The following is a 57671-nucleotide window of genomic DNA, read 5'->3' as shown; positions in this document are numbered from 1 at the left end:
CATTAAGAAAACTATTTTTAGTAGAAAAAATAACAAACTCGATGTTGGCGCCAGTTATGCATTACTGCAAATAATAAAATATATAGTTTGGGTTATTGCTATCGCTTTAATTTTAGAAACTTTAGGTGTTAAATTAACCGTGTTAATAGCAGGTTCTGCAGCCTTACTAGTAGGAGTTGGACTTGGATTACAGCAAACATTTAATGATATATTATCTGGTATTATTTTGCTTTCTGAAAAGTCAATAAAAATAGAAGATGTCATAGAAATGGATGGTGATATCGTGAAAATACAAAGCATTGGCCTGCGAACATCTAAAGCTTTAAATACAGATGATGTTTCTATTATTATTCCGAATTCATTGATTACTACCAATAAAGTAATAAACTGGAGCCACCAGGCTATGAAGGCGCGTTTTAGAATTGATGTTGGTGTTGCTTATGGTAGCGATATCGATTTGGTTATTAAGGTATTGGAAGAAAGTGCATTTGAACATTCTGATGTTTCTGACAGAGAAGCCACAGAAGCACGATTAGTGAATTTTGGAAATTCTTCATTAGACTTTCAAGTCTTATTTTTTAGTGAAAACATATTCAGGATAAGTAAAGTAAAAAGCGATATACGAAGAAGTATTAGTCAGAAATTTACAGAAAATAAAATAGCTATTCCGTTTCCTCAAATGGACTTACATTTTAAATCCAATTTTCAAGAAAACAAAAAGTCTACATAACTACTATTTTAAAAAATTCACTAAACTAAACGATAGATGTAGCTTAAAAAAAATATACAAATCAAATAATTAATTTAGGGTAATTTTCAAATATTAATAATCTTCGTATTCTACTAAGATTAATATGCCATTAGAAATATAAAAAACTAAGAGGGAGAATAATAATGCTCCATTCTTTACATCTTTTAAACATCACGGTACTGCTATTCATTATTTTGAGAATGGAAATAGAAAGCAAATGAATGTGAAGGTAAACGGAGAATGTATTCATTATTACAAAATGGCACTTTTAAAGCCAAAGGGAGTTACAAAGATGTTATACCCAATAAAACCAGTACGCTAAAAATGATACAAACTGACAACAAGAATACACTCAAAATAGGAATGGCTCAAATCTCTCCTGTTTGGCTGAACAAACAAAAGACTATTGATAAAATTAAAACATATATCAAGAAAGCTGCTGATGATAATTGTGAGCTTTTGGTATTCGGTGAGGCATTGCTACCAGGTTATCCGTTTTGGATATCGTTGACCGATGGGGCTAAATTTAATTCAACCACTCAAAAAGAAATACATGCGCACTATGTTAAGAATTCGATTCAAATAGAAGCTGGCGAACTTGATGAAATATGCGCATTGGCGAAAGAGAATTCTATGGCAATGTATTTAGGCATTATGGAACGCGCCAAAAATAGAGGCGGTCATAGTATCTATTGCTCATTGGTATATATTGATGCTAATGGTGACATAAAATCGGTGCATAGAAAACTACAACCTACCTACGATGAGCGCTTAACTTGGGCACCTGGTGATGGTAACGGACTAAGAGTTCATGATTTAAAAGATTTTTGTGTCGGCGGATTGAATTGTTGGGAAAACTGGATGCCTTTATCAAGGACTGCTCTGTATGGTATGGGCGAAAATCTACATATTGCTGTTTGGCCAGGTTCTGATTATAACACGCTTGACATTACAAGGTTCATAGCTAGAGAATCTCGTTCGTTCGTTGTTTCTGTTTCAAGTTTGATGAAGGTAGAAGATTTCCCTGCGGACACTCCACATCTTCAAGAAATACTTAAAAATGCCCCTGACACTATGGCGAATGGTGGTTCTTGTATTGCTGGACCAGATGGAGAATGGATTATTCCACCAGTTATTGATAAAGAAGGTCTTATTACTTCCACCATTGATTTTAATCGAGTGCTAGAAGAAAGACAAAACTTTGACCCTGTTGGTCATTATTCTCGACCAGATGTAACCAAGCTTACGGTTAATAGAGAACGACAATCGATAATTGACATTATAGACTAGAAAGGCAAAGAACTTGCCATAAAGATGTTGTTAATACCACATATTTAAAAAGTACACAGCAGTATTTTTTAATTCAAAATAAAACACTTGAAGGGATATTTACCTTAGTAAAATTCCCTTTATCAAAGTGATTCTATGACCATCTAATTTCAATTATTAAGCTTCAATTCAAATACTTAGATTACTAATGTTCAGCATTTATCTCTCGCATAATAGCTGCAAAAAGTTGATATGATTTAATACGGTCTTGTCCATCATAAATATTAGTTACCGCAATTAACTCATCTACCTGTGTGTCTGCAATAAATTGTTTTACTTGCTTTTTAACGGTCTCTTTACTCCCTATAAATGAATACTTAAGCATTTGACGTACTGAAGGGTTTTTGCTTAATTCACGTAATTCATCAGTCATTTCAATTGGGGCTTGCATATAGCCTCTATTGCCCGTCAATAAGCCAATAATCATTCTATAAAGCGATGTTGAAATTCGCTCAGCCTCTTCATCGGTATCTGCAACAATGATATTGACTCCAGCTAAAGTATATGGCTTCTGCAATACGTCAGAAGGTTGAAATTCCTGATGATATGTTTTTAGAGCATTCATTAAATGTGTCGTAGCAAAGTGACTTGCAAAAGCATACGGTAATCCTTTTTTGGCGGCTAGATGGGCACTATCGGTACTTGAACCTAAAATGTATATCGGCACCTCTACCCCTTCGGCTACCGTAGCACGAACCTTTGCATTGGCATTGTCACTCGAAAAATAGTGTTGTATTTTTTGAACTTCCTCTGGAAAAGACATGGCAGCTTGGTAAAAATCTGACCGGATAGCTTTTGCAGTTTCTTGATCTGTACCAGGGGCTCGCCCTAAACCTAAATCTATTCGATTTGGGTATAGAATACCCAATGTTCCAAATTGTTCTGCTATAATTAAAGAGGAATGATTAGGTAGCATAATTCCACCTGATCCAACACGAATCTTTTTAGTGCCCTCAGCAATTTTACCAATTAAAATGGAGGTGGCACTACTACCTATAGCTACCGAATTATGATGCTCGGCCAACCAATAACGGGTATAACCTTCAGCCTCTGCTACTTGAGCCAGAGACAATGCATGATTAAAAGTATCTTTTAACGTGGTTCCTTGCGAAACTATAGCAAGGTCAAGTATGGAATATTCTATTTGTTTTTTCAATATAAATTCATTTATATATTTATAACTTTCAATATATACTCTAAAATATTATAGATTTTTCAGTCTTAATGTGTAGTTATCCCACACCTCATGATTAAGGGAGTAATGATAATTTCGCCCAATTTTATGCGGATTAATCAATCCTGATTCCACTAATTTTTTAATGTGATGACTGATGGAAGGCTGTGCTAAATCTAACAAATTACAAGCATGGGTACATTCTACCTTTCCCTGATTCTTTTGCATGTACTGTAATATTTTCAATCGATTAACATCACTTAATGCTTTTGATATTTTCTCTATTTGTTTTAGCTCCATGATGTTTTTAATATATCGATATATACAAATGTATCGATAACTTGAATTAAACAATAGTATTGAGAGCTGATTAGGATTAAATTAACGTTCTAACTAATAAATGATGTAAATGAAATAGCATAAAACAGATAACAGCCAGAACGGTTCCCCCTCCTTAATTTAAAAAAGAAAACTAATCAGAATTTAATGGAATTAAACACCTGCCCAGGTTGGAGCTGGCTCTTGAAAATGAAATAATAATTTTGGCTAAATTTTAACCTATTTATCACCCCACAAACACGCTATTTAATCCTTGTTTTTTTTAAAAAGAACTAAATTTGCGCTGACCAAAATAGAAACTAACAATAATGAACCTTACCATTGAAAACATACTACTAGTAGGGTCTATATTACTGTTTATCAGCATCTTAGTAGGTAAAACTTCATATAAATTCGGCGTACCTACTTTAATACTCTTTTTAGCCATTGGTATGCTAGCAGGATCAGACGGTATAGGAGGTATTAGGTTTGACAACCCTAAACTTGCACAATTCATTGGTATTGTTTCCCTTAACTTCATTTTGTTTTCTGGTGGACTTGACACCAACTGGAAGGCCGTAAAACCGATTCTTAAAGAGGGTCTGGTTTTATCTACTTTAGGTGTTTTACTAACAGCGGTTTCGTTGGGTACATTTGTCTATTTCGTGACAGATTTTACCATTTATGAAAGTATGCTTTTAGGTTCTATAGTCTCATCTACAGATGCCGCAGCCGTATTCTCCATATTACGTTCAAAAAATCTAGCTTTAAAGAACAATCTAAGATCAACCTTAGAATTAGAAAGTGGTAGTAATGACCCCATGGCCTATGTACTAACACTTGCATTCTTGACCTTGGTAATCAACCAAGACTTAAGCATTCTTTCAATCATCCCCTTATTTTTAAAACAAATGATTTTGGGTGGTATTGGTGGTTTTGGTTTTGGAAAATTGAGCGAACTAATTATCAATAAAATTAAACTAGGCTTCGAGGGGCTTTACCCTGTTCTCGTTATAGCATTAATGTTCATTACATTTTCGGCAACCGATGCCGTTGGTGGTAACGGCTTTCTTGCCATATACATCTGTGCTGTTTATCTGGGTAATCAAGATCTTATACATAAATCTACCATTATAAAAATGTTTGATGGTTTAGCATGGTTAATGCAAATTGTGCTATTCCTGACATTGGGTCTACTTGTTTTTCCTTCCGAAATAATACCCTATATGGGAATAGGTCTGCTCATATCTGTATTCTTGATTTTAGTGGCTCGTCCAATAAGTGTTTTTCTTAGTTTGATGTTTTTCAAAATGAAACTTAGAAGACGGTTTTATATTTCGTGGGTCGGCTTACGTGGTGCGGTACCAATTGTTTTTGCAACCTATCCCCTTTTGGCGGGTATTGATAAAGCAAGTATGATATTTAATATCGTATTCTTTATTTCAGTTACATCTGTATTAATACAAGGAACTACTTTATCGATTTTTGCTAAATGGTTAAATGTTGCCTTACCTGATGAAGTGAAGCCTATTGCAGAAAATGATAGGTATATTCTAAATCTGCCTAAATCTGCCATGGAAGAGGTTATTATACCACCAGATAGTTATGCAGTTAATAAACGGATTATAGATTTGCATTTTCCGAGGTCTGCATTCATTGTAATGATTAAACGAAATAGTAAATTTGTACGACCGGGTGGCTCAACGGTAATTGAAGCTGATGATGTATTAGTTCTCTTATTAGATAATGAAGATAGTTTGAAAGAAGTTAATGCAATTCTCGACCAAGGTGTTGTTGCGTAATATGAAAAGTACGAATCACATATTCAGGGTTCTTCTACTCGTCTCCATTTATTGTTTCGGGGTATATAGTTCTGCTAATATATTACCGTTTTCTAATGAGATAACAGTTGACCAAAAAAGCGAGCAGAAAGCATATTTTACTGCCTCAACTAAGCTACTATCGCCTCATTCACAACAGTCGGAGGTTTCAATATCTGATGTTACTGAGTATGCTGCTCCGAATTTTAAGCTCCCGTTCACGAGTGTTTCAATACGCTTAAAATCTAATGAAGTACTGTTTAGCTCAAGATTTAAGCAGTATGAAAATTACGCTAATATCTTACTGGTTAGGCATCGAAAGTCTGACCTAATTTTTCCTTTCCATAATTTCTGGTAAATCATTTTTTTAAAGGCTACTATTCAAGTAGCTACAGGTAATACATTGATATGTTGCGATTTAACGCATCATACAAAAATTAGTATCTCAAAATTTAAAAAATATAAAATGGAATTAGGAATAGCCGTTATAGGCATCGTATCTGTTGCACTTTGTGCAATGCCTTTTGTTATAACAAACAGAAGTAGAAAAATTAAAGAAAAAGTAGTATTAACTTCCCTAAAAGAGGTTGCTCATCAACATAACTGTGAAATTTCTGAACATGAAATTTTTGGTCATTACGCTATTGGTGTAGACCGAACTAAAAACTTCGTATTCTTTGTTTTAAAAACGAAGGAAGCTATTCAGCAGCAATATGTTGACTTATCTTCAATAAAAACATGTGAAATAGCGAATATTGGTAAATCATACGTACGGAAGGAAAAAATCATTGACCGATTAAACCTAACCTTCTTTCCTGTTGATAGCGATCAACCCAACATCGTTTTCGAATTTTACAATGCGGATATCAACTACCAATTAACTGGTGAACTTCAGTCTATAGAAAAATGGAGTTCGTTGATTAAAAATATGCTGAAAAATAAAAAATAAGCATTGTAGCTACTTTATAGATTGAATGATGGCAGATGAATTACGTTGTATACATATAGCGTATGAAATCTGCCATTTCTATTTACATATTCAAAAGTTTATACTCACTATGATATTTATACTTGGTTACCGTAATGCTTATTCTAATTGAAAAATTACCTGCAATCTCATTGATGATTATATAGTTGAGTTATAAAGATATAGTCACGCGTAAATTCTAATTAGAAAGTACGGGTTTTACATATCATTTTGAGCGCAGAAGAATAGTATTGCAGATACACCTAGAAATAGAGTAACTTGTTATCATATACAAATGTTACTGGTGCTTACACTAACGATTAACATCCAATAATCATTACTTCTAATTATGAACTTAAAAACAAGTATTACTTTATTCCTTTTTCTAGGATTTACTATCAACAACTATTCACAAGTAACAAGTAAGGAAAAAGTATTATCAGAAATTCGAAATGAAGGATTCAATAATTCTGAAGCCATGAACATGTTAAGTCAGTTCACCGACATTTACGGCCAGAGGCTTACAGGTACTAGAGAGTACTATAACGCTGCTACTTGGATTTCTGATGAGATGAAAAAAATTGGTCTTCAAAATGTACATTTTGAAAATTATTGTTCTGATTGTCGAGGCTGGGGTATTAAAACCTTTGCTGTAGAAATGGTGGCTCCAAACTATATGAATATTTCAGCGTATCCTTTGGCGATGTCTAAAAGTACAGATGGCATTGTTTCTGGCACCATCATAAGTATTGAAAGTTATGCTGATATGAATTGGGTGAGAAGTGAATTTTCAGGTAAACTGAAGGGAAAAATAATCCTTTTAGGAAAAGAACCTAGAAAGAAATCACTTTTAGATACTATTGAATCTAGATATTCAGAGACACAATTGAAACAAATGGAGCAAAAAGTAACCGCTAAGGTTAAAACAACTCCATTACCTGAACTTTTTGAGCAATGGAAAACTGACGATTTTTCGGATGAATCGTTCCTTAAGTTTATAGAAGCTGAAGGCGCTATAGCCGTATTGACTACAAGGCCTATGTATTTAGGTGTTTTACACCCTCAAGGAACTTATTATTATAAAGAGGGTGATTTAAAACCTTTGCCATATTTCACAATCATGCCTGAACATTTTGGAAGATTGTACCGTATGACAAAATTAAATGCGACACCCACTATACGCCTTAATTTGGAAACTGAATTTTACAGTGAACCCGAAAATAATGTAAACATCATAGGGGAAATTTCGGGTAATGATGCTAAACTAAAGTCAGAAAGTATAGTATTAGGAGCTCATTTCGATTCTTGGCATTCTGCCACAGGTGCTACCGATAATGGTGCTAATTGCATAGTTTTAGTAGAAGCTTTACGCATTCTTAAGCAGATTGGCTATGAACCCAAAAGAACTATTAAAGTTGGGCTATGGGGAGGTGAAGAACAAGCTTATTTAGGGTCGGCTGCCTATGCTAAAAAACACTTTGGAGATTTAAATGAAAAACCGAATATCGCATCTAAAAAAATTGCAGCTTATTTAAATTTAGATAATGGTGCCGGGTTAATAAGAGGCGTTTTTTTGCAGAATAATGAATTGGCAAGACCCGTTTTTGAAAAAGTATTTGAGCCAATTTCTACTATAACTTCTGGAGCTATTGCTATTGAAAATACACTATCTACCGACCACGAAACTTTTGATTACTATAATATCCCTTCATTTCAATTCATACAAGATGATTTAGCTTATGGGTCTGCAACTCATCATACAACTCTTGACTTTTTAGAATATGTTCCTGAAAATGACATTATGAAAAATGCTGTGATTTTAGCTTGGACAATTTATTCTTTGGATACTATGAACGAAAACATCCCTAGAAAGAAAAAATAAGTACCCGTTAAGCAATGTAAAATGGTTTGCTAGTGTACCCCTATTCATGAAAATCCTGACAGATTTTCCTTCGTTTTGTATATGCTTTAAATTAATTGCTAAAAAAGGTAATACATCTTACATACACAGTCTAAAACACTAAAAAAAACATTCTGTATACAATGAAAGTCAGAAATTCAATCTTTACTATTCTTAGAAACTTATCCCTATTTTTATTTCTGATTATAAGTATTTACTGCCAAAATTCTGCAAACAAACAGAGCACTACTAAAAGTGAATCTTTAGGTTAAAAAACTGAAGAAGCTATTGAAAATAATTTCAGACCTTGTGGAAATTGCATGAAGGAAGCATATAAAAATTGGAAAAATGAAATTGTTTGATATAAAGGTTGACCCAACTAAAAACCTACTTCCGCAGGGTGGAACCGTAAATTACTATGGTCAAATTCTAAATGAACAAGAAGCAACTCGTTATTTAGACCTTTTGCTAAATAACATTGAATGGAAAAATGACGAAGCTATACTATTTGGCAAGAAAATAATAACAAAGCGTAAAGTGGCATGGTACGGTGAAAAACCGTTTGAATACACGTATTCAAAAACTACCAAACTGGCATTATCTTGGACTACCGAATTAGTAAACTTAAAAAACAAAGTAGAGCAAGAAACAGGTGAGACTTTTAACTCATGCCTACTAAATCTTTATCACGACGGAAACGAAGGAATGGCCTGGCATAGCGATGGTGAAAAAGATTTAAAAAAGAACGGCGCAATTGCCTCTTTAAGTTTTGGTTCGGAACGAAAATTCGCATTTAAACATAAAGAAACCAAAGAAAAGGTAGAATTGATATTAGAACATGGTAGCTTATTAATAATGAAAGATGAAACCCAAACCAATTGGTTGCATCGACTACCACCGACAAAATTAAGTACGCAGCCCAGAGTGAATTTGACTTTTAGAACTATTATTGAAAAATAAAGACCAAATTAATTACACTGAGTATTACTTTCTTTATACCACTTTCTCAGCAATTTTAAAACTCTTGAAATATCATCGTGTATTTTACTTTAATTTTGCAGCATGGTCAGAAATGTACAGTTACGATTAACGTTAAAGGAAGAAGCTACTCCTAATGGTTTAGAAATACGTACGGCAAAGTATCTTGGTCTTGTAGAAGGCACCTTTAAGATAAGGGTACTTCGAAAATCTATTGATGCACGTAAACCTAAAATCGTATTCAACTACAAACTGGCTGTTTATATTAATGAACCCGCCCCTAGCAATGCTATATCTTTTAATTATAAAGATGTTTCTAAGGCAAAACCGATTCATATTATAGGTTTCGGACCTGCAGGAATGTGGGCTGCACTTCGTTGTTTAGAAATGGGGTACAAACCTATTGTGCTTGAACGTGGTAACAATGTAAAAGACCGTAGACGAGATTTAAAAGCAATAAACCAAGACCATAAAGTAAATCCAGAAAGTAACTATTGCTTTGGTGAAGGTGGCGCAGGCACCTATTCTGACGGAAAATTATACACCCGAAGTTTAAAACGTGGCGATGTACGTCGCATATTTGAAAGCTTGGTGTTTCATGGTGCTACAGAGCAAATATTAATAGATGCGCATCCGCATATCGGGACCAACAAACTCCCAAAAATTGTTCAGAATATAAGAGAAGTAATACAGCATCATGGTGGCGAAATACATTTCAATACCAAAGTGACCGATTTCGTTATCAAGAACAACACGCTAAAAGCCATTATTCTTAATGAAAAGGATGAAATGGCAGTAGAACGAGTCATTCTTGCTACCGGACATTCCGCACGTGATATATTCGACCTTTTACACAAAAAGGATATTGCATTAGCAGCAAAATCATTTGCTATGGGCGTTCGTGTAGAGCATCCACAGCATATTATTGACAGTATTCAATACCATTGTTCTGGTGAGCGAAGTGAACTATTACCTGCAGCATCGTATAGTTTGGTTGAACAAGTGAAAGAGCGAGGTGTATATTCTTTTTGTATGTGTCCCGGTGGATTCATCGTCCCTGCGGCTACATCACCCGGAGAAGTGGTTGTAAACGGTATGTCACCATCGAAACGAAATAACCTATATGCAAATTCTGGTATTGTCGTAGAAATTAATGTAGATACCGATATTCCTAAGTACGAAAAATTCGGAGCCCTAAAAGGATTGGAATATCAAAAGGATTTGGAGCGTTTGGCTTTTACTTCAGGTGGAAGAACACAAACTGCACCTGCACAACGACTAACTGATTTTGTTGATGGAAATCTATCTGTAGACTTAAACCCTACCTCCTATCAACCCGGATTAAAATCGGCACCCTTACACTCCCTTTTACCAAAATTAATAGGCAGTAGACTTCGCCAAGGTTTTAAGGCATTCGGTGATAAAATGCATGGGTACTATACTGCAGAAGCAAATATAGTTGGGGTAGAATCACGAACCTCATCACCAGTAAGCATTCCAAGAAACGAACAATTAGAGCATCCGGTCATTAAAGGTCTTTTTCCATGTGGTGAAGGTGGTGGTTATGCCGGTGGTATTGTTTCAGCTGCAATGGACGGTGAGCGCTGTGCCGAAGCAGCAATGAAAGGACTTTAATAGTTTAAGAAGCATATTCAAGTTCATAAAAGTAATGAGTAGTTTAGTTTTTGAATTTGGCTTAGCTCTTTATTTTCTCATAACTCAGTTTTACTACCTAACCTAGACACTCTTTCTTTATGCATTACACTTCAAACTGAATACTGAATACTGAATACTGAATACTGAATACTGAAATTTAAGCCATTTTAGGCTTGTTAGTTTTAGTGATGAAGTTTAACTCTTTTTTTATTTTAGAATTTTTTGATTTGTATAAACGAGCAACTTCTGTTTTGGTCTCAAGGTTTAATTCATAAGTTGTTTCTGTAACGATGGTCATTTCAATAGTTTCAACTTTAACTTCATTAGTAGCGTTTTGCGCTTGAGCAGTAAAGCTTAAGAAGATGATAAAGATGATTGTTAGTATTGTTTTCATGACTTGCGTTTGTTACAATAATAGAACGCCGAAGACCTTGTTTTACTAGGTTGTGAATCGCTGAAAAACATATTTTACTCGTTAGTTTACACGTACTTGGTTTAAGTGCAAAATCTTGCCGATAAACGACATACTACCCAAAATCAACTAAACGATATTTGATGTCGTTAATCGACAGTTAGTGCGCTCAAAGAAGCCTTTAAATCATAATTAAATATATCTCTTCTCTTTTTTCTATATTCTGGGTTTGCTTCCCATAAGAAATACGTTACGCTAATTACTTTCTAATAAACACTGAAAACTAGTTCTAATACCTATTTCCTAACTACTTATTACTTTATATGTACTTCCACATTAAAGCGTACCTTTGCAGCTTATTAAAAATTATGACATTTAAAGAACTCGGCATTGCCGAACCTATCCTAAAAGCCTTAGAAGCTGAAGGTTATACTCACCCTACTCCAATTCAAGAACAATCTATTCCAATATTACTTAAGGGCAAAGACCTTTTAGGTGTTGCACAAACAGGTACAGGAAAAACAGCTGCCTTTGGTATTCCAATTCTTCATCATCTGTATGAAGGAATAAGTTTAAGTCAAACAAAAAGAAAAGTAAAAGCATTGGTCGTTACGCCTACCCGTGAACTTGCCATTCAAATTGGTGAAAGTTTTACTGCATATGGTAAGCATACAGGACTTCGTAATACCGTTATTTTTGGCGGAGTTAAACAAGGTAAACAAGTTAGCGCATTAAGAGGTGGTGTAGATATCATTATTGCTACCCCTGGTCGTTTATTAGATTTAATGAACCAAGGTTTTATATCCTTTAGAGATTTAGAACATGTTGTTTTAGATGAAGCCGACCAAATGCTAGACATGGGTTTCATACATGATATTAAAAAAATCATTGCAAAACTTCCTCCAAAAAGACAGTCACTTTTCTTTTCTGCTACCATGCCAAAAGATATCGTAGAGCTTTCTCGCAAGATGTTAGGCGATTTCGAACGCGTTACCATTAAACCAGAACAAGCTACCGCAGAGAAAGTAGAACAAGGTGTATACTTTGTAAGTAAAGGAAACAAACCTAAGTTGCTGGTGCATTTATTAGAACAACAACCACAAGCTTCTGTATTGGTATTTTCACGTACAAAACATGGTGCTAATAAGATTGTAAAGAAATTGGAGCAAGCTGATATTCGTTCTGCAGCTATTCACGGTAATAAATCGCAAACTGCAAGACAAAAGGCATTGGGTGATTTTAAAGATGGTAAACTAAAAGTATTGGTCGCTACTGATATCGCCGCAAGAGGTATTGATGTTGAAGAATTAGCATTGGTGGTGAATTATGACCTACCTAATGTTTCTGAAACGTATGTGCACCGAATTGGTAGAACAGGTCGTGCTAGTGCTAGTGGTACCGCGCTTTCTTTCTGTGATAGAGAAGAAAAACCATACCTACGCGATATTGAAAAACTAATTAAACAAGAAGTACCTCGTTTAGGAGCGCATCCTTTTATGGACGACACCCCTGAAGAGAAAGATGACAGACCACCACGTAGCCCTAGAGGACCAGGAAAATCTGGCAATAAAAACAGACCTGGTGGTAACAACTTCCGTGGAAAAAATAACAGGAATACAAGCAGACCAAAAAAGAGAAACGACTCTAGTAGTAGAGACTAGTTTAATTTGAAAATTTTCTAAATAAAAAACCCCCATGACTATAATCATGGGGGTTTTTTTTAGCTAAAACAATTATAAACACATAATATCGAATCTCTTTTATTAACGTGCCATTTTAATCAATTGGGCTAAATAAACATATTTCATATCTCTTGCAGCTACCCCTTCTTGCATTAACTTGGTTTTTGCAGGAGTTGCTCCTTCATTGAAGTTGATATTTTGATTTAAAGCTTGTTTATAATCTTTAAACATACTTACTGTCATATGCGAAGCATAGGTGTCGCTTCCGATAGGGTTTATGAATCTAATCAATCCCCAACTTATCTTCTCTCCTGAATCAACTGCTTTTTGATGTAAAGGCTGAAAAACCTTTTCCTCAGCATTTTCATAGGTATTATAATGCTCAAGGGCTACTTTCATCATATCTATTTGGGCAACTGTGCCTAACACCATTTTATTTGGAGATGAACCCGTTGTTGTTGCAATTTCATGAGCAAAGATTCGTACGGCCAAATCCCTAGTTTTTGCCGAACCGTTTATTTTAGTGGTAATATCTTCTTCAGTCATATTAGGGTAGGCTGCCTTAGCCCTTTCCCATAAGTTTTCCCAACTACTACCATCCATCATTTTTACGGGATCGTTATACAATGACACCGTTAAGTATTGAAAATCTTGCATTTCTCCTCCTGGTTGTAAAGACCATAAATCCCATCCAATAATATCTCCTGATTTTACCCGTTGTTGTTGAATTTTTTCCCAGAATGTTTCAGTCTCATCGTAGGCTACCATTTGCTCGTTATCGACTTTCATAAATTCAAAAACGAGATATAATTCTTCCTGTGCTTTGATCGTAAGACCAAATAGTGTTAATGCGATAAATAGAACTACTTTTTTCATATCCTTATATTTTAGCGGTTAATTATATTTGGTTATCATGAACCCATTTATAATAATAGCAGTTTTTATACCTGTTGATATAAATAACAGGACGAACTTATGCTAAAAGTTTCCTAAGGGGTACTTAAAATTATCGAGGAGATTTTTCGAGTGAGTACAAAAGTTAAATCGTCTGTATTCGATTCAATAGAAGTTCTTTATGTGATTTTCCGATGGGAATCACTTTTCTTCCGATTTCTAAATGACCATCGCCCAAAACGTCCAATTTGGAGATATTAATAATAAAGGAACGGTGCACTCGAATAAAGCTAGATTTTGGTAGCTTTTCTTCCATTACCTTAAGTGTACATGTAAGTATATGCTTGATTTTTGGTGTAATTAAAATACAATAATTACGATCAGCCTCTATGTAGAGTATGTCTTCTAAAAGTAATTTCTCCATCCTTCCATTATGACGTACAAAAATTCGGTCTTCGAGTATTTCTATATGTTGGGTATTTTGATTGGAGTTGTTCCCTTCCTTCATTTCTTCTACCACCAAAGCGATGGTACGTTGTAAACTTAATTTATTAAAGGGTTTTGTAATGAAGGCCTTTGGATGGGTTTCCTTGGCCTTATCAAAAGTAGCGTCGTCACTATTTGCAGTAAGGTATATTATAGGAATATCTATATATTTTTTAATGGCTTTGGCTGTATCAATACCACTAAGTGCACCTTTTAGGTTGATGTCCATAAGCAATAACTGAGGAGAATGCTCTCTTACATGCATAATGGCTTCTTCACCTCTAGGTAAAATGCCTGCAACTTCATAACCAAGACTGGTTAACTGAATAGACAAGTTCGCCGCAATGATCATATCATCTTCAACGATTAATATACTAACCTTCTCATTCTCCATTAGGCAGCGTTTATATTTTGAAATTCTATGCTTACTGATGTACCATGATTCGTTACCAAAATCATTCTTCCATCTAATTGTTTTACCAGCAAATCTACCAAATGTGTTCCAAAACCAGTACCAACCGGTTTTTCAGATTGCATACCAATACCATTATCATTGACCTCCAATACTAGTAAGTCACCTTTTAATTTTAAGGCTAAATGAATATTTCCTTTCCTTTCTTCAGGAAAGGCATACTTCAACGAATTAGTAATCAACTCATTAACTATAAGACCTATAGGTATAGCCATATCAACATCAAGTTCAAGTTCGTCCATTACTATATCGACCGTCACCTGAGAATTCTTGCCATAAGAATCAATTATATAATCAGTTAGATTAATAAAATAATCTTTCATTTCTACCGTAGATAGTTTTTCACCTAAGTATAATTTTTGATGTATCATACCCATACTATGAACACGATGCTGACTCTGCTCCATAGCTTCCAAAATATTAGGGTCTACAATTCGTGCCGCCTGAAGGGATAATAAGCTAGAAACAATTTCAAGATTGTTCTTTACCCGATGGTGTATTTCTTTCAATAAGAATTCCTTTTCAGCATTTTTCTTTTGTAATAGTTTGTTCTTTTTAATATTGTTCGAAATGGCTTTATAAGCCAAAAGGAGCAACAATAATAACAAAATCGTAATTATGATAATAAGATGTTGACGAGTCTGCTGCTTTCTTATCTGTGTTTGTTGCAACATTATAGTGCTTTCTTTTTGTGCAACGTCAAATTCTGTTCTTAACTGTGAAATACGATGATCGGCCTCGGCGGTAAAAACTTCATTTTTTAGTGAATCATATACAGAAAATGCACTATAGGCATTTTTATAATCGTTATTTTTAGCATAAGCCCGCCCTAATTGATTGTACGCGTCGCTCAAATAATAGGCATCTCCAAAATCATTAGTTGCAACATTTATCGATTTTCTGAGCCCCTCAATTGCTTCTGCACAGTTTCCCCTCTTATTTTGCATTTTTCCAATGGCAAGCCAAGAGCGCATAATCATGAAGTTATTTTCCAAAAGCTCGGCATATTTAACAGCGTTTCGGCCAGCTTCCATAGCATTTTCAAAATCACCTAAATAGGTATATAGATCTACCAATGATATATAGACATCACTCAAATTATTGTAAAACCCATAACGCTCACCAATGATAATGGAGTGTTCATAATATTTTCTAGCCTTTTCGTAGTCCTTCAAAGCCAAATAATTGTTGCCAACTACATAAAGTGTAAAGTCATAATCGAGATCTGTAATACCCCAAGCTTCAAATAATTTTAAGGAACGAAGACCATATTCTACCCCCGATTCAAATTTTGCCTGTTTCCAAAAAAGATTACTTAAATCACTATAAGCCATGGCCATGGCCTTTTTATCGTTTAGCTTTTCACCTAAGTCAAGTGATTTTAGTGCAAAGTCCGCGGCTTTATCTAGTTGCCCCCTACGTTCATATACATAGCCTAACTGCGTGTTTAAAAAAGGAAGGTCAGATTGATAAACCTTAGTTTTTGCCAATTCTAATAAGTTTTGGGCACTATCGAGTTTTTCCATTCGCAAAAGAATGGCACCTTGGGTAATTTGAAACCTTCCATGCCAGACAGATTCATTTTTTAAAGAGGAAAATTCCAGACCCTTTTTAGTAAAGTCCATGGCCGTGTTTAAATTTCTGGTATGCCAGTAATACGCCAAGTCATTGAGTATGGAGAGTTTAACCGAATCTGTTTTAACCTGATTAAAACCTTGCTCTAAAATTTCTAAATAGGAAGCACCAAAGTTATCGGTTTCTACAAAAACCTTTTTATAAGGATGGTCACTATTCAAGTCAACTAATTGACCATAGCTATAGCTTAGTCCCAAAAAAGACAGAATAAAAGTGTATCCAATTTTTTGATATAAGGCACTCATATTGCAGGTTGATTCTCATTGAGGGAAAATGAGCTTTCAATAAATGTACAACATTCTAGGCAGTAACCTCTCGATCAATAAATTAGCTTGTTCGGACAAGATATGATACTACTTATCCATTATCCCCTTTTAATTCAATTGTTTATTCTTTCCTTTAAAATAATGAAGTTTTTGGAAAAAGTTCATCATGGAAAAACTTAAATTCAACTTGTTCGCAATACTAGTATCTTTATTCTTTTCATGTAAGGATACAAATTCCCTTGAAACTAAGGAGGGTTTATCCAAAATCAGCACTTCAGAAACATCTTTAAAAAAGACTACAAAAACCTATTTAAGTGCATGGAGTGATAATGATACTGTTTTGCTTAAGATGATTACCTCCAATAAATTGGTACGTAATGTAAATGGCGAAATACTATCGGCAAATCAGAGCGAGCTTTTCGAATCGATGCAGTTTTGGCATAGGGCAATGCCAGATTTCAAAATGGTTGACAAAGAAATAAATGTTATTGGAAACAGAACGTATGTTAACTGGATTGGAACAGGAACCAACACAGGAATGTTTGGAGACATACCCCCTACCGGAAAAATTGGTCATACCGTGGGTATGAGCATTCTAACTTTTGATGATGAGGCACATATTGTTCATGAGTCTGTTGTCTTTGATAATTTGGGCCTATTAAAGGAATGGGGCTATTCGATATCCTCCCCCATTATGGAATGAAAAATAAGTCTATTCAAAAAAAAATAATAGTTCTATACCTTTCTATTTAATTTTAGAATGAATTAATTTGTCTTTATGAAAAGACAACTTTTAATTTATGGTAGTGGAAGACATACTGTCCCTTTTTTAAAATACATGGCAGAAGTTACAGGTAAAAACAAACCCAACCTGTGTTTTATACCTACCGCCAGTGGTGAAGACCAAGATTATATCGACTCTTTTTATGAAGTTTGTGCCCAAATAAATGTGGTACCGCATGTTATTAGCGTTTGGATAAATTCTTATGACCAAAAGGAATCGTTCGATGAGGTCATTTCAAAAATGGATGCTATTGTTGTCGGAGGTGGTAACACCCTAAACATGTTGGCTATATGGAAAGCTCAAAGCATTGATGCTGCGCTTAAAAAAGCATATAATAACGGTGTAGTTATGGGCGGTGGTAGTGCTGGTTCCCTTTGTTGGTTCAATGGTGGCACCACAGATTCTAGACCAAAAGAATTAAGTATTGTAGAGGGAATGAAATTTATCGACAAAAGTCATTGTCCGCATTACAACTCCGAAAAATCTAGAAGACCACTGTACCATAACAATATAATTTCTGGTCAGCTTAGTGATGGGTATGCCTGTGATGACCGCTCTGCCATTCATTTCATTAATGAGGAAGTGTATACCTCTATTTCGCTAGATGATGAGAATCACTCTTATTATGTACACGTGAAGAACGATGGAGCTATCGAAGAAGTACAGCTGCCAAATACTATAGTATCATAAATCGATTAACGCTCATCGAAATCCAAAGACAATTATAGATTAATTCAATTGAACTCTTAATGTTACTATTGTTGAAATACTATTGCCTATCTGAGGTGTACTCGTATTTTCAGTGTTGATACAATTACCGCAAACTAATTTCAAAAGATAAGATTTGCAGGTGCCTCTAACACTGAAGTGTATTGAAGTAAAACCTCCTCATCAATAATTACAATTATCTATCCTTCATTCATCATCAACATCACACTATTGGTGAAATTCACTTATTGCCATCTTGAATTTGCTTAAAAGCTACTACTTAAATAAAAGTCTTTAGTAAGAAATATTGCAATAGCCTCAGGCTTTATAACATTACCAATTGCCTCGTTAATTTCAAACCATTTTCTACTTCTAAAAAATCCTTGATAAATAAATATGGGGTTTCGGATAGTTTTAAATCTCATCCGTCCAAAATACATTGTATTTAAAATAGAATATTGATTTCTTTAAGATAGCTCCTCCGCTTAAAATATCAAAAGTATTATTAATCAGTAAATCAAGAAATTATGAAAAGATTAAAAATTACATTTCTTTTTGTCATCCTAATGTTTGGCGTAACATTAAGTAAGGCGCAAGAGTCTAGAGTGACCTTAGATTTTGACAACGGAAAAACTGCTACAGAAACACTAAAAAAGTACGTGACAGCATTACAAAATGCGGATGTCGAAGGTATAGCGGCCTTAATGAACAACGATGCAATGGTCTATGGTCTTGGTGGTGGCTTAGACTCTTTAAATACAACGCAACACAAGGCATACTGGGTCAATAGCCTTGCCAATTATAAACATAATATTTCTAATGACCTGTATTTACCTGTAAAGGTTGAAAATAATTGGAACGAAGGAGAATGGTTGCTTACATGGGGCGTAAATAACCTTAAGAATAACAAAACCGGAATTATAACACCCGTACCTTACCATATTGCTTCGTTAGTAGTCGACGGTAAAATTACGACCATGCGTTATTATTTAGATTATATCAATTTATTGACAAAACAAGGGTATACGTTAACACCACCCACTGAATAACTTAAACTACCCTAACTTTTATAAACAATAAAACTTAAGCCTACCTAACATAAATTTCCACTTGCAGCAGTATAGGTATTACCTATTGGTCTGCTACTGGTAAAAACTGATGAATAAAAACAAAAAATAATAACAGGCAGACCTAACTCGGGGGAATCTATTTGTCAATAGTTGAGTTTCAATTTTTAGTGTTATTGAAAATAAACTATTGATAAATAAAGTCTGCCTGTTTTTAAAGCATTCAAGAAAGATGAAAGTCCAGCGTAATTGATTTATTAGATTAAAAAATGGGAAAGTAGTGGCATTTCAGCAGTATGTAGACACCAAGCAATTGGCAGATGCGGCAAATAAATAATCAACAACCACTTAAAACAAACCAAAATGGTCTTGGGCAGCCTGTTTCGACCGAATAACACCGAATAAAATTCTAATCATAAAATTCTGACATTCAATTAATTTCAAAGACGCCATCCAAACCATGAAAACAAGAAAACGAGCAGTAGCTTTTGAAAAGAGTGGTTATTATTTTATAGGTCTTTTTCTACTTGCCATGGCCGGATTTTGGCCTTCCTATTTTGCCAAGTTTTTTGATGGTACCGCCGATTTTACGTTCTATTTTCATTTCCATGTTTTCTTTGCAGTACTTTGGATTTTTATGCTGATAGCCCAACCTATTCTGATTTTTCAAAAGAAATTTGAACTTCATAAAAAAATTGGAAAACTATCGTACATCCTTGTTCCGCTTCTTTTTATTTCGATTATCCTACTGGCCCATAGCACACTACGAGGCCCTCAAGAAAACTTGGGTCTAGAACTATGGGTTCCTGCAAAAGACCTTTTGATTTTTTCATTCGGATATGGAATTGCCATAAAATATAGACATACCATGACCATTCATGCACGGGGAATGATAGTCGCAGGAATCGTATTAATAGAACCGGCATTGGTTCGTTTAATCCTCTACACATTTTTTCCGAATGAAGGTTTTGCTCTAAGCGGATATATTATCACATTAGTCATTCTTTATGGATTGCTATTTGCTTTGATTGTCGCAGAGCGAAAGCAAAAAACAGGTAGGTGGGTGTTCCCGTTTGCCCTTGCTCTGTATGTTTTTGTACACTCCATACTCGTATTTCAGATTCGAATACCACCATGGCAGGCGTTCGCCGAATGGTTTGCGGCATTACCATTAACTTGATGAAGGGACCATTTATAAATCAATTTTAAAAACTAACATCATGAAAAGAAGAACATTTACAAAATTGGCAGGACTAAGCGCCGTTGCGATTTCCACCACAGGTTTTATCAAATTCAATGGCGAATCGTATGTAGGCGACTGCGAGACGACAACGGATATTCTCGGACCGTTTTATAGGCCAGACAGCCCTATGCGAAATAATTTGGTCGTCAAAGGAGTGCCAGGGAAGCTAGTCCAACTATCCGGCATTGTGCGTCATAAAGACTGTACAACACCCTATAAAAATGCAAAAATAGAGCTTTGGCATTGTTCAGCAGATGAAGTCTATGACAATGATACCGATGAATATAGATATAGAGGCACAACACTTTGCGATGAAAATGGCAAATATAATTTTCAAACCCAAATGCCCGTACCCTATGATGCGGGAGGCGGATTAATTAGACCAGCACATTTTCACATGATGGTCTCCGCTCCAGGTTATCAAAGTTTGGTAACCCAAATCTATTTTACCGGTGACCCATATCTTAAAAAAGACGCGTCTTCAGCATCTGCAGAAGCTAAAAACAGAATCCTCGACGTAACTAAAGAAGATGGTATGCTCAAAGTTTCTTTTGATTGCAACATGAACGAACGTTTAAAGGTTTCGTATGGCTCCCTTTCCCAAATTACTGGGAAATATAAAAACGATGAAACCGGTAAGATTCGTGAACTTTTTGAAAAAGATGGCCTACTATGGCTACAGAATGAAGTTTTCGGGGAGAGTTTTGACTACGTTGGGGAAAACAGATTTGAATACCCCGGTATGACGGAGGGAACCTATGTTACACTACAATTTGATCTTAAGCAGAACGATGCCGCAAAATTCAAAATTACCACTGCTTGGGAAGTAGGAAAGGAAACTGTGGAATCATTTACAAAAGCCTAAAATTTTGTTTTAACGCGTGCCAAGAAATTGGGGAAAGATGAAAACAACTTAAAACAAATTAAATGAAGAAAACATCATTTATAAAATTTGGAACTATTGCAATTCTAGTATCGATTAGCGCGGCTGGCTGTAACCAATCACCAAAAGAAAAAGTAACCGAAAAGGTGGTAGAAATAATAGAAGTAAAATCAGAAGTTCCAGAATATTTCTTGCTTCGTCCAGCGATAGAAAAAGCCTATGGCTATTCACATGCCGTTAGAATAGGAAACGATATAAAAATCTCTGGTGCTGTAAGTATGGACGATGAAGGCAATCCTACAGCTGTAGGCAATTTTGAACAACAAATGATAAACTGTTACGCAGATTTGGATAAAATATTAAAGCATTTTGGTTGCACATTTGACGATGTAATTGTAGAAAATATTTTCACTACCAATATGCCAAAATTTTTGGATGCAGCCGTTTATAGAAATGAAATTTACACGAAACAATTTCCAACAGGGTCTTGGCTTGGAGTTAAAGAATTGGCCTTACCAGAGTTGATGATTGAAATAGAATTGGAAGTATATAAAGCGGATTAAAAAAGACCGATAATAGAAATAGCTTATAAATGAATTTTTCAATACCGATTACCTAATTTTAAAAGGTAACTGCATTAAATAACTAAAAATTATATACCATGGAAGCAATAACTAAAACACAAGTTGATCCCTCAAAAATTATGCAGGTAGGTACGGGGTTTATGGCTACTAAGACCTTGCTCACAGCCGTAAATATGGAACTTTTCACCATCCTTGCGAAGAGGGAGCTTACTGGTGCTGAAATTCAATCAAGACTTGGTCTTCAACCGCGAAGTCTTTATGATTTTTTAGATGCATTAGTGGCGTTAAGTTTTTTAAGAAGAACTGGGTTAAAAGAAAAAGCAAGTTATAGAAATGCAGAGGATACCGATTTGTTTCTAGATAAGAACAAACAAAGTTACATAGGGGGTATGTTAGAAATGTGCAATAACCGTTTGTATCCTTTTTGGAACGATTTAGAAGAAGGTTTAAAAACAGGATTACCCCAAAATGAAACTAAAAATGGAGGCAAGCCAGTTTTTGAAGAAGTATATGCGGATCCCAAAAAACTAAAAGAATTTGTCGGTGCTATGGGAGGTATACAAATGGGGAATTTTATGGCATTTGCCAAACAATTTGATTTTTCAAACTACAAAACCTTGTGTGATGTTGGTGGATCCGGAGGTTTTCTTGCGGCACATGTTACCCTTAATAACCCACATATGCAATGTAGCTCTTTTGATTTGCCTCCCGTTGAACCAATTGCTAAAGAAAACATTAAAAACATGGGACTTGAAACGAAAGTAAAAGTGCTGTCAGGAGATTTTTTTATTGATGATTTTCCGAAGGCAGATGTTATTACTATGGGCAACATTCTTCATGATTGGGGAACAGAGGATAAAAAAATACTGATCAAAAAGGCATATGACGTATTGCCCAAAGGTGGGGCATTAGTTATCATTGAAAATATAATTGATGATAATCGAAGTGAAAATGCTTTTGGTTTGCTGATGTCTTTAAATATGCTTATCGAAACATCTGAAGGATACGATTTTTCAGCTGCTGATTTTAGCATATTGGCCAAAGAAGTCGGTTTTCAAAAAGTCTCTATTATCAAGCTTACAGGTCCAACAAGTGCCGTAATTGCATATAAATGAATTACAAAAAATATCAAGTTGATTTCAGTATTTGTATGAATTAGCTATTTATCAAACTGACCAACACTTTCAGGACCCGAATGTACATTTCGGGTCTTCTTTGATTAGAATTCAATGTTCTATGCCATAACCTAAAATTTATACACATGAAAATTAACTATGCAACATTCGCGTTACTTCTGATATCCCTATTTTTAATTAGATGTTCGGATCAATCATCAGATTTAGGCGCAAATTGGACTTCTTATGCTTCAGATAAATTTAGTTCCAAATACTCTCCCTTAGACCAAATCAATCAGAAAAATGTAAAAGATCTCCAAATGAAATGGACCTGGGAATCCCCAGATAATGATCTTAAAGAACAATTTAAATTTCCTGTTTCTATTTACCAGGCCACCCCTATTGCAATCAATGGAATATTGTATGTAAGTTCCTCAACGGCAATAGTATCAGCAATAAATGGATCAACTGGCCAAACTATTTGGACCTATGATCCAGAAACCTATAAGTCGAATGCTCCCGCACATGGAGCATATATTCACAGAGGGGTTTCCTATTGGGATGACGGGAAAGAAGGGCGAATTATAGTTGGAACCCCCGATGCTCGGTTAATAGCATTAAATGCCAAGGATGGGAGTTTGGTACAATCATTTGGTAAAAGTGGAATAGTAGATCTTTCCCAGGGTCTAAGCCGTCAGTTCGATGCTTCTCATTATGGAATTTCCACTCCTCCAATTATTGCCAATAACGTAATTGTAATTGGAGCTTCGATTACAGATGCAAGCCCACAGAGTATGAGGCCTCCTGGAGATGTAAGAGGATTTGATGTAAAGACAGGAGAGCAATTGTGGGTATTTCATACCATACCACAAGCCGGTGAATATGGGAATGATACTTGGGAAAATGAATCTTGGAAAATTACCGGTAACACCAATGTTTGGACAAGAATGAGTGCAGATGAGGAGTTGGGATATGTTTATTTACCAATAAGTACACCAACTAACGATTGGTATGGCGGCAATAGATTAGGAGACAACTTGTTTGCAGAAAGCTTAGTGTGTTTGAATACCCGAACAGGAGAACGAATCTGGCATTTTCAAATGGTTCATCATGGCGTATGGGATTACGATTTACCAGCAGCTCCTAATCTTTTAAACATTAATAGAGATGGTAAATCTGTGAAAGCTGTTGCGCAAGTGAGTAAGCAAGGATTTACATATGTATTTAATCGTGAAACAGGTGAACCCATATGGCCTATTGAAGAAAAACCTGTACCACAATCTACTGCGCCAGGTGAACGAACCTCTCCCACACAACCATTTCCCACAAAACCAGCTGCTTTTGACAGACAAGGTGTCACCAAAGATGATATTATCGATTTTACTCCTGAATTGTTTGATGAAGCTTGGGCAAGTTTAAATGAAATAGATAAGGGTGAATTGTTTACCCCTCCTACCGAAAACGGCTTAGTGTATCTACCAGGAGCACTAGGCGGAGCAAACTGGCATGGAGCAGCTGTAGACCCGGAAAGTGGGGTGCTCTATATTCCTTCGATGACATTTCCCGGGTTTTTTAAAGTAATAAAATCAGACTCTACAAAAACAGATGCCAATTATGAATGGCAAGGATTCTGGGTCTCAGGTCCACAGGGTCTTCCATTGTTTAAGCCGCCTTATGGTAGAATTACGGCTATAGACTTGAATACCGGGGATCATAAATGGCAGTCCGCCATGGGAGAAGGTCCTAGAAATCATCCTTTGTTAAAGGATTTGAATTTGCCTAGATTAGGATGGAATTTACGTGGATCTCCTTTACTTACGAAGACCTTGCTATTTATTGGGCAAGAAGGCAAGTATTGGGAGTATGTGCCTGCCTTGGTTGGGGGAGCAAAACTAAGCGAAGTACAAACTCAAGAAATTATAAATTTTGAACCAAAAATGCAAGTGTTTGATAAGGACAGTGGAGCGTTGATTCACGAAATTGAACTTCCCTTGAATGTTACGGCTGCGCCAATGACCTATATGGTAGAAGGTAAACAATATATTGCATTTGCTGTGGGCGGATCAATAGGACCTGCAAAAATTATTGCATTAGGATTAAAATAATACGGCATTAAACGGCATAGAATAACGTATATAAATTAAAATAGAGTATACCAAAAATCTTTAAAACGGGATCTGAGTATGCTGACTTAATAAGAATTTAATCTATATGATGATTGATGATTTTGGCTTTCTAATAATAGTATTTTTCGTCCTCTCAAAATCTAAAGTAGATGAAACTATCAAACATTATGGTTGATATAATTGGTTCTGCTTTTCTTTATTTAAATCTATATATTAGTAGATATATTTAGTAAATAATTATGAAATATTAGCGCTCTCGAGAGCAAACAACAAACAAAATAAAAAACTAAAACAATGAGCAACTCAAGTAAAAATTGGTCAAAGCATGAACTAAAAGTATATCTGTTATTATTATGTGCACAGGCAGATGCAGAACAGACCCCAGAAGAGATTGATTTGATAAAGCAAAAAACAGATAGCGCCACGTTTGCATCACTCTATAAAGAATTTAAAAAGGATGATGAGGATACTAGATTTGAAAAAGTAGAAGCTTCAATCGGTGTGCTCGAATTTAGTCAGATGGAATTGTCAGATCTAAAGAAGGAATTCTATGAACTCTTCCGTTTAGATAATAAATTCACAGCCGCAGAACAGTATTTGAACAAAGTGCTTGACAATATCTTGTACTAAAAATTTATCGGAATTTACACAGGCTAATTAATTTTAAAGAAGAGTTATGTGCACCTTCAAAGCTATAGCATTCAATTCAATATATAATCTGTAGAGTATTTTTCGTCAATAAATCAAATAACCCTAACTGCATATTAAAATCTCCTATCCTTAAATTAAAACTTAAAACTAATTTTCTTAATTTAAACAACTATAAAGTCCCCCTTTTTTATTTAGAAAGTCAAATTATGTCTGGTTATTAAAACAATTAATTATAATTCGTTTTGATTTTTTAGTTTTTTAAATTTTTAGAAATGTCCTAGATAACTATTAATGTTTTTTAGTGGGCGTTATTAAAAATCAACAGTAGTACCGACCAAACAATGAAACCAACCAAAAAGATTGAGGCCGCAGTATTAGATGTTTATCATAAGTGGCTGCATAGTTACTTAAATGGCGATGTTAAAACCTATGACTCCTATTTTGACAACTCCTTTCATTTTATTGGCTCTACCAATAATGAAGAGTTTCTAACAAGAAAAGACACCACAAATTTCTTTAAAGCTACTGCCGAACAATTAGCCGGAAAGACCCAACTACGTAATGAAACCAAAATCATAGAACAATTTGGGGAACTGGTATTTATAACCCACTTATTCGATGCCTGGTTTTTAAATGGAAACGATTGGAGTTTTTACGGTCGATTTCGTTTCAGTAATATACTAGAGCAGAATGAGGACGGTTGGCATTTTGTATATCAGCATTATTCTACGCCAGATAGTAAAGCTCAAGACGGAGAAACCATAGGCTTTAATCAAATCACCAAAGAGAATTTAGAATTACGGGAAGCTATTCAAAGACGAACCGTAGAATTAGAAGAAAAAAATAAAGAACTTGAAATTGAGGGATCCTTAGAACGTATCCGTGCAAAGGCTTTGGCGATGACTAGTTCTGAAGACCTGCTAGATGTAGTGGTGACCTTACGAACTGAATTTCTCAAATTAGGTCACGAGGCACACTACTTCTGGCATATGATGTGGTTACCAGATAAATATAAGAAAGCCATGACGTCGGGCGATGGTACCCGCATTGGTATGGTGATGGAACTACCGAGGCATATTCATGGGAAAATTCCCTTGTTGGCCAATTGGGAAAAAAGTACCGACCCCATGGTCATCTATACAATGGATGCAGAATCTGCAATAGACTATGTGGATAAGATGATTACCCTTGGTGATTTTAAACAAGTAGACCCTCAAGCCCCCACTCATGATGATATTCGGCATATTGGCGGTCTAACTTTTATCATGGCACGTACAACTCACGGAGAAATAGGATATAGTTTGCCGGGTGTTGTTGAAAATCCACCGAAAGAAGACCTCGAAATCTTGGTAAAATTTGCGGGTGCGTTTGACTTGGCGCATCGTCGATTTTTAGACTTACAGAAAGCAGAAAAACAAAGACGTGAAGTAGAGATTGCACTTGCTCTAGAAAAAGTGAGAAGTCGTACAATGGGCATGCAACGCAGTGATGAGTTAAGGGATACTGCTATGCTTCTATTTCAACAAATAGAAGAGCTAGGCATAAATTCATTTGCTTGTGGCTTTAACATCTGGGATGACGATAAAAAAGCCGCTACTGCGTGGATGGCCAGTACATATGGACTTCAACCGCCTTTTAAAACAAATTCTGCTGAAGATGTGTATCTCCTTTTTTTCGAAGCAGAAAAAAGAGGAGAATCATTATTTATACTAGAACAGAAAGGAAAGGAGCTTGAAGACCATTATAAGTATTTAAAAACTATCCCAGAAATAAAAAATTTAAGTGATGCGGGGGTTTCTTTTCCTACGTATCAAATTATTCATTGCGCCTATTTTTCAAAGGGTTACCTCATGTTCATTACTCTAGAACCCGTTCCCGATGCGCATGATATTTTCAAGCGCTTCGCCAAGGTCTTCGAACAAACCTATACCCGATTCCTTGATCTCCAAAAAGCAGAAGCACAGGCAAAGGAAGCTCAAATTGAAGCAGCGTTGGAACGGATAAGAAGTAGAACCATGGCCATGCAGAACAGTTCTGAATTAGCCGAGACATCCATCGAGATGTTTAAACAAATGCAAGCTTTGGGTATGCGTCCTTGGGCCTGTGGATTTAATATTTTTGAGAAGGATGAAAAAGCTGTAACCCAATGGATGAGCGCAGTTGATGGTGGTCTCCTTACTCCATTTACAACACCACTCACAGAAAATCCATTCTTCATAAAAATCTCCGAAGCCAGGCAGCGTGGCGAAGAGCTGTTTGTGATGGAGTCAGGCGGACAAGAGCTTGAGGAAACCTACACCTATATGTTTAATCTTCCCGCATCTAAAAAAGCATTGGGAGATATTTTGGTTTCTGGATTTGAAATGCCAAAATTTCAAATTTCGCACTGTGCCTTTTTCTCACAAGGTTACCTGATGTTCATTACTTATGAGCCTTATCCTGAGGCTTATGATGTTTTCAAACGATTCGCCAAAGTCTTCGAACAAACCTACACTCGTTTCCTTGATTTGCAACAGGCAGAAGTGCAGGCACGGGAAGCTCAAATTGAAGTTGCCTTGGAAAGAGTGCGTTCTCGAAGTATGGCCATGCATAAAAGCGACGAACTTTTAGAGGCTGGGTCACTTTTGTATCATGAGCTTTTCAAATTGGGCATATCCAGTCTCACCAGTGGCTATGTGCTTATGGATAAGGATGAGAATATTGGGTGGAATTATTTATCAAACCAATTGGACGGTACCGCATTTGCCAAACCTATGGGTGTCCCCCATAAGGAAACGAAGGTGATGCGTTCTATTACAAAAAGTTGGAAAAAACAAGACCCCTTTCATATCATCCAATTGAATGAAAAGGGAACTATCAACCATCAAACGTTTATTGCCGAACGGACCATTAATTTTAATTTAACGGCCAAAGAATTAATTGCGCACACACCAAAAAGATTGGCGCTGCAAACATTTAATTTTAAGCAGGGGTATTTATTGATTGTAGGTGCTGAACGGTTATCGGAAAGCAATATCAAAATGATGTTACGCTTTACAAACGCCTTTCAACAAACCTACACCCGCTTCCTTGATTTGCAAAAAGCAGAAGCACAGGCAAAGGAAGCACAAATCGAAGGAGCTTTAGAACGGGTTCGTAGTCGGTCTCTAGCCATGCATAATAGTGAAGAATTGTTAGCCGTAATAGAGGTGGTCTCGGAGCAATTACGCCTATTGGACTTAAAATTCGACACTGTTAGTTTTGGGAAGAACTACCAAAAAAGTGATTTTAAATTTTGGCTCACTGCTAGTGGGCAACCCAAACCTGTTTTAATCCAAGTACCATTTTTTGACAATAGGGTGCTCAATTCTGTCATAGAGGCTCAAAAAAAGGAAAATGATTTTATCGCCGATGTTTTTACAAAGGAAGAAAATAGAGCATGGAGTGCACATATGATCCAACATTCAGCGCTAAAAAATTTCCCAGAGCATGTAAAGGATTTTATTTTGAATAGTCCAGGTTTTGCCCGATCTAGTTTTTTAATGCAACATATCGACCTCTACGTCGGTAATTATAGGGCCATGCCATTTACCGATGAAGAGAATGCCATTTTTAAGCGCTTTGCTCAAGTATTTTCACAGGCCTATATTCGTTTCCTAGACCTTCAAAAAGCAGAAGTACAGGCAAGGGAATCCCAAATTGAATTGGCTCTGGAACGAGTTCGAGCCAGAACAATGGCCATGCAGCACAGTACTGAATTGAACGATACATCTGCTCTGTTGTTTCAGCAAATACAAATGTTGGGGGTGCCTCCATGGAGCTGTGGGTTTAATATTTGGGAAAAAGAGGATACTGTTTTTACTTCTTACATGGGCAGCCCCGATGGGGGTATTCTGAAAGGTTACAAAATACCGCTCACGGAAGAAGCTGCCTTCATTCACTTTAAGGAATCAAGGGACAGGGGCGATAAGCTTTTTATAGATGTGCTTGAAGGAAACGCATTGGAAACACACTATCGATATTTCCAAACCCTTCCCGGGATTAAAGAAATCTTCGAAAAACGGGCTCAGGCTGGCTACCCAATACCAACTTTCCAGATTAACCATCTTGCCAATTTCTCGCATGGCAATCTTATGTTTATCACTTATGAACACTGTCCTGAAGCACATGATATTTTCATTCGCTTCGCCAAGGTCTTCGAACAAACCTACACCCGTTTTTTAGACCTACAAAAAGCGGAGGCCCTGGCTAGGGAATCAGAAATTCAACTGGCGCTGGAGCGGGTTCGTGCCCGTACCATGGCCATGCAATCATCAGAAGAACTGGCAGATACAGCCTTTGTACTCTTTGAACAGTTGAGAAATCTAGGTGGTGAACTTTGGGGTACCGGTTTTGGTTTGTGCGCTGAGAATTCGGATAAGGATGAATTTTGGTTCGCGAACAAGAATGGTGTCTTCCCCCCTGTTGTCATTCCCAATACTGCTGATCCCGCACATAAAGAGATGTACCAGGGCTGGCGGAAAAAAGTTGATTTTTTATCCATTGAAAAATCGGGTAAGGCACTAAAGCAGCATTATAATTACATGCTATCCATTGCTGAGGTGAGTCCATTTTTTCAAAAAATCATGGACGAGGGCCTTCAATTACCGGAAAGACAGCAATGGAACGCCGCTTATTTTTCAAAGGGATATTTACTGATTATTACCATAGAACCCTATCCCGATGTAGAAATCCTGAAAAGATTTGCAAAAGTTTTCGATCAGACCTATACCCGTTTCTTGGATTTAAAAAAGGCCGAGGAACAGGCAAGGGAGGCAAAGATTGAAGCGGCTCTAGAAAGAGTACGTGCACAATCTATGGCCATGCATAAAAGCGAGGAGCTTAAATACGTAATCCAAACAGTGTATGACCAATTCGTCATTTTAAATATCAATATAGAACATACCGGTTTTATTGTTGATTACAAAGAAAATGACAGTATGCATATCTGGCTAGCCGATAAAAATGAGGTTCCCACGGAGGTAACCATACCCTATTTTGATACAGCCCATTGGAATAGTTTTATTCAAGCCAAAGAAATGGGCAAGGGTTTCTTTGCCAATCTTCTGACTTTTGAAGAAAAAAATAAATTTTACAGAGAACTGTTTACACATATCGAAAATGTATCAGAGAAGATCATAGAATTTTATATGAATTGTCCGGGTCTTGCTATTTCAACGGTATTGTTAGATAATGTAGGCCTTTACATAGAGAATTTTGAGGGTACACCCTATACAGAAGGTGAGAACAACATACTTATGCGCTTTGGAAAAGTATTCCAACAAACCTATACGCGCTTTCTAGATCTTAAAAAAGCAGAAGCACAAACTCGTGAAGCGCAAATAGAAGCAGCCTTAGAAAAAGTAAGAAGCCGAACTATGGCCATGCGCAACAGCTCTGAATTGGCAGAGGCCTCTAATCTATTGGATGAACAGGTAAAAAGTCTTGGGATTCAAACCTGGGGATGTGCATTTCATGTCTATGCAGATAATGTAGAAGGGGATTATGAATGGTTCAGTAGTAAAAATGGAAGGTTGCCCTTCTATAAAACGCCACGAGAGGATTTCTTTTTAGATTTTTATGAAAAGGGACAACGGGGAGAAAAATTTCATGTGGAAGAATTTGTAGGAGCCAAATGCCAAGCGCATTATGATTATTTGAAAACAATTCCTCTGGCCGGTGATTCACTTAAAGCCATGGAGGAATCTGGCATCACCTTGCCCACGTACCAAATAGATCATGTTGCTTTCTTTAAGCATGGCTACATCCTTTTTATTACGTACAAACCTGTTCCTGAAGCACATGATATTTTTAAACGCTTTGCCAAAGTATTCGAACAAACCTATACACGCTTTCTAGATCTTAAAAAAGCAGAAGCCCAGGCAAGAGAAGCGCAGATAGAAGCTGCTTTAGAAAAAGTAAGAAGTCGTTCGATGGGAATGCAGAAAAGTACCGAACTTTTAGAAGTAATACTTGTTGTGTCAGAACAATTACAAGCCTTAGGGTTTAGATTTAGTACTGTTAGTTTTTTAAACAACAATCTTGAAGATGATTACAGTTTCTGGGTGGCCCCATACGGATTACCTGAGCCTGTTCGTTTTAGTCTGCCGTATAAAGATATACCAATGATTAGAAAACTTAGAAACGCTCAAAAAAAGAAACTATCCTTTTTTACGGATATAAGTTCATTAAAAGAACATCAAGAATGGTTCCAACACTTACTCAAAAATTCCGGTAAAAACGCCTGGACCAAAGAAATTAGTGACTATCAAATGTCTAAAGGCTTGGCAAGATCTGTTTCAATTCATCCCAATATTATGCTGGCGATTGCCAACAACCAATCACTACCCTATTCGGATTATGAGAATAAAATTATTGCTCGATTTGGACAAGTCTTTGAGCAATCCTACACACGCTTTCTAGATCTTGAAAAAGCAGAAGCACAAGCGAGAGAAGCCCAGATTGAAGCGGCCTTGGAAAAAGTACGGAGTCGTTCCTTGGAAATGAGCAAGAGTAGTGAAATGCAGAACGTTGCGAACGAAATACTAGAACAAGTACGCGCTGTAGGCCTACAAATTGACGCTTTAGCCATGAGTGGGGTTATTGACAACGACTCTGAATATGATATTTGGGTAGGCGGCGCCAATTCTAAAAAACCCTTGCGCATACCGTATAATAATGAGACTCAAGTACAGCGAGAATTTAATAAAGCCATAAAGGAACGGCCGGAATTTTTCGCCAAAACCTATACCGGTAAGGTGATGAAGGACTATTTTAAGGCCCTAATGGGAACCGGAAATTCCTTTAATCCGGAAATTGTGGCGTTTATGAAGACCTGTACCGGGTTTACGACCACCTTGACCTTCATGAAAAATTCGGGCATTCAGTTGATCAGATACTCGCAGGAAGCCTTCTCCATTGAGGACAATGCAGTTATCGTCCGTTTTGGGAAGGTATTTGAGCAGGCCTATATTCGTTTTCTGGATCTCCAAAAAGCGGAAGAACAGACCATTCTTGCCCAACAAAACCTCATCAAGCTACAAGCCCAGAAACAACTAGCGGAAGAAGCGCTTTCAGAGTTACAACAGACCCAAACGCAATTGATCCAATCCGAAAAAATGGCTTCCTTAGGCGAACTCACTGCCGGCATTGCCCACGAGATTCAGAACCCTTTGAACTTTGTTAATAATTTCTCAGAGGTCAGTAAAGAGCTTTTAGAGGAAATGCAGGAAGAAATAGAGAACGGTGACTTTGAAGAAGTAAAGGCGATAATGAACGATGTGATTCAAAATCTTGAAAAAATAAACCACCATGGTAAACGAGCGGATGCCATTGTAAAGGGAATGTTACAGCATTCAAGAAGCAGTAGCGGCACCAAAGAACCTACCGATATCAATGCTCTGGCAGACGAGTATTTGCGCTTGGCTTATCACGGTTTACGCGCCAAAGACAAGTCATTCAATGCAACATTAGAAACCGATTTTGATAAGCGTATTGGAAAAGTAAATATTATGCCGCAAGACATGGGGCGGGTTATTCTCAATTTAATTACCAATGCTTTTTATGCCGTAAATGAGAAGAAACAGCACAACGAAAATTTTAAACCCATAGTCTCTGTCAGTACCATAAAGGTAGATAACCATATCAGGGTTAATGTTTCGGATAATGGTGATGGTATACCACAAAAGATATTGGATAAGGTATTCCAACCCTTTTTTACTACCAAACCCACAGGACAAGGAACCGGTTTGGGATTAAGTGTGAGCTATGATATTGTAAAAGCTCATGGTGGAAACTTAAAGGTTGAGACAAAGGAAGGGCAAGGCACTATATTAAGTATTATTTTACCAATTGTACCCAACTGATATGGAAAAAAATAAAGAAAAGGACTTATTAGACACCTACAAACTCTGGATAGACAGTTTCATGGAAGACTGCCCTACAGATCAACTTGATAGCATAACATCAACAGATATTATGGGATATGGTACTACAACTGACGAAAAAGTTTTTGGCATTAAAGATCTTAAAGCTTTATGTCAAATTGGTCAGGAACAAAGACAGTCTTTGGAGGATTATAGCTATCAATCTAAAATTATAAAAAAACAGTATTCACATCATACAGATACTGCAGTGATTGTTTCAGAATTTGATGTCCGTTTTAAATCTAATGCCATAAAAACAGAACTAGCGCTTAGAATTTCGACCGTATTATTTTACGAGGAAAATCAATGGCGCATTATACATTGGCATGGCTCAGTTGGCGTAGAAACTGATGGCGATACGTGGCATCAAGATGAATGGAAACGTGATAACGAGCGTCTGCAGAGAAAAGTTGATGAACAAACTTTGGCATTAAAGACATCCCTCAAAAATTTAAAAGCAACACAATCCCAACTCATCCAATCTGAAAAAATGGCATCGCTTGGAGAACTTACTGCTGGCATAGCACACGAAATTCAAAATCCGCTCAACTTTGTGAATAATTTCAGTGAAGTCAGTAACGAACTGGTTGATGAAATGAACGAAGAGTTGGATAAAGGAGATCTTGAGGAAGCCAAGGCTATTTCATTGGATATCAAACAAAACCTTGAAAAAATAAACCACCACGGTAAACGTGCAGACAATATTGTAAAGGGTATGTTGCAACACTCAAGAAGTAGTAGCGGCACCAAAGAACCTACGGACATCAATGCCTTGGCAGACGAATACCTGCGCCTGGCCTACCACGGTCTGCGTGCCAAGGATAAATCATTTAATGCTGAATTGATTACTGATTTTGATAAGACTATTGGCAAGGTAAACGTAATACCCCAAGATATGGGGCGCGTGATTTTGAATCTGATTACCAATGCCTTTTATGCGGTGAATGAGAAAAAACAACAAGAAAAAGATTTTAAACCTTCTGTTTCTGTAACCACTAAAAAGATGGGAGGTCATGTGGAAATCAAGGTTACCGATAATGGCAACGGAATTCCCAAAAAGGTATTGGATAAAATATTCCAACCTTTCTTTACCACCAAACCCACAGGGCAAGGGACCGGGCTAGGACTGAGCATGAGCTACGATATTGTGACGAAAGGGCATGGAGGAGAATTAAAGGTCGAAACTAAGGATGGTGAAGGCACCACATTTTGTATTAACTTACCATTAACTAACTGATTATGAAAAAATCAACTATCATTAAATATAGTAGTTTCTATATACTTATATCTTTACTGTTCATTACATCTTGTAAGGAAAATAGAGATGTACCACCATTCCCATCATTAGAAAACGAGTATAAACAACCTGTCACCAAAACTTTTGAGTTTTCAGAACCCGATACCTTAATATGGAAAAGTAAGGACCCAAAAGATATAAAGCCTTTACCAATAAAAAGATTTAATTGGGATAAATTACCAGAAAAACCAATTGATATAGGCCTACCCTTTCCTTTAACAGAAAAATATAATTCTGAGCCATTCTCCTTAGACAGCTTACCTTCTGCACCCTTTAGTTTAGACAGCCTATTAAAAATAGATTTGAAAATAAAAGTCACCGTTTTAGGTGAACCTGAAATACAAAAAGCAGGATCTCTCTCAACACTACCAGAGGCTACACGCGGGGTCTTCGCAGTAAATTCAAGTTTAGGGTTGCCAAGCCAGCCTAGGGCAATTATGAGCGACAAAACAGGTGCACTTTGGATAGGTTCTTTCAATGGTATCGTTAAATACGATAGCGAAAATCTTAAAATGTATGGTGCTGAACAGGGCTTACATACTGGTCTTGTATATACTATTTTTCAAGATTCTAAGGGTAGATTTTGGGTTGGAAACGATTCAAATTCAATTTCCATAATCGATTTTGAAGCCAAGTTGGTTTATGAAATTGATGTCACTAATAATTTTGGGAATGTGTACGGCATTATAGAGGCTAATGATGGTAAATTTTGGTTATCAAATCACGGAGTGGGCTACAACATTATTGATTTTGAAAATAAGACCCTACAACAATTCAATGAACCCCAAGGTCTAGTTGATGGTTTTACCATAAGTCCCTTTCAAGATAAAGACGGACTTATTTGGCTTTCAACAGGAAAAGGGGCACATATTTTAGACCTTGAAAAGGGAAGAAATATGGTATTAAATGAGGATAATGGATTAAATGAAAATTTTATAGGGCGATTTTTTCAAGAAGAGTCAGGTAGAATTTGGATAACCAGTAATGCTGGCTATAATATTCTGAACCCGTCAAAAAATACAATTTCATCCTATTCCAAACAACAGGGCTTAGACGATAAAAATCAATACATTAATATTTTTAAGGATTCTTCTGGCACCTTTTGGTTAGGTACAGCCAATGGAATTATTTATTCGCTAAATGAAGAGACTGGGCAACTAGAAAAGTATAATGTTACCAACGCATCATCTCAAGTAATTTTTAATATTATTGAAGATATTCAAGGTGATATTTGGGTTTCTATAATACAAGGAGGATTATATAAAATAGACCAAAATACAGGTAGGCCCGGGAACTTTACTAAAAATAATGGTCTTAGCAGTAATAGCGTGTGGACTACTTTGGAAACCAGCGATGGTAAAATTTGGATTGGCACATACGAAGGAATTGATATTTATGACCCAGAGACTAGAACTATAAAGCATCTCGGTACCGAACAGGGTTTGTTGAGCAATTCAAATTCTCGGCTTTTTGAAGACTCAAAGGGTAGAGTTTGGTCTAATTATAGTATACTTGGTATAAGTATTATCGATATAAAAAAAGGAACTATTCAACATCTTACAACCTTAGAGGGATTAGAAATCAACACTGTTGTTTCTATTGTAGAAGATGACAATGGTAATATATGGATGGGTGGTGGAGATGGAGAAATATTGATGGTTAACTTAGAAAAAACAATTTTTAAATATTACTTACCTGAAAAGGCGGAAGAAATTGCGCGAAACAATATTCTAATAAAGGATTCTTCGAACACAATTTGGATAGGTAGCTTGGGTTCCGGAATACAAAAAATTGACGCTACCACTTTAGAGCGGGTTTTCTTGAATACTCAACAAGGTCTCGTGTCTAATGAAATATTTTCATTGAATGAGGATGCAGAGCATAATATTTGGGCTGCAAGTGAAGATGGAGTAGTGAAAATTGATGTAGAAAACTATAAGCTTACCACGTTTAAAACTGCTGAAGGTATTGCAGCTAATGATGTATATGCAATAGCAGACTATAAAGGCTTAATCTATACAGGTACTTCAAAGGGACTCACCATTATAGAGCCGATAATAACCGCTGATTCGCAAGAACCTAGTTGGAAGGTAAAAACCGTTGGTAGGGAGCAAGGTCTTACTTTAGTTGATTTTTCTGAAAACAGCTTCACTTTTGACAAGAACAATAGATTTTGGGCGGGCGTGGAAGGCGCTATGCTTACCGTAATCAACGAATTAAAAGTTGATACTACTGCACTCCCAACCTATATAACGAGTCTGAATATCATGGACAAACGTCGTGAGTTTTATAATATTGAAACAATTCAGAAAAAAAGAAGTGCCATAGACACCTTATTGTTAGCCAATGACGACACATTTATATCTCATGATTCATTCGTTAATGGTAGTAGTTATCAAAATGAAAAGAATATAAAATGGGATAACACAGAAGGCCCTTATAACACACCTATCGGTCTCACTTTACCCTACACCGAGAATTACCTTAGCTTTAATTACAATACCAACTATTTTTCAAATACTGAGGCAGTAGTTTACCGTTATATCCTTGAAGGGATAGATAATAATTGGAGTACTATTTCAAAGGAAACAACCAGTGAAAACTATAGAGACCTTCCCCCGGGAGAATATACTTTTAAAGTAGCCTCTAAAGGTTTTAATCAAATTTGGGGAAAACCTACTACTATGACTTTTACCATTCTTCCGCCTTGGTGGAATACATGGTGGGCTACCCTACTCTTTTTATTGGTTGGGACTTTAGGTATTTGGTCTATAATTAACTATCGTTCTCGTTGGTTAAAAAAAGAGAATAGAATTCTAGAAGAGCGTGTTTCTCACAGAACCGTACAGCTAAAAACTAAAATTGATGAGTTAAAATCTACCCAATCAAAACTTATACAGTCAGAAAAAATGGCAAGTTTGGGTGAACTTACCGCAGGTATTGCCCATGAAATTCAGAACCCACTTAACTTTGTAAACAACTTCTCTGAAGTAAATAAAGAACTTTTAGAAGAATTAGAGGAAGAAATAGCTAAGGGGAATTACGACGAAGTAAAAGCTTTAGCAAAAGATGTATCTGCTAATGAAGATAAAATTATCTTTCATGGCAAACGTGCTGATGGTATTGTAAAAGGGATGCTACAACATAGCCGTAGTAGTACTGGTCAAAAAGAAATGACCGATATCAATACTCTTTCAGACGAGTACCTTCGCCTTGCTTACCATGGTTTGCGTGCTAAAGACAAAAGTTTTAATGCTACGTTGAACACTGATTTTGACGATAGCATAGACAAAATAAATATCGTTCCCCAAGATATGGGTAGGGTAATTTTAAATCTGATTACCAATGCTTTTTACGTGGTTAAAAAGAAAAAGGAACAAAACCCAAAAGGTTATGAACCCACCGTCTCTGTGAGTACCAAGAAACAGGGAAATATGGCTTTAATTAAAGTTTCTGATAACGGTAATGGAGTACCTAAAGAGGTATTGGATAAAATATTTCAACCTTTCTTCACTACTAAACCATCTGGAGAAGGTACCGGTCTAGGACTTTCATTAAGTTATGATATCGTACAAGTGCATGGTGGTGAATTAACCGTTGAAACCAAACAAGGAGAAGGCACCACCTTCACCATCTCATTACCAATGAATTAAATGACATAATGTTCCCTCAATATACTATTTAAATACAAAATAAACAGATTATGAAGATATTAGTTGTAGATGATGAACAAGATGTAAAAGTGTTGTTTGAACAGCGCTTTAGGAAAGAAATACGCAAAGAAGAACTAGAATTTGTTTTTGCCTTCTCTGGAGAAGACGCACTGAAAGTCATGAAAACTATGGAACATGAAGCCGTGTTGATTTTATCGGATATTAATATGCCGGGCATGAGCGGACTAGAATTATTAGAAAACATTAAAAAGAATTATGTGAAGCCACCACCTAAGGTCATGATGATTACTGCCTATGGTGATGATGAAAATAGAACTATGGCAAAAAATCTTGGTGCTGATGATTTTCTAACCAAGCCTTTAGATTTTTCACTGTTAAAAAATAAGCTGATAACCTTAACATAAGACTATGGCAAAAATAATGGTAGTAGATGATGAGACGGATTTAGAAATACTCATCAAACAAAAATTTAGAAAGCAAATTCGGCAGAATGAATATGAATTTGTTTTTGCTATAAATGGTCGTGATGCCCTAGAAAAAATAGTTGAGAATCCAGGTATAGATATTGTTTTGAGCGATATCAACATGCCCGAGATGGATGGTCTCACCCTACTTTCAGAGCTTCATGAATCTAGTCCGTTGATTAAATCGGTAATCGTATCGGCCTATGGCGATATGGAAAATATTCGTGTTGCCATGAACCGTGGTGCTTTTGACTTCATTACCAAACCCATCAATTTTGAGGATCTCACCTTGACCATGGAGAAAACCTTAAAGCATGCTAGCGAAATTCGCAAAACCTTGCAGGCAATTAAAGAGAATAATATTCTAAGAATGTACGTAGATGAGAACGTACTCAATTTTATGGGCGGCCAAGAATATGAATCTAAAATTATGGCCAATGAAAGTATAGAAGGCACCGTAATGTTCGTAGATGTTTGTGGTTTTACGAAAATTAGTGAAACTACGAGTCCTGATGTGGTGGTGACCATGCTCAATACCTATTTTGATGCTATGGTAAAGGAGATTATGGAACAAGATGGTATTATCGATAAATTCATTGGTGATGCGGTAATGGCGGTTTTTAGAGGAGAATACCATTTAGACCGCGCCATTGATGCTGCACTAGCTATTAGAAATCAAGTTAATAGTTTTCCTAATGTTGAAGGCAAAGAAAATTTTAAACCCAAGGTATCCATAGGTATAAAAAGCGGTGAAATGATTTCGGGTAACATAGGCTCAGCAACTCTTAAACGGTTAGATTATACTGTAATTGGCGATACCGTAAATACTGCAGCGAGATTACAAGATGCCGCGAAAGAAAACCAAATAATTATCTGTGAAGGCTGCTATGAACAAGTAAAAGAAGCCTTTAAATGTGAGAATCTAGGTAGTATTACCATGAAAAACAAAGCTAAACCACTAACGGTTTATAACGTACTAGAATAACTTTTTTTTGAGTCTTTAAATTTTAATTTATTACCAAGCTATTAGAACCTGAAAACAAAAAACTGCCAAGAACAAGGAAAAAGAAAATCTATTAACAAGCCCCCCCACCCTATATAGTTTAAGAAAAAATGATTTTTATTTAATCGTTTTTTATACAGTTCTATTTTAGCTGTAATATTCTGAATATTAATTCATTATATACTTTTAAGAAACCACTAACCAAACACGTTATGAAACTATTTCACTCTCTTCTATTTACATTTATCATACTTTTTGGTAGCTCTTGTACCCAATCAGAAACCTATGATGTTCTTATCAAAAACGGACAACTTGTAGATGGCTCTGGCCAACCCTCTTATATAGGTGATATTGCTATAAATGGAGACACCATTGCCGCTATTGGAAATTTGGATAATGCCAAAGGCCTACAAGAAATAGATGGTACCGGGTTAACCGTTGCCCCAGGTTTTATAAACATGCTCAGTTGGGCCAATGAATCATTAATTGCAGATGGCAAATCACAAAGCGATATTCGGCAAGGAGTTACTTTAGAAGTATTTGGAGAAGGCTGGTCAATGGGGCCATTGACCGAAGAATCTAAAAAAGCGGTACAAGGGATTGGAGACGGTAACATCGATTATGACATTACTTGGGAGACGCTTGATGGTTATTTACAATTTCTTGAGGATAAGGGCGTCTCTCCTAATATTGCCTCTTTTGTAGGGGCTACTACGCTACGCATCAACACGGTAGGTTTTGAAGACCGCGCTGCGACTGAGGAGGAAATGGAGGTCATGAAAGACATGGTCAAAACCGCCATGGAAGAAGGTGCCATGGGCATTGGTTCTTCTCTCATATACGCTCCTGGTTTTTATGCCGATACCCAAGAATTGATAGCATTGTGTAGAGTGGCCTCAGAATATGATGGCATGTACATTTCGCATATGCGCAGTGAGGGTAATCAACTTTTGGAAAGTCTTAACGAATTGATTCAAATTGCCGATGAGGCTAAAATTCGAGCGGAAGTATACCATCTAAAAATGGCTGGCAAGGATAATTGGAACAAATTAGATGCTGTTGTCTCCAAAATTGATTCGGCTAGAGCGGCCGGACTACACATCACAACAGATATGTATACCTACACGGCAGGCGCAACAGGATTGGATGCCTCCATGCCGCCTTGGGTGCAAGAAGGTGGGTATGCAAAATGGGCTGAGCGTTTGCAAGACCCTGCAATCAGAAAGAAGGTTGCAAAAGAGATGACAACTCCTACAGATGAATGGGAAAACTTGATGATGGGAGTCGAATCCTACGAAGACATGCTTTTAATAGGCTTTAAGAACGACAGCTTAAAATATTTAACTGGAAAGTCATTGGCTGAAATTGCTGCAATGCGTAAAACTTCTCCTGTGGAAACTGCTATGGACTTGGTAGTACAGGATGGTAGCCGAGTAGGTACAGTCTATTTTTTAATGTCTGAAGAAAATATAAAAAAGCAAATTGCGCTTCCTTATATGAGTTTTGGCTCCGATGCTGATTCCTCCGCTCCCGAAGGAGTTTTTCTTGAAACAAGTAATCACCCACGAGCTTTTGGCAACGTAGCGCGCCTTTTGGGTAAATATATTCGGGTCGAAAAAGTGATTCCATTAGAAGAGGCGGTGTATAAGCTAAGTGGATTGCCAGCCTCCAATTTAAAGATAAAAAAACGAGGTTCTTTGGCAGTTGGCAATTATGCGGACTTAGCCATTTTTGATGCCAATACCATTATTGACAAAGCTACTTTTGACGAACCTCAACAATTTGCAGAAGGCATGGTACATGTTTTTGTTAATGGAGAACAGGTTTTGAAAGATGGAGAACATACGGGCGCTACCCCGGGCAGGGTGGTACGTGGACCAGGATATAAAAATCAATAACAAACAACTAACCTTACGTATATGAAAAAATATTTACTGACAATATTTTGTTGTCTCATAGGTATTACCTCCCAAGCTCAAAAATCGTCCCATAAAAAACTAGATGCCATGATTGTTCAAGGCATGAAAGATTGGAAGGTACCCGGTTTAGCTACAATCGTTGTAAAAGATGGCGAAGTGGTATTTCAAAAAACCTACGGGGTTAAAAATTTGGAGACAAAAGAGGCAGTAGATGAAAACACCCTTTTCAACATGGCTTCCACAACCAAAGCAATCGTTGCCATTGCCATGGGGATGTTGGTGGATGACGGTAAACTGGATTGGGATGATAAAGTCACCGATTATGTTCCCTACTTTAAACTATCCGATTCCTATAGTACTTCAGATGCCCGAATAAAAGACTTACTGACCCACAATTTAGGCATCGGTAATGCGGATGCCCTATGGACTTTAGACAGTCTTTCTACCAAGGAAACGATTCAAAGATTTCAGTTTGCGGAGAAGACCTATCCCCTACGCGGCGGATTTATCTATCAAAATATAATGTATGCCGTTGCCGGTGAAGTTATTGCCGCAGCCAGCGGAAAACCGTGGAACGAATTTGTACAGGAACGTATTTTCAATCCTTTGGAGATGACCCGAACACAGGCCATAGCAGCCAATATTTTTAAGGCGGGCAACTATGTAACTCCCTATTTGAATGATGTGGAAGAGGGACTAGTAGAAGTAGATTACGGATTCTCCGATCAAATAGGTCCCGCGGGAATGATATGCTCTACGGCACACGATATTGGTAATTACCTAACTTTTTTAGTGAATGATGGAGTATTCAAATCGGATACTTTGCTGCAACCAAAAACATTTAAAAAACTGTTTGAGCCGCATTCCTTTTTGGGTACCACGGGAACCTACCCCACCAATGCCTTGACCAAACCCAATTGGAACACGTATGGGCTGGGATGGTTTCAACAAGACTACAAAGGGCATAAGTTAGATTTTCATACCGGTAGCCTGTTTGGTTTGGTTGCCATTGCAGGTATTATGCATGACAAAGACGTGGCGGTCTATGTTTTTGCAAACTTGGATCACGCAGAATTACGGCATGCGATTATGTACAAGGCGATGGATTTGTTCGCTTTTGACGATGATGGTCGCGATTGGCATACAGAGGTTTTCAACCTGTACGAAGGCTTTAAAAAAGAAGGAATTGAGAAAGCACAGAAAGGCGAAGCCGAACGTGTAAAAAACACCAAACCAAGCTTGCCGTTGGCAGATTACGAGGGTACTTACAAGAACAAGATGTTAGGTAGCGTACAAGTGACATTGCTTAATGACACATTGCAAATCAACTTTAATGACTTTATAACCTATAGCTTAGAACATTGGCACTATGACACTTTTAATACCAATAAGGACCCCCGTTTTTATGAGAAATTAAAAGTGAATTTTGACCTCAACGAAGCCGGTAAATCGAGCAGATTAAACATTATGGGAGAAGTCTTTACAAAGAAAGAATAACACACGTATTTTAAAATATCCATTAACTAAAAAAACTACAATATGAAAAATTTTTTACTCTACACTACTCTTGCCTTCGCAAGTATATTGTCAGCACAAACCGACACAGAAAAAGCATCTGAAACCGTAAGTAAAAGCGAAATTGAAGGTCATATTTATTTTTTGGCCGATGATGTGTTAAAAGGACGTGCTACTGGGTCTCCAGAACTAAAGATTGCGGCATCTTATTTAGCCAATACTCTGCGTAGTTACGGCATAAAACCCAATCCGGCTAGCGGCGATTATTATCAAAAAGTTGAAATGTTTCGGTTCTATTTAAATGAAAAAATAGATCTATCACTCAATGGCATAAAATTCCCAGAAGTAGTTGCTTTCGATATCGATGCCATAGATAGTGAGGAAAATGCAGTATACCTAAACTATGGTCTTGAATCTGATTATAAAGGTAAAGATGTTAAGGGTAAAATAATTATTGTAAAAGCTGGTACACCTGATGCCGTAGAATTAAGACCCGCACTTGGTAGTAGGGCTCCAAAAAGAGAACTAGCCATAAAAAATGGTGCGAGAGGTTTAATTGAAATAGGTTCATTTGACCAAGCTATATGGCCTCGTTTTAAGCATGCATTTGAAGAACGTGTTAGTCTTAGTAAGGGTGAAAAAGAGCCCTTACCACTTTATGTATGGATTCAAACCAGTCAAGAGGAATTAGATAAATTAGGTTCTGAAACCCTAAAAATTAAAATTAAGAGTAATGGCATTCAAAAGGAGATTCTCCAGAGCCAAAATGTGGTTGGGGTTTTAGAAGGAACGGATGCTAATCTCAAAAACGAATATGTGATCTATTCAGCACATTACGATCACATTGGTATTGGCAAACCCGACGCTAAAGGAGATAGTATTTATAATGGGGCACGTGACAATGCCATTGGCACTACTGCTGTTCTGACCATGGCAGAAAACTTGGCTAAATATCCCACTAAACGTTCAGCCCTTTTTATATTGTTTACAGGTGAAGAAATGGGGCTATTGGGAAGCCAATATTATGTTCAAAATCCTGTATTACCACTTAATCAGATGATTTACTGTTTTAATACAGATGGTGGTGGTTATAACAATACGACTTTGGCAACCATTGCCGGGTTAAACCGTACAACGGCAAAAGATAAAATGATTAACGGAGCCAAAACCTTTGGGTTAAAAGCCTTGGATATTGATGAAGTAGCGCCAGAAGAAGGCCTTTTCGACCGAAGTGATAACGTCAGTTTTGCCAAAGTGGGCATCCCTGCACCCACCTACTCTACCGGCTTTGATGCCTTTGATGACGAAATCAACAAATACTACCATCAAGCCGCTGATGAGGCCGATAGTTTAGATTATGATTACTTGGTGAAATTTTACCAAGGGTATATACTTTCTGGACGAGCTATTGCAAATGACCCAGAGAGACCTTATTGGATTAAAGGTGATAAATATGAAGCCGCTGCAAATGTCTTGTACGGCAAAGTTCCTGAAGTACCTATTAAAAATTGAATCAATTCTTGAATAAAACAAAGCATACTTTAGAAATCAAACATAACTAAATGAACCGACTAGACTATTTAAAACAACACCACTGCAAACTACTATTTGTACTTATCGCCCTACCGTTTATAACCATGGCCACTTTACAAGCGCAAGGCACTAGATTATTACGTCAACCTGACATAAGCACTACCCATATTACATTTACCTATGGAAGCGATATTTGGGTGAGCAATATAAATGGTGGCGAAGCGAAAAGAATTACAAGTACACAGGCCGTGGAATCAAATCCATATTTTTCTCCAGACGGTAACTGGATTGCTTTTTCATCGAATCGAACGGGATATCAAGCAGTCTATGTAGTGCCCGCAGAAGGTGGCGAAGCCAAACAAATTACATGGCATCCTAGCGGCTCTCTGGTAAGGGGATGGAGCAACGATGGTACACGTATCCTCTACGCCAGTAACCGAGATACGGCACCAAGTCCTTATAACCGCTTATGGACTACTGGCATTACAGAAAATATACCTTCTTTGGTTCATAATCAGTGGGGTTTTGATGGGGCATTTGCCCCTGATGGCGAGCACTTGATTATCGATAGGGTAAGCCGTTGGGACAGCGAATGGCGCGGGTACAGAGGAGGTCAAAATACACCATTGATTATCTTAAACACCACGACATCAGAAGAAGAATTATTGCCCAACGAAAGCACTACTGACATTCAACCACTCTGGTTGGGCGATGTAGTTTATTTTATATCGGATCGTGATTTGGTAGCGAACATTTGGTCTTACGATACTAAAACCAAAGAATTACAGCAAATTACAGAATTCAAAGGTGCAGATGTTAAATGGTTAGCGGGAAATGAGAATACACTCGCTTACGAACTTGAAGGTTATCTGCATCTTTTGGACTTAAATACAAAAACAACAAAACAATTACAAATAGATATTATTGGCGATTTTCCATGGGCCGCCACCCAATGGGAAGATGTAAGTTCCTCGGCACGCGCTGCATCCTTATCCCCCAATGGAAAGCGGGTCATTGTAGAATCACGTGGTGATATTTTTACGATACCCGTGGAGTTTGGTGATTCAAGAAATATAACGGAAACTGCCAATGCCGCAGATAGAGCACCCATCTGGTCTCCTAAAGGCGATCAATTAGCCTGGTTTTCTGATATGGATGGAAAAGGGTATGCACTAATGTTGGCATCACAAGACGGGTTAGATACGCCTACACCAATCGCTATCGGAGAATCTAAAATGGCATGGGATCCTAGTTGGTCACCCGACGGGAAACATATCGCTTTTGTAGATGATGATGTTCGTTTACGGATATTGAATTTAGAGACAAAAGCCATACAGACCATAGATGTTGGTGGCACTAATATAGAACGTGGTAGTATTACTATGAACTGGTCTCCAGATTCAAATTGGCTAGCGTATGCAAAAGCCGGCAGTAATAACTTTAGACAGATTTTTATATGGTCGGTCAAGGATGGACTAAAAAGAGCCATTACCGATGTTTTTGCAGATTCGTTCTCCCCCGCTTGGGATCTAAACCACAAACAATTTTACTTTTTAGCGAGTACAGAAGTGGCATTGGGCTCTGGTTGGGCAAATACAAGTTCAATGTCTTCCAGTCCCTCGTATGCCGCCTATATTATTAATTTACAGCAAGATGACCCCTCCCCTTTTAAACCAAAAAGTGATGAGGAAACTCCTGAAAAGGAAACCGACGACAAAAAAGATTCCGATAAAAAGAAGAATAAAAAAGGAAAGGATGAAGAGGCTCCAAAAAAGACCGTAAAAATAGATTTTGAGAATTTAAGCCGACGCACTCTAGCTCTACCTGTTCCAGAACGCGAATACAGCTTTATTTCTGCGGGACCAGAGGGTGCTATATTTCTGGGAGAATACGTTCCCAACGAAAAAGGTCTCGCCCTTAAAAAGTTTACGTTAGAAGATCAAAAAAGTAAAGACTTCATTTCCGGTGTAGAAAAGGTATCCATTACCGGTAACGGAGAACATCTATTGGCAAATGTAAACGGGCAATGGAACGTAATGGACACCAAAGGAGATAGTGGCGAAAAAGGAAAAACGGTAAAAGTAGATCTTCAAATGAAATTAGATCGTTCCATGGAATGGAAGCAGATGTTCGAAGAAGCATGGCGATATGAGCGCGACTATTTTTATGACCCAAATCTTCATGGTCGTGATTGGAACACGGTTTATGAGCGCTACGCACCTCTAGTTCCTTTTATAAAACATAGAGCGGATCTAACGTACGTTTTAGATCAGGTAAACGGTGAACTTTCTGTTGGCCATAGTTTTGTGTTTGGAGGGGATTATCCAGAAATTGCCGATTCCAAAATGGGAATGCTCGGAGCGGATATGACGGTTGAGAACAATCGTTGGAAAATAAAAAAAATGTATACCACCGAAAGCTGGAATCCGGGTTTATCTGGACCCTTGGATGCCCCTGGCCTCAATATAAAAAACGATTACTATATAGTAGGTATAAACGGAAATGAACTGAAAGGTAACGACAATATCTACAAGCATCTAGATGGCACAGTGGACAAGCAAACCGTAGTACACATCAATAGCGAACCAACTTTTGAAGGAGCATGGAAAGAAATTGTAAAACCGATAAAAAGTGAAAACTCGTTACGGCAACGTACGTGGGTAGAAGATAATCGTAGATTGGTAGATTCGCTTTCCAACGGCAGATTGGGCTATGTTTGGGTGCCCAATACCTCGGGTCAAGGCTATGTGTCTTTTAACCGCTATTATTTTGCACAACAAGACAAAGAAGGCGCGGTCATAGACGAACGTTTTAATGGCGGCGGACTTTTGGACGATTACATGGTAGACCTCATGACCCGAAGCTTACGGGCAGGTTTAACGAATGAAGTACCCAATGGAAAACCCATGCAATTGCCCTCAGGTATTTTAGGACCAAAGGTGCTATTAATCAACGAAATGGCCGGTTCTGGCGGAGATTTCTTTCCATGGGTCTTTAGACAGCAAAAAGCAGGCAAGCTTATTGGTGTGACCACTTGGGGCGGATTGGTAAAATCCTCCGTTCATTATGCTTTGGTTGATGGCGGTGCCCTCACCTCCCCAGACAATGCAGTCTTTGACCCTATTAACAACAAATGGATAGCAGAGAATGCTGGGGTTGCTCCAGATATAGAAGTAAGGCAAGATGCTTTTTCCCTTTCCAAAGACAAAGATCCACAGTTAGAGCGTGCGGTTGAAGAGTTATTAAAACAACTAGGCACAAAAACGAGTATTGTACCACCTAAATTTTCAAAGCCAGCAACAGGGAATTAATAAATTAGAAAGATTGACCAATGATAAAATTCTTTCGAAGAATACGCCAAAACCTGCTCAACGAAGGTAAAACCACCAAGTATTTCAAATATGCCATTGGCGAGATTGTGCTCGTGGTTCTTGGTATTCTCATTGCCTTGTCCATTAATAATTGGAATGATGCTAGAAAAGATAGGATCACTGAAAAAGAACTCTACAGAACCCTTATTAAAAGCCTTGAAAGCGACTTGGAAGATGTTCGTACTAAATCTATGATTTTAGACACTGCACTCACCGCACAAAGAATATTTATAACTGAATCATTAGCGGAGGTAAAATCTAAATTTACGGACGAAGAGATTTATAGGATGATTTGGCAAGTTGGCAATACCAGCTATTCATTTGTTCCCAACGTTTCATTGTACACCAAAATTTCCCAGAACCAACAAATAGATCTAATACAGTCCGATTCCTTGCAAAAAAAAGTAATAGACCTGTTTGAAGTACACTACTGGGAGTATAAAGATTTAGATATGACCCTAGAACGACTGGCACAAGAAGGGTTGATCAGTAACTTTTTTGGAGATATTGCGCATTTAGTTATTAAAAATCAGTGGGAAACAGATGATGCAACGTTGCAAAAACAATATGACGAATTAAACAAAGACTGTCGTAAAATATATTTCCTGTCAATGTCCGTCAAAAAATCAATGCTAAACTGCGAAAGCAGCATAGAAGCGCTATTGCCTTTGTTAAAAGACGAACTCATTAAATGAACTAAAATGATTTTATTACATAGACGGTGAATGTTAATTCTTAGATTTTACCGATACGTATCTTAAGACAACCAAAAGGACTACATATACAAAACATAAACCATGATTAAATTCTTCCGAAAAATTCGCCAAAACCTACTCAATGAAGGAAAAACATCCAAATACTTTAAATACGCCATTGGTGAGATTGTACTAGTAGTCATTGGTATTTTGATTGCCCTGCAAATCAATAATTGGAACCAAGACGTACTTAACGGATTTGAAAAAAGAGAGTTACTTTCTAAACTACATATAGAGTTTGAATCCAATAAAAAGGTCGTTGCAAACTTTAGAGTCGTTGAGGAACGGGCCATTAATTCCTCCATGAAGTTGATGAGTTTAATCGGCGCTTCTGAAGAAGAACTTTTAAATCATAATTTAGACAGTTTACTTTTTCAATCCTTCCCTTCTAATGAACTGGCATTTGCAGACAACGCAGTTAATGGTGTTGTCCAAAATGGACGTCTCAACCTTTTTGAAAATGACTCCATCACCTCCCTTTTATACCATTGGAATTCACTCTCAGAAATCAGAAAAATACGCTTCGAAAAACTAGATTCATGGAATAACGAGCATTTTTTGCCTTTTTTGTTAACCCATATTTCTTTTAAAGAAATGGACAGTAACGCCAATTATAAATGGGCAGGAACCTCTAAGGTAAAACCTAGCTATTATCCCTTATTCCAAAAGGTTGAATTTGAAAATTTATTGGATAATGCATTATGGCTACATCAACAAATTATTGAGAGACTAGACGAAACCGATCTTCTTATTGAAGAGGTTCTACACGCAACTAAATCTTAAACCAATGATTAAATTCTTTCGAACAATACGGCAAAACCTGCTCAACGAAGGCAAAACAGGTAAATACTTTAAATACGCTATTGGTGAAATTGTGCTTGTGGTCATTGGGATTTTGATTGCTTTGCAAATCAATAATTGGAATGAAAGTTTAAAAAAGAAAGCAGAAATTAAAAACTCGCTTATAGCCTTACGTAATGATTTGGTTCAAGATACCCTATTGATTAAAGAAAAATTACCATTTATTACCCAGCAGTATCAGTTAAACGAATCTTTGAGAGCAAGAGTTGCAAAACCAAATGCATCCCTAGATACGTTAATCCAAATAATGCGCTATGAATTTAATCCAAATTGGAGCGCTCAAATCGTATACAATTCCAATGCTTATAACAGTCTAAATCAGACTGGATTGATAGAAAGCTTGCCTGATTCTTTAAAAGCAACAATTAAGAATTTTTACAACAAGAAATTCTTTCTTAAAGATAGAGTTGAAAAAACCACCAACGATTACAGGGAAAAAATAACTTCTTATGTAAATACCTACACATTTGGTTCTACAGCTATTCATGACCAAGGACCATTGATTGATTCGCTGATCTGGGATAGTATAGATGATAGCCATCTTGCAGCTACGTTTCAAGGTATAAGCAATTTTAAGAGAATTCTGTTTACAGAGACCCAAGAGGAATTGGAGTATTCGTTCTACAACTCTAAAACACTTCTACATCAACTTGACCTTGAAATACAAAACAAATGATAAAATTCTTTAGAAAAATTCGCCAAAACTTGCTCAAAGAAGGTAAAACGAGCAAATACTTTAAATATGCCCTTGGTGAAATAGTGCTTGTGGTTATTGGCATTCTCATTGCACTTCAAATTAATAATTGGAATTAAGAAAAAAAGTATCAAAAACAATTAGAGGTAAAGATGCATTCTATTTTGGGCGATATGCGTGCAGATGGGTTACAAATTAAATCACTCATTAAGGACCTAGAGAAACAGCACAGTGCAGCCGATCATATTATACCCATTATGGAATCTGAACAAAAACCTATAGTAGATTCTTTAAAATTTATTCTCGATTTCAATTCCTTTACCACTACCCCTATACTATCACAACAAAATAATACTTGGGATTATCTAAGCGCTAACGGAATACTATCAGAATTAGAAGACCAAGAACTTGTGAACTTGTTAATGGACTATTACAATTACTTTGACAACCTCTCCATTAACTTTAACAACTCTGCCAACCCTGTACGTTTAGAACTGAGACAGCTGAAATACGAACTTTTTACAAATACCGAACATCTCAAATTTTTTCCCACTAAAAACCCTAGCGTTCCTAACAAAGCAGTATACGAATCTATTTTTAACGATACCCGAATTTTACCCTTATGCAGATATATAGGAAGTACAGCGACGTATTTTGAAGGAAGATTTAAAAATGCCGAAGAAAAAGCTAATAGGATTATACACCATTTAGAAACGCATTACTAACCAATTTAACTATGATAAAATTCTTCCGAAAAATTCGCCAAAACATGCTCAACGAAGGCAAAACAGGTAAATACTTTAAATACGCTATTGGTGAAATTATGCTTGTGGTCATTGGTATTTTGATAGCATTAAGCATCAATACTTGGAATGAGAATAGAAAAATAAGACAGTCTGAACAAGAAATATTGCAAAATCTAAAAAGTGATCTATTAATTAATAAAGATCGCTTAAACGGTATTTTAAAAAAAAGATCTAAAGAATTCGATTCAGGTATCTACGTACTAAAACTGTTTAATACAGATGTTTCCAATATTCCTATCCAGAAATTGGATTCTATTCTGTTGGATATTGAGATGGTTTGGACCTTTGAGGCGAGTGACGGAACTATAAAGTCGCTAATTTCATCTGGTAAGATAGACCATATTCAAAGTGAAAAACTAAAATCACTTTTATCCTCTTTTGAAGGCGATGTTATTAATGCAACGCAAGATGTTTCTTCCCTACAGTTATTGGTAAACCAAAGATTATGGCCCGCCATTGATGGAAAAATAAATTCATCAAACAGAATCCGCCAAATTGAATTACATAAAGACATCCCAATGGGGAGCTATACATCAGATTATACATGGTTTTTTAAAAATCGAGAAATGGAAGATGTTATTAGTAACATAGTGACATGGAAAAAAAGTATTTTAGAGGATGAAGAACAATTGAGAGAAAAAATAGACCAGATGATACTTTTAGTTGAAAATGAATTAGAAAAATAAAAAGTATGAATATGCGTTGGGTACGCCTCTAATTTTGATATTGCATGAATCCTCTTTTAATAATTTAAAAGATAATAATATCAATATCATATCCAACCAAAAGCTTAAAAAACAAATAGCAAACCATTATGATAATATAGTAACCATAATGTTACGTGTAGAAAATGACCTTGACGCCTATAAAACCTATTCCACCTTAAAACCATATTTTCTAAAATATTTCAGCCATGAGAATATAAAGTCCAAATTCAAAGCTGCGGATTTTAATCCCAAGGATTATTATGATTATGATATGAATTTAAACGCTTTGATTTTGACGGATACGTTAGGCCTAAAAAAAGATTCCGCCTTTAAGATTGATTTAGCAGAAAGCATAACATTTACTGGATTTAAAATAGAAATGTATGCTAATTTTTTGGCAGAAATCTACAAATTGAATGAGTCAATAACTCAGGAACTACAGAGAATTAATTAGCGTTATGATAAAATTATTCAGAAAAATTCGCCAAAACCTACTCAATGAGGGCAAAACCACAAAGTACTTTAAATATGCTATTGGTGAAATTGTACTTGTGGTAGTTGGGATTTTGATAGCGCTTTCCATAAACAACTGGAATGAAGAACATAAAGAGCAGAATAAACTTCTAAACATCTATAGTCTTATTTATAATGATATTGAAGACGACATAGAAGATTTACAAAAAAATGTAGACTTCTTTAATGAAAAGAAATCTGTTTTCGAAAAAGTAGTCCACGATTCAATAACACCAGACTTATTGGATCAAGGACTTTCAAGCTTATTAGTTTATAGCCCAAGATCTCTATTAAACAAAAAAGGTATTTCCCAGTTAGGAGAACTGCAAGAAAACGACACGTTAACCTTCTACCTCAATGACATATATGAGCATATGGAGACCATTATGCTCCCTCTTGAAAATAGAATTTCAAACGAAATAATTGACCATAAAAAATACGTGAGAGACAATTATGACTGGTATCCAGAATGGAATAATACCATTACGCAGAATGTTGGAAGTAAAGAACTGCATGATTATTTTTTAACCAGTTCCATCTATCGAAATCGGGTTGTATTTGTATACGAACAAGTTTATAACGATTATGTTCGCATGCTCAATGCTTTAATCAAAAGTCTAACCCATTTTAAACAAGAAATAGGTGAAATTCTAACAAAAGCAGAATGATTAAACTCTTTAGAAAAATTCGCCAAGAGGACTTTAAAGAAAATATTGAACCAACCAAACCTGATAATACGAACTAAAAATGAAAACAAAACTACTATTCATCAGCTTAATCACAACACTTCAGCTAAGCGCCCAGAGTTATCAAAAAATTCATAATAATGCCATTTTTGTAGATACTCACAACGATTTTCTCACCCAAACTATGGAGAAGGGTTTTGTTTTCGATACCGATTTAAAAGGTATAACTCATAGTGACCTTAATAGAATGAAAGAAGGTAGTGTGGACGTACAATTCTTTTCAGTTTGGAGCGATGGCGACCAGCTGAATCCGTATGCATTTGCCAATAGGCAACTCGATAGTTTGGATGCCGTTATACAACGAAATCCTTCTAAAATAGTAAAAGTTGCCAATACAAAAAAACTTCTAAAAACTGTTATGCAGCATAAAATTGCGGCATTAGTTGGACTGGAAGGAGGTCACCAAATTGAAAACGATTTGGACAAAATGGAGGCTCTTTACAATCGTGGTGTCCGGTATATTACGTTGACTTGGAACAACTCTACACCATGGGCAACAAGTGCTTCTGATGAAACCAATCTGGAAGGTTCAAAGAATTCAGAAGGTAAAAAAGGACTGACGGTGTTTGGCAAAAAAGTGATTCAAAAAATGAATGCTTTAGGGATTATGGTAGATATCTCTCACGTTGGCGAGCAAACGTTTTACGATGTTATTGCAACGACCACTAAACCTGTTATTGCTTCACATAGTTCGGTGTATACGCTGTGTCCACACAAACGAAATTTAAAAGACGACCAAATAAAAGCGGTGGCAAAAAATGGAGGTGTTATCCAGATTAATTTTAATTCAGGGTTTATAGACCCTTCCGTAGAACCAAGGGAATTTGCATTTATTGAAAAACACAAAGCAGAAATAGACTCCCTCATAAATACGGGCATGTTGTCATATCATGCTGAAGAATCTATGTACAAAAAATACATTGCTGAATCGTATGAACTTCGTGCGCCTTTTGATTGGGTAATTCAACATATAGAATACGTAATAAACCTCGTAGGTGTAGATTATGTAGGAATCGGCTCTGATTTTGACGGTATTTATCAACCACCAAAACAATTAGACGATGTAACCGACTATTCAAAAATCACAAAGACTTTGGTAGAAAAAGGATACAATGAAAAAGATATCGATAAAATACTTGGTGGTAATCTGTTACGGGTTTTAAAAGCCAATGAATCGAAATAAAACCCACCCCTAACCCTTCTTGGGAGGTGAATAACTTATAGCTATGATTAAATTATTCCGTAAAATCCGCCAAAACCTACTCAACGAAGGCAAAACCAGTAAGTACTTCAAATACGCCATCGGCGAAATTGTCCTTGTAGTCATCGGGATTTTGATTGCCTTAAGCATTAATAATTGGAACGAGTTACGTAAGGAGCGGTCTAAAGAGCAAAAAATCTTAGTGGAATTGCTAAGCCAATTTAAAGATAATCTCGTCCAACTGGAAGATAAAATACATCAGCGAAAGCTTATCATAAAAGGCTCAAAAAGAGCACTTGAATTAATGGATACAAAAACAGTGGTTCCTATGGATACACTTACAGTAATTTTGAGTCCTCTTATCCTTGCCCCAACTTTTGATCCAATAGATAATGAAATAATGACAGCCGAAAACTTGCAGCTTATTAGAAATGATTCTTTACGGCACTATCTTACAACATTTTCATCTGGCATCGTCGATTTTAAAGACCAAGAATCTGAATGGGTGGACATTTACAGAAATATAATAGTTGAGCATTTAATCGATTTGGGAATTTCCAGAAATATACAAATCAGTTTTTTCTTAAGTCCGGATAACCTATCGTTCCTAAACGATAAAACAATGATAGAAGAAATTAAGTTATCTGGTTCTACAACATTACCTGCTGTTGAAGAGATATTATCGGATAAAAAGTTGGAGGGGATTCTTGCAAGTGCAGTAACTCTAAACATCGGTCTTAACTGGGAATCTGATGGTTACATGAAAAAAATCAAAACTATTCTAAACTTAATTGAAAATGAGATCGAATAAAATTTACGTATAGATGATAAAATTCTTCCGCAAAATCCGCAAAAACTTCCTCACCGATCCGCCCGAATGTAACTCTTCGGTACGGGAGGAGGGCAAAACAACAAATATTGAGTATTTTACATAAATATCTAGCCATAAACACTTTATTTATTAGCAACTGAAAAAAAATGAGGTTGATCAATTAAAAAGTGAAAATGAAAAACATAAGTTTTTTACTCATTTTATTTTGCCTTCAAAGTTCTGTTTTTTCACAAACAGAGCTTGATTCCTTGTATAGTACTTGGGAGAATGAAAAAATTTCTGATAGCATTAGAGCATTTGCACTAACTGATTATATCTACCAGGGCTTTTTTTCATCACAGCCCGATAGTGCATTAATCCTAACGCACCAATTATACCAATTCACTAAAGAAACTAAAAACGAAAAGGGACTTTTAGAGGCCCTTACTCTTAGAGGATATATTCAATTTAGAATGGGGTACTATTCAAAAGCATTATCATCGTACGAAGAGGGTTTGGAGCTTGCCGAAAAAATAGACAATAAACTGGGTGCTGCTGATATTCTCGTAAAAATGGGATATATCTATCATGACAATGAAGATGTTATCAACGCATTGATTTACTATCAAAAAAGTTTAAAGATTTATGAGGAAGAAAATGACTTAGATGGTAAAGGATCTATTTACAATGAATTTGGAAGCATCTATTTATCTAAAGGAGAATACGATAAAGCTCTAGATTATTATAAAAAGAGCATGGCCATTAACAAAGAATTAAATGAGGAAGAGAGTAATTCTGCCATGTATATAAATATTGGTGGCCTATACCTAACAAAAAAAGATTTTCAACAAGCGCTGTATTATTACGAAAAAGGCTTGGTTATCGAAAAAAAGAAAGAAGATAAATTAGGAATAGCATCAGCTCTTTCAGGAATCGGAACTGTTTACCTTGAGCAAGGAGAAACCACAAAAGCATTAGATTTTCTTCAAAGAAGTTTTGATATCAGTGAAAGCATAAATGATATTCAAGGTGGGGCCAATACGCTATTAAGTATAAGTGATATTTATCTGGACAATAAAAACTATAAAAAGGCAATAACATATTGTAAAAAAAGCCTTTCTATGGCCCAGAAGGTAGGCGACTTGGGAAGTCAAGAATATGCTTGTGAATGTTTGTATGATGCTTACAGAGCATTAGGTAATACTACAGAAGCCTTAGAATATCATGAGCAAATGATTTTTATTGGCGATAGCATAAAAACAGAAGACTTAGCCATAAAATTACAGCAAATAGAATTCTCGAAGAAAATTATGGCCGATAGTTTAGTGCAAATTGAGAAAGATATAAAAGTACAATTACAACATAAATCTGAAGTACAGCAAAAAGATAAAAATCGAAATCTGGCTATTGCAGTCGGAACAATCTGTTTTCTATTAGCAATTGGCTTTTTTTCAAGATGGCAATACGTTAAAAAATCAAAAGATATTTTAAAGAAAGAAAAAGACCGTTCAGAAAGTCTATTGTTGAATATTCTGCCTGCGGAAATTGCTGAAGAACTGAAAGAGAAAGGGGAAGCTCAGGCTCGCGATTTTGACTTAGTTTCTATCTTGTTCACCGACTTTAAAGGTTTTACAGAAAAGTCTGCAGAACTTACTGCGGTAGAATTAATTGGTGAAATAAACCATTGCTTTAAGGCATTTGACCATATCTGTGAGAAGTATGGTATTGAAAAAATCAAAACAATAGGTGATGCTTTTATGGCTGCCGGTGGTCTACCAGTACCTTCAACCGATTCAGTTCAGAATACGGTTTTAGCCGCACTTGAAATGCAATCTTTTATGACCCAAAGATTTTCAGATAAAAAAACAACAGACGGCTTTACATTTGAAATGCGTCTGGGCATACATACAGGTCCGGTTGTCGCTGGTATTGTTGGGGTTAAGAAATTTCAATATGA

General features: G+C 36.5%; 43 protein-coding genes (2 of these 43 only partly in view). 37 read left to right on the top strand and 6 right to left on the bottom strand.

Annotation, left to right across the window (positions count from 1 at the left end; translation table 11 throughout):
- On the top strand, nt 1-730 hold the 3' portion of the coding sequence (locus B5X55_RS12550) for a mechanosensitive ion channel family protein (protein WP_079512976.1). It extends 122 nt beyond the left edge of the window; only the last 730 of its 852 coding nucleotides appear in the window; its start codon lies off the left edge, out of view; it ends in the stop codon at nt 728-730.
- A 345-nt stretch (nt 731-1075) separates the two neighbouring features.
- Nucleotides 1076-2041: a carbon-nitrogen hydrolase family protein gene (locus B5X55_RS12545; protein ID WP_079512997.1), complete on the top strand. Its 966-nt coding sequence runs from the start codon at nt 1076-1078 to the stop codon at nt 2039-2041.
- A 184-nt stretch (nt 2042-2225) separates the two neighbouring features.
- Here the strand turns inward: B5X55_RS12545 and B5X55_RS12540 are convergent, their stop codons facing one another.
- Together B5X55_RS12540 and B5X55_RS12535 are read right to left on the bottom strand one after the other, a co-directional pair.
- Nucleotides 2226-3239: an LLM class flavin-dependent oxidoreductase gene (locus B5X55_RS12540; protein ID WP_143814491.1), complete on the bottom strand. Its 1014-nt coding sequence runs from the start codon at nt 3237-3239 to the stop codon at nt 2226-2228.
- 45 nt (nt 3240-3284) lie between these two features.
- On the bottom strand, nt 3285-3554 hold the full coding sequence (locus B5X55_RS12535) for an ArsR/SmtB family transcription factor (protein WP_079512974.1): 270 nt from the start codon (nt 3552-3554) through the stop codon (nt 3285-3287).
- Between the two features lie 347 nt (nt 3555-3901).
- Here B5X55_RS12535 and B5X55_RS12530 point away from each other — a divergent pair, with 347 nt between their 5' ends.
- The 5 genes from B5X55_RS12530 (at nt 3902) to B5X55_RS12510 (ending at nt 10872) form a co-directional block, all read left to right on the top strand.
- Entirely contained in the window at nt 3902-5374 is a 1473-nt protein-coding gene (locus B5X55_RS12530) for a potassium/proton antiporter (RefSeq protein WP_079512973.1), read from the top strand.
- 484 nt (nt 5375-5858) lie between these two features.
- Entirely contained in the window at nt 5859-6341 is a 483-nt protein-coding gene (locus B5X55_RS12525; protein ID WP_079512972.1) for a hypothetical protein, read from the top strand.
- 367 nt (nt 6342-6708) lie between these two features.
- Nucleotides 6709-8241 (top strand): M28 family peptidase, encoded by a 1533-nt coding sequence (locus B5X55_RS12520; RefSeq protein ID WP_079512971.1) that lies wholly within the window; start codon nt 6709-6711, stop codon nt 8239-8241.
- 366 nt (nt 8242-8607) lie between these two features.
- A complete protein-coding gene (locus B5X55_RS12515; protein ID WP_079512970.1) occupies nt 8608-9219 on the top strand; it encodes an alpha-ketoglutarate-dependent dioxygenase AlkB family protein in 612 nt (203 codons plus the stop codon).
- A 102-nt stretch (nt 9220-9321) separates the two neighbouring features.
- Entirely contained in the window at nt 9322-10872 is a 1551-nt protein-coding gene (locus B5X55_RS12510) for an NAD(P)/FAD-dependent oxidoreductase (RefSeq protein ID WP_079512969.1), read from the top strand.
- Between the two features lie 178 nt (nt 10873-11050).
- On the opposite strand, the gene B5X55_RS12505 is transcribed toward B5X55_RS12510, so the two are convergent.
- The gene (locus B5X55_RS12505) at nt 11051-11287 is read right to left on the bottom strand and encodes a hypothetical protein (protein WP_079512968.1); all 237 of its coding nucleotides are present in this window, start codon (nt 11285-11287) and stop codon (nt 11051-11053) included.
- 386 nt (nt 11288-11673) lie between these two features.
- Here B5X55_RS12505 and B5X55_RS12500 point away from each other — a divergent pair, with 386 nt between their 5' ends.
- Complete coding sequence (locus tag B5X55_RS12500; RefSeq protein ID WP_079512967.1) at nt 11674-12966, top strand: DEAD/DEAH box helicase; 1293 nt, start codon at nt 11674-11676, stop codon at nt 12964-12966.
- Between the two features lie 102 nt (nt 12967-13068).
- On the opposite strand, the gene B5X55_RS12495 is transcribed toward B5X55_RS12500, so the two are convergent.
- The 3 genes from B5X55_RS12495 to B5X55_RS12485 form a co-directional block, all read right to left on the bottom strand.
- Complete coding sequence (locus tag B5X55_RS12495) at nt 13069-13863, bottom strand: hypothetical protein (protein WP_079512966.1); 795 nt, start codon at nt 13861-13863, stop codon at nt 13069-13071.
- 163 nt (nt 13864-14026) lie between these two features.
- The gene (locus B5X55_RS12490; protein ID WP_079512965.1) at nt 14027-14761 is read right to left on the bottom strand and encodes a LytR/AlgR family response regulator transcription factor; all 735 of its coding nucleotides are present in this window, start codon (nt 14759-14761) and stop codon (nt 14027-14029) included.
- A complete protein-coding gene (locus tag B5X55_RS12485) occupies nt 14761-16719 on the bottom strand; it encodes a sensor histidine kinase (protein ID WP_079512964.1) in 1959 nt (652 codons plus the stop codon). Before B5X55_RS12485 ends, B5X55_RS12490 begins: the two co-directional genes overlap by 1 nt.
- A gap of 187 nt (nt 16720-16906) precedes the next feature.
- On the opposite strand from B5X55_RS12485, the gene B5X55_RS12480 reads away from it, so the two are divergent.
- The 29 genes from B5X55_RS12480 to B5X55_RS12345 all read left to right on the top strand — a co-directional run.
- Complete coding sequence (locus tag B5X55_RS12480) at nt 16907-17443, top strand: ester cyclase (RefSeq protein ID WP_079512963.1); 537 nt, start codon at nt 16907-16909, stop codon at nt 17441-17443.
- A gap of 75 nt (nt 17444-17518) precedes the next feature.
- Nucleotides 17519-18214 (top strand): Type 1 glutamine amidotransferase-like domain-containing protein, encoded by a 696-nt coding sequence (locus B5X55_RS12475; protein WP_079512962.1) that lies wholly within the window; start codon nt 17519-17521, stop codon nt 18212-18214.
- A 545-nt stretch (nt 18215-18759) separates the two neighbouring features.
- Nucleotides 18760-19281 carry a nuclear transport factor 2-like protein gene (locus tag B5X55_RS12470; RefSeq protein ID WP_079512961.1) on the top strand — a complete coding sequence of 174 codons (522 nt, stop codon included), beginning with the start codon at nt 18760-18762 and terminating at the stop codon, nt 19279-19281.
- A gap of 478 nt (nt 19282-19759) precedes the next feature.
- Entirely contained in the window at nt 19760-20479 is a 720-nt protein-coding gene (locus B5X55_RS12465) for a hypothetical protein (protein ID WP_079512960.1), read from the top strand.
- A gap of 40 nt (nt 20480-20519) precedes the next feature.
- Nucleotides 20520-21407: a dioxygenase family protein gene (locus B5X55_RS12460; protein ID WP_079512959.1), complete on the top strand. Its 888-nt coding sequence runs from the start codon at nt 20520-20522 to the stop codon at nt 21405-21407.
- Between the two features lie 62 nt (nt 21408-21469).
- A complete protein-coding gene (locus B5X55_RS12455; protein WP_079512958.1) occupies nt 21470-21988 on the top strand; it encodes a RidA family protein in 519 nt (172 codons plus the stop codon).
- Between the two features lie 98 nt (nt 21989-22086).
- On the top strand, nt 22087-23124 hold the full coding sequence (locus B5X55_RS12450) for a methyltransferase (RefSeq protein WP_079512957.1): 1038 nt from the start codon (nt 22087-22089) through the stop codon (nt 23122-23124).
- Between the two features lie 146 nt (nt 23125-23270).
- Nucleotides 23271-25229 (top strand): pyrroloquinoline quinone-dependent dehydrogenase, encoded by a 1959-nt coding sequence (locus B5X55_RS12445; protein WP_079512956.1) that lies wholly within the window; start codon nt 23271-23273, stop codon nt 25227-25229.
- A gap of 315 nt (nt 25230-25544) precedes the next feature.
- Nucleotides 25545-25880 carry a hypothetical protein gene (locus B5X55_RS12440; RefSeq protein WP_079512955.1) on the top strand — a complete coding sequence of 112 codons (336 nt, stop codon included), beginning with the start codon at nt 25545-25547 and terminating at the stop codon, nt 25878-25880.
- Between the two features lie 362 nt (nt 25881-26242).
- Nucleotides 26243-33784 carry an ATP-binding protein gene (locus tag B5X55_RS12435; protein ID WP_079512954.1) on the top strand — a complete coding sequence of 2514 codons (7542 nt, stop codon included), beginning with the start codon at nt 26243-26245 and terminating at the stop codon, nt 33782-33784.
- Nucleotides 33771-35081, top strand: coding sequence for an ATP-binding protein (locus B5X55_RS12430; RefSeq protein ID WP_143814490.1), 1311 nt, complete (start codon nt 33771-33773; stop codon nt 35079-35081). The genes B5X55_RS12435 and B5X55_RS12430 overlap by 14 nt, the downstream gene beginning before the upstream one ends.
- A gap of 2 nt (nt 35082-35083) precedes the next feature.
- On the top strand, nt 35084-38794 hold the full coding sequence (locus B5X55_RS12425) for a two-component regulator propeller domain-containing protein (RefSeq protein WP_079512953.1): 3711 nt from the start codon (nt 35084-35086) through the stop codon (nt 38792-38794).
- A gap of 50 nt (nt 38795-38844) precedes the next feature.
- Nucleotides 38845-39219: a response regulator gene (locus B5X55_RS12420; RefSeq protein ID WP_079512952.1), complete on the top strand. Its 375-nt coding sequence runs from the start codon at nt 38845-38847 to the stop codon at nt 39217-39219.
- A 4-nt stretch (nt 39220-39223) separates the two neighbouring features.
- Entirely contained in the window at nt 39224-40264 is a 1041-nt protein-coding gene (locus tag B5X55_RS12415) for an adenylate/guanylate cyclase domain-containing protein (protein ID WP_079512951.1), read from the top strand.
- Nucleotides 40265-40494: 230 nt separating this feature from the next.
- Complete coding sequence (locus B5X55_RS12410; protein WP_079512950.1) at nt 40495-42180, top strand: N-acyl-D-amino-acid deacylase family protein; 1686 nt, start codon at nt 40495-40497, stop codon at nt 42178-42180.
- A gap of 21 nt (nt 42181-42201) precedes the next feature.
- Nucleotides 42202-43698 carry a serine hydrolase gene (locus tag B5X55_RS12405; protein WP_079512949.1) on the top strand — a complete coding sequence of 499 codons (1497 nt, stop codon included), beginning with the start codon at nt 42202-42204 and terminating at the stop codon, nt 43696-43698.
- Nucleotides 43699-43740: 42 nt separating this feature from the next.
- Nucleotides 43741-45228: a M28 family peptidase gene (locus tag B5X55_RS12400; RefSeq protein ID WP_079512948.1), complete on the top strand. Its 1488-nt coding sequence runs from the start codon at nt 43741-43743 to the stop codon at nt 45226-45228.
- A 50-nt stretch (nt 45229-45278) separates the two neighbouring features.
- Entirely contained in the window at nt 45279-48560 is a 3282-nt protein-coding gene (locus tag B5X55_RS12395; RefSeq protein WP_234999731.1) for a S41 family peptidase, read from the top strand.
- 20 nt (nt 48561-48580) lie between these two features.
- Nucleotides 48581-49315 carry a DUF6090 family protein gene (locus tag B5X55_RS12390; protein ID WP_079512946.1) on the top strand — a complete coding sequence of 245 codons (735 nt, stop codon included), beginning with the start codon at nt 48581-48583 and terminating at the stop codon, nt 49313-49315.
- 102 nt (nt 49316-49417) lie between these two features.
- Nucleotides 49418-50158 (top strand): DUF6090 family protein, encoded by a 741-nt coding sequence (locus B5X55_RS12385; RefSeq protein ID WP_079512945.1) that lies wholly within the window; start codon nt 49418-49420, stop codon nt 50156-50158.
- Between the two features lie 4 nt (nt 50159-50162).
- Nucleotides 50163-50912 carry a DUF6090 family protein gene (locus B5X55_RS12380; protein WP_079512944.1) on the top strand — a complete coding sequence of 250 codons (750 nt, stop codon included), beginning with the start codon at nt 50163-50165 and terminating at the stop codon, nt 50910-50912.
- The gene (locus B5X55_RS18795; RefSeq protein ID WP_159447545.1) at nt 50909-51049 is read left to right on the top strand and encodes a hypothetical protein; all 141 of its coding nucleotides are present in this window, start codon (nt 50909-50911) and stop codon (nt 51047-51049) included. Before B5X55_RS12380 ends, B5X55_RS18795 begins: the two co-directional genes overlap by 4 nt.
- Before the next feature lie 33 nt (nt 51050-51082).
- Nucleotides 51083-51655 carry a hypothetical protein gene (locus B5X55_RS12375; RefSeq protein WP_079512943.1) on the top strand — a complete coding sequence of 191 codons (573 nt, stop codon included), beginning with the start codon at nt 51083-51085 and terminating at the stop codon, nt 51653-51655.
- A gap of 11 nt (nt 51656-51666) precedes the next feature.
- Nucleotides 51667-52422 carry a DUF6090 family protein gene (locus B5X55_RS18875; RefSeq protein WP_079512942.1) on the top strand — a complete coding sequence of 252 codons (756 nt, stop codon included), beginning with the start codon at nt 51667-51669 and terminating at the stop codon, nt 52420-52422.
- Nucleotides 52423-52570: 148 nt separating this feature from the next.
- Nucleotides 52571-52897 (top strand): hypothetical protein, encoded by a 327-nt coding sequence (locus tag B5X55_RS12365; protein ID WP_143814489.1) that lies wholly within the window; start codon nt 52571-52573, stop codon nt 52895-52897.
- A gap of 4 nt (nt 52898-52901) precedes the next feature.
- Nucleotides 52902-53624, top strand: coding sequence for a DUF6090 family protein (locus tag B5X55_RS12360; protein ID WP_079512940.1), 723 nt, complete (start codon nt 52902-52904; stop codon nt 53622-53624).
- Nucleotides 53625-53703: 79 nt separating this feature from the next.
- Nucleotides 53704-54885 (top strand): dipeptidase, encoded by a 1182-nt coding sequence (locus tag B5X55_RS12355; RefSeq protein WP_079512939.1) that lies wholly within the window; start codon nt 53704-53706, stop codon nt 54883-54885.
- Between the two features lie 43 nt (nt 54886-54928).
- A complete protein-coding gene (locus B5X55_RS12350) occupies nt 54929-55714 on the top strand; it encodes a DUF6090 family protein (RefSeq protein WP_079512938.1) in 786 nt (261 codons plus the stop codon).
- Nucleotides 55715-55908: 194 nt separating this feature from the next.
- Nucleotides 55909-57671: the 5' portion of an adenylate/guanylate cyclase domain-containing protein gene (locus tag B5X55_RS12345; protein ID WP_079512937.1), read on the top strand. 187 nt of this gene lie beyond the right edge of the window; only the first 1763 of its 1950 coding nucleotides appear in the window; it begins with the start codon at nt 55909-55911; its stop codon lies off the right edge, out of view.

The sequence above is a fragment of the Maribacter arcticus genome (genome assembly GCF_900167935.1).
In the GTDB taxonomy this organism is placed as follows: domain Bacteria; phylum Bacteroidota; class Bacteroidia; order Flavobacteriales; family Flavobacteriaceae; genus Maribacter; species Maribacter arcticus.
This window is presented reverse-complemented; position numbering and strand designations above follow the sequence as displayed.

Coding starts and splice junctions, on each gene's coding strand:
- B5X55_RS12545 (WP_079512997.1), top strand. CDS start 1,076: ATGATACAAACTGACAACAAGAATACACTCAAAATAGGAATGGCTCAA.
- B5X55_RS12535 (WP_079512974.1), bottom strand. CDS start 3,554: ATGGAGCTAAAACAAATAGAGAAAATATCAAAAGCATTAAGTGATGTT.
- B5X55_RS12530 (WP_079512973.1), top strand. CDS start 3,902: ATGAACCTTACCATTGAAAACATACTACTAGTAGGGTCTATATTACTG.
- B5X55_RS12525 (WP_079512972.1), top strand. CDS start 5,859: ATGGAATTAGGAATAGCCGTTATAGGCATCGTATCTGTTGCACTTTGT.
- B5X55_RS12520 (WP_079512971.1), top strand. CDS start 6,709: ATGAACTTAAAAACAAGTATTACTTTATTCCTTTTTCTAGGATTTACT.
- B5X55_RS12515 (WP_079512970.1), top strand. CDS start 8,608: ATGAAATTGTTTGATATAAAGGTTGACCCAACTAAAAACCTACTTCCG.
- B5X55_RS12510 (WP_079512969.1), top strand. CDS start 9,322: ATGGTCAGAAATGTACAGTTACGATTAACGTTAAAGGAAGAAGCTACT.
- B5X55_RS12505 (WP_079512968.1), bottom strand. CDS start 11,287: ATGAAAACAATACTAACAATCATCTTTATCATCTTCTTAAGCTTTACT.
- B5X55_RS12500 (WP_079512967.1), top strand. CDS start 11,674: ATGACATTTAAAGAACTCGGCATTGCCGAACCTATCCTAAAAGCCTTA.
- B5X55_RS12495 (WP_079512966.1), bottom strand. CDS start 13,863: ATGAAAAAAGTAGTTCTATTTATCGCATTAACACTATTTGGTCTTACG.
- B5X55_RS12490 (WP_079512965.1), bottom strand. CDS start 14,761: ATGGAGAATGAGAAGGTTAGTATATTAATCGTTGAAGATGATATGATC.
- B5X55_RS12485 (WP_079512964.1), bottom strand. CDS start 16,719: ATGAGTGCCTTATATCAAAAAATTGGATACACTTTTATTCTGTCTTTT.
- B5X55_RS12480 (WP_079512963.1), top strand. CDS start 16,907: ATGGAAAAACTTAAATTCAACTTGTTCGCAATACTAGTATCTTTATTC.
- B5X55_RS12475 (WP_079512962.1), top strand. CDS start 17,519: ATGAAAAGACAACTTTTAATTTATGGTAGTGGAAGACATACTGTCCCT.
- B5X55_RS12470 (WP_079512961.1), top strand. CDS start 18,760: ATGAAAAGATTAAAAATTACATTTCTTTTTGTCATCCTAATGTTTGGC.
- B5X55_RS12465 (WP_079512960.1), top strand. CDS start 19,760: ATGAAAACAAGAAAACGAGCAGTAGCTTTTGAAAAGAGTGGTTATTAT.
- B5X55_RS12460 (WP_079512959.1), top strand. CDS start 20,520: ATGAAAAGAAGAACATTTACAAAATTGGCAGGACTAAGCGCCGTTGCG.
- B5X55_RS12455 (WP_079512958.1), top strand. CDS start 21,470: ATGAAGAAAACATCATTTATAAAATTTGGAACTATTGCAATTCTAGTA.
- B5X55_RS12450 (WP_079512957.1), top strand. CDS start 22,087: ATGGAAGCAATAACTAAAACACAAGTTGATCCCTCAAAAATTATGCAG.
- B5X55_RS12445 (WP_079512956.1), top strand. CDS start 23,271: ATGAAAATTAACTATGCAACATTCGCGTTACTTCTGATATCCCTATTT.
- B5X55_RS12440 (WP_079512955.1), top strand. CDS start 25,545: ATGAGCAACTCAAGTAAAAATTGGTCAAAGCATGAACTAAAAGTATAT.
- B5X55_RS12435 (WP_079512954.1), top strand. CDS start 26,243: ATGAAACCAACCAAAAAGATTGAGGCCGCAGTATTAGATGTTTATCAT.
- B5X55_RS12425 (WP_079512953.1), top strand. CDS start 35,084: ATGAAAAAATCAACTATCATTAAATATAGTAGTTTCTATATACTTATA.
- B5X55_RS12420 (WP_079512952.1), top strand. CDS start 38,845: ATGAAGATATTAGTTGTAGATGATGAACAAGATGTAAAAGTGTTGTTT.
- B5X55_RS12415 (WP_079512951.1), top strand. CDS start 39,224: ATGGCAAAAATAATGGTAGTAGATGATGAGACGGATTTAGAAATACTC.
- B5X55_RS12410 (WP_079512950.1), top strand. CDS start 40,495: ATGAAACTATTTCACTCTCTTCTATTTACATTTATCATACTTTTTGGT.
- B5X55_RS12405 (WP_079512949.1), top strand. CDS start 42,202: ATGAAAAAATATTTACTGACAATATTTTGTTGTCTCATAGGTATTACC.
- B5X55_RS12400 (WP_079512948.1), top strand. CDS start 43,741: ATGAAAAATTTTTTACTCTACACTACTCTTGCCTTCGCAAGTATATTG.
- B5X55_RS12395 (WP_234999731.1), top strand. CDS start 45,279: ATGAACCGACTAGACTATTTAAAACAACACCACTGCAAACTACTATTT.
- B5X55_RS12390 (WP_079512946.1), top strand. CDS start 48,581: ATGATAAAATTCTTTCGAAGAATACGCCAAAACCTGCTCAACGAAGGT.
- B5X55_RS12385 (WP_079512945.1), top strand. CDS start 49,418: ATGATTAAATTCTTCCGAAAAATTCGCCAAAACCTACTCAATGAAGGA.
- B5X55_RS12380 (WP_079512944.1), top strand. CDS start 50,163: ATGATTAAATTCTTTCGAACAATACGGCAAAACCTGCTCAACGAAGGC.
- B5X55_RS18795 (WP_159447545.1), top strand. CDS start 50,909: ATGATAAAATTCTTTAGAAAAATTCGCCAAAACTTGCTCAAAGAAGGT.
- B5X55_RS12375 (WP_079512943.1), top strand. CDS start 51,083: ATGCATTCTATTTTGGGCGATATGCGTGCAGATGGGTTACAAATTAAA.
- B5X55_RS18875 (WP_079512942.1), top strand. CDS start 51,667: ATGATAAAATTCTTCCGAAAAATTCGCCAAAACATGCTCAACGAAGGC.
- B5X55_RS12365 (WP_143814489.1), top strand. CDS start 52,571: ATGTTACGTGTAGAAAATGACCTTGACGCCTATAAAACCTATTCCACC.
- B5X55_RS12360 (WP_079512940.1), top strand. CDS start 52,902: ATGATAAAATTATTCAGAAAAATTCGCCAAAACCTACTCAATGAGGGC.
- B5X55_RS12355 (WP_079512939.1), top strand. CDS start 53,704: ATGAAAACAAAACTACTATTCATCAGCTTAATCACAACACTTCAGCTA.
- B5X55_RS12350 (WP_079512938.1), top strand. CDS start 54,929: ATGATTAAATTATTCCGTAAAATCCGCCAAAACCTACTCAACGAAGGC.